Origin of the sequence: Kluyvera intermedia, from assembly GCF_021440345.1 — a bacterium.
Taxonomy (GTDB): Bacteria; Pseudomonadota; Gammaproteobacteria; order Enterobacterales; family Enterobacteriaceae; genus Kluyvera; species Kluyvera intermedia_A.
The window spans coordinates 1-49530 of sequence record NZ_JAKCNS010000008.1 but is presented as its reverse complement, the minus strand read 5'-3'; the positions used below and the strand labels follow the sequence as shown (position 1 = coordinate 49530).

Sequence of the window (49530 nt, the reverse complement as noted above, 5' to 3'; positions counted from 1 at the left end):
AGGAATTTCTTTATATTGACAAATTAACCAATTAGATATTTTTATTTTAATAATAAATATATATCACACTTCCAACATGGTTATTATTCAACAAATTCCCATAATTTTTATCCGGAGAATTCACCCGCAGACATTGCATTTTCCCGCGCATTTATCCATGATCAATTTGTCTTGTAACATAAGGTTTTAACCAACGTATGGAATGGATTGCCGATCCGTCTATTTGGGCGGGACTCGTGACGCTGGTCGTCATCGAGCTGGTTCTCGGAATTGATAATTTGGTGTTTATCGCCATCCTGGCTGAAAAGCTGCCGCCAGCCCAACGCGACCGAGCGCGCGTCACCGGGTTGATACTGGCGATGCTAATGCGTCTGCTGCTGCTGGCCTCTATCTCGTGGCTGGTCACGCTGACGAAGCCGCTGTTTAGCATCCGCGATTTTACCTTCAGCGCCCGCGACCTGATAATGCTGGTCGGTGGCTTCTTCTTGCTGTTTAAGGCCACGGTGGAGCTCAACGAGCGGCTGGAGGGCAAAGACAGCGATAATCCAACGCAACGGCGCGGAGCCCGCTTCTGGCCGGTGGTGACGCAAATTGTGGTGCTGGATGCGGTCTTCTCATTAGACTCGGTGATTACCGCCGTCGGGATGGTAGATCATCTGGCGGTGATGATGGCAGCGGTTATTATCGCTATTAGCCTGATGCTGCTGGCCAGCAAAGCGCTTACCCGCTTTGTGAACAGCCACCCGACCATCGTTATTTTGTGCCTTAGCTTCCTGCTGATGATTGGTTTTAGCCTGGTGGCCGAAGGCTTTGGCGTGATTATTCCGAAAGGTTATCTGTACGCCGCCATTGGTTTCTCGGTGATGATCGAGTCCCTTAATCAACTGGCCATCTTCAATCGCCGCCGTTTCCTGACCGCTAACCAGTCGCTGCGAAGCCGCACTACCGACGCGGTGATGCGTCTGCTAAGCGGTAATAAGGAAGATGCCGAGCTGGACGCTGGAACGGCTTCGCTACTGGTTGATCACGACAATCAGCAAATTTTCGACCCGCAGGAGCGGCGAATGATTGAGCGCGTGCTCAATCTCAATCAGCGTACGGTCAGTAGTATTATGACCTCGCGCCACGATATTGAGCATATCGATCTGAGCGCGCCGGAAAGCGAAGTGCGGGCGCTGCTGGAGAAAAACCAGCACACGCGCCTTGTCGTCACCGGCGGCGATGATGAAGAAGATCTGCTTGGCGTGGTGCACGTTATCGACCTGCTGCAACAATCCCTGCGCGGAGAGCCGCTGAACCTACGCGTGTTAATCCGCCAGCCGCTGGTCTTCCCGGAAGCGCTGCCGCTGCTGTCGGCGCTGGAACAGTTCCGCAACGCGCGTACCCACTTTGCCTTCGTGGTGGATGAATTTGGTTCTGTTGAAGGGGTAGTGACGTTAAGTGACGTGACGGAAACCATCGCCGGTAACCTGCCAAACGAGGCTGAGGAAATTGACGCTCGCCATGATATTGCGCGCAATGCGGATGGCAGCTGGACCGCGAACGGTCATATGCCGCTGGAAGACTTAGTGCAATATATCCCGCTGCCGCTGGACGAGAAGCGCGAGTACCACACCATCGCCGGGCTGTTGATGGAACATCTGCAGCGCGTGCCAAAAGCTGGCGAAGAGGTGCAGATAGGTCCGTGGACGTTGAAAACCTTGCAGGTTGAAAGTCACCGGGTGCAGAAAGTGCAGATTATCCCGCCACCGCAGGATGAGCTGGATTACGAAGTGTAGTCAAAATGAGAGTCCCGGCGGGTTTAACCTGACCGGGAGACAAGAGTAAAAAAACCGGCAAGCCTGAGCGTTGCCGGTTCTTTTTTACTGATTATTTACTGTTTATCGAGCAATTGCTTCACATCTTTGCCCGACTGCGTGTTCTTATTACGCTCGGCCCAATCGTTCAATCGACGCTTCGCCTCACCTTGCAGATGACGACGTAGCACCTGGTCAACCTGCAGACTGTAGTTCAGCTCGTTCCATTTGCCGTAAACCCGCAGCGGAATCGCAGTGGTTTTCAGGATATCCACCAGCTTGCTTTGGCCCTGCCAGCCGCCGGTCACCTGGATGGCAAACTGCAGATCGCCCTCTTCTTTGACCAGGTCCAGCGAACCTTTGCCGGTCAGCGCCATCAACGAAGAGAGCCCGGCCATATTGCTGAAGGTCATGATGCCGCTATCAAGATCAATATCCGCCGCAAACTGATCCAACCGCGTGGCGCTGTCGTAGTTATCCTGACCGCGAATATCGGTACTACGTTCAACCGCCTGCTGCACCAGTTGCTGGAAGTTCAACCCTTCGGTACGGGTGTCCTTCATCTCAATATGCGCCTGCCCCTGCCAGTCGCGACGGAAATGCTCGGCATCAATCATCGAGCCAGAGAAATCTCCTGCCAGTGAAATAAGCCCCGTCATGTCGATGGGATAGTTAAAGGCTTTTAACAGGCTGCCAATCTGGATATTGTCGAGCTTAGGCTGAAACTCTGCAACCGGAGCGCCGCTGCGGGCATCCAGCGTGCCGGGTAACGAAAGCTGACCACCATCCAGCGTTCCACCCAGCTGCGAGATACGAAGCAAACCCCGCTGATTCTCGGCCTGTACGCTGACGTTGGCAAACGACATACCGCGCCAGATAACCGTTTTAGCCATCATCGCCAGCGTACCGTTGAAACCGGCTAGCCCGCTATAGGGGACCACATTGATACTGCTGGCAATCACTGGACGCGGGCGCGATTGCGCGGCCTGGGCTTTTTGCGCCTCGCCGTCGCTATTCGCAATCGGCGAATGCAGCAACAGGTTATCGAGATTTAGCTTGTCGGACTGAAGATTCAGTGCCCATACCGGAACATCGCCCAGCACCACACTGCCGTCACCGGTGAGTACGCTATCGTTGGCGGTTAGATTGAGTACGCTAAAGCTAAGCTTTTTAGCCTCTTCTTGCCAGCCAGCGTTCAGGCTACCGCTACCGGAGATGCCCTGCGCGGGAAGATCCGCGCCCTGTAGCTGCCAGCTAAGCTGCGACAGCTGTGCATCCAGACGACGAGGATAGTCCCCGGCCTGCACCTGGGCGGAAAAACTGAGCGTTAAATCGCGTTGGTCGCGGTTAACGCGCCCGGAGAAATCGACGGATGCCTGATGATTGGCATCCTGATCCATCTGCAGATGAATATCACGAATGGTGAGCTGCTCATCGCCTTCGTGCTGGAACACCAGCACGCTATCGACAACCTGCAGCCCGGCGATATCAAACGACCATCCGCGATCGCCTGGCTCCTGCGGCAACGAAGTGCCTTTCGGCGCAACCGGCGCATTCTCGGAGCGAGAGGCTTCGGTTTGCGGCGTTAGCTGCACTACCGCGCCTTTCAGCATCACCTGCTTCACCTGCAGCTGATGCGAGAGCAACGGCAGCAGCGCAACGTCGAGACGCATGTTGTCAGCCCGGACCAACGGCGCGCTGGCACCCGGCGCGGTTAACGTCATCCGCCCGGACAGAATGCTCAACCGTGGCCAGACATGCCAGCGAAGAGAGCCATCAAGCTGAAGCTGATATCCAGTACGGCTTTCGACCTGCTTCACCATATAACTGCGGAAATCGTTCGGATTCACCAGCAGCACCAACGATGAAAGACCGGCAATCAGCACTACCAGCAGAATCATCAGCGTCGTCAATATTCGTCTCATGGCACCCTCATCAGGTTTGCGACGGAAGGTCAGTCTTTATCAATACGACTGGCAACCGCACCCTGCTGATCGCGATATTTCGCATCTTCACGACGGTTATAGGGACGCGCGGCCGGGCCTGAAAGCGGCTCAAAACTTAGTGCGCCAATCAGCATGCCCGGACGCAGCGCCAGCGGCAGCTTGCCGGAGTTGTAGAACTCAAGCACGATGCAACCCGACCAGCCTGGGTCGATACGGTGCGCCGTCACGTGAACCATCAGCCCCAGACGCGCCAATGAAGAACGCCCATCGAGCCAGCCCACTAAATCTGCCGGTAGCGTAACGGATTCCAGCGTCACCGCCAGCGCCAGTTCCCCCGGATGCAGGTAGAACGCGTCGCCTTCCGGCAGCACGATTTCATCGCTCATTACCCGATCCAGCGCCGCGCTAACTTCAGCTTTCGGCCCGCTTAAATCGATATAGGCCGCCGTATGACCGCTAAAGGTGCGAAATTTATTGCCTAAACGCACGTCAACCGTTGCGCCATTGATACGCTCAACGGGCGGGCGCGGATTGATCGACAGTCGCCCTTCGTCCAGCCAGGCTTCTATATCTCGGTCACACAGACGCATATCATTCTCCTGTTTTACTACCTGCCCTCTTCCGGCATGGTTAAGGGCTTTTAAGGCACGTTACACAATTCACGTGACTTATTCAAAAAACTGACTAATTTTCGCTTTCAGAATATCGATGGCGATGCGGTTTTTACCGCCGCGCGGCACGATGATATCGGCGTACTGCTTGGAAGGTTCAATAAACTGCAGGAACATTGGGCGTACCGTTTTCTGATACTGCGCCATCACCGAGTCCATCGAGCGACCGCGTTCGTTGACATCCCGCTTGATACGACGCATCAGGCAGATATCGAGCGGCGTATCGACAAAGATAGAGAAATTCATCTCATCGCGCAGGCGCGCGTCGGTCAGCAGCAGGATACCTTCAAGAATAATCACTTTTTTCGGTTCGATATGAATCGTTTCCTGCTTACGGGTATGCTCGACATAGCTGTAAACCGGTAACTCAATAGGATTGCCGCGCTTGAGGGTCTGCAGATGCTGGAACAACAGGCTGTGATCCATCGCGTTTGGATGGTCATAGTTGGTTTTAACCCGATCTTCCATAGACAGGTGACTTTGGTCTTTATAATAGCTATCTTCAGGAATAACACCGATATGCTCATCGCCCACCTGTTCGCGCAACTCGCGATACAGCGTACTAGCAATAAGACTTTTACCTGAAGCCGATGCGCCGGCGATACCTACAATGACGCACTGATGAGACTTATCAGTCATAAATTTTGCGACCCGATTAACCTGGATGAAAGGAAGGACGGCGCGAATAGAGATGACTATTCAACAAAGGGGTGCTGCGAATAATCCCGCGTATTAGCGCCAAACGCGGCAATTATAGGGATTTCAAGGCAACGATACCAGTCGTATACACCGATCTGCGGCGACAAAAGGTAGCCAGCACCGAGGATTGTTTCTGGCTTAAGCCATTCTTCATCAATGGAATATTACAAATCGCACTATTCGACGATTATTGTCAATTAGTGTCGTAGATCCGATAAACAGCGCCAAAGATGATGCATAATCGGGGTTAATCTCGGTATGGCCGGAGAGAATATCTCCGGAAAATGTGGTAATGAAGAAAGAAAACCAGCGTATTTCCCTTATCCCAACATCATCACTTCACTCGACGCAGATACTCTTCGGTCTGGGAATCGCGACCTTCCTGTTTACGCTTTTCTCATTCACGCTGCTACACAAACCCAGCGATCTTTCTCCGGTCTGGTTTCCGACGGCAATCATGACGGCGGCCTTTTATCGCTTCAACGTGAAGCTGTGGCCTGGCATCGCCCTTGCCGGCATTCTGGGGCTTATAGCCGCCACCTGGTTGTACTCATTTTCAACGGTGACCCTGTGGTATCCGCTTATCGATGTGCTGGAAGCGCTGGTTGGCGCGCTGTTGCTGCGCCGCTGGCTGGTATTTGATAATCCGCTGAGAAACCTACGTGACTGGACACGCATGGCAATTGCCTGCGCGCTGGTGCCACCGCTACTGGGCGGCATATTGATTGGCGGTTTGATCCCGGGTGAGAATACGCTGCAAACGCTGCTCACCTGGATAGTTGCCGAAGCGACAGGCGCACTGGCCCTCGTACCGCTAGGACTGCTCCTTAATGCACAGTTCTTCCAAAGCTACCGCAACACCCGACAGCTTATTTCAACCCTGGCGACCACGCTGATTACCCTGACGCTGAGCCTGCTGTCGATTCTCTATTTGCCGTGGCCATTTACCTTCATTATGGTGCTGCTCATGTGGGCCGCCGTGCGCCTGCCACGCATAGAAGCCTTCCTTATTTTTCTGATAACCCTGATGGCGGTACTCACCTTAACTGCCCATCATCCGGTTGTTCAGCACATGATTGAGACCACGCTCAGTAGCTACCAACTCAACAACATGCCGGGGCTGCCGTTCCTGATGGTGCTCCTTCCTACCGGCGTCATGAGTATTGCCATGCACGCGGTGAACAGCGATCGGCGACACATTGCCGAGAGCGAAATGCGTTTTCGCAACGCCATGGAATATTCCGCTATCGGCATGGCGGTGGTCGATACCTACGGGCAGTGGCTCCAGGTGAATAAGGCCCTGTGCCATTTCCTCGGTTATAGCCAGGAAGAGCTGCATCGCATGACCTTCCAGCAGGTGACCTGGCACGAGGATTTAGCCGAAGATCTGGCCCAGCTTGACCGGCTGGTGCGCGGTGAAATCAACAGTTACTCACTGGAAAAACGCTACTGCACGCGCGGGGGTGAGGTTGTGTGGGCGCTGCTGGCCGTCTCTCTGGTTCGTCACGATGACGGCACGCCGCTCTATTTCATTAAGCAAATTGAAGACATTAACTCTCTGAAAAAAAGCCGTGAAGCCAATAAACAATTGATGACGCGAATCACTCAAGCCAACGAAGCGCTATTCCAGGAAAAAGAACGGCTGCATATTACGCTGGACTCGATTCGTGAAGCGGTGATCAGTACCGATAATCAGCAAAAGATTATCTTTATGAATCCAGTGGCCGAAAAAATGAGCGGCTGGAAGCAAAACGAAGCCCAGGGCAAACCCCTTCTTGAGGTCTTGCGTATCACCTACGGCAGTGACGGCTTCACGCTCAATCAACTTAACGCCGAAGAGAAATCAAACGGCGAAGCCGAGCACGATAAAATCCTGCAAAACCGTTACGGCGGAAACTTCGATATTCATTACACCATGACGCCGTTGAACACGCAGGAAGGCGAACGTATCGGCTTTGTGCTGGTTATTCAGGATGTCACCGAGTCACGTAAGTTGCTACGTCAGTTAAGCTACAGCGCAACGCACGATGCGCTAACCGGTTTGCCAAACCGCTCCAGCTTCGAAAGTCAGTTAAAGGGGCTGCTGAAACTGCTGCCGGGCGGTCATCAGTCGCATGCGCTGGTGATGCTCGATCTCGATTTCTTTAAAGCGGTCAACGACAGCGCCGGTCACGCGGCGGGAGATGCGCTGCTGCACGAAATGGCGACCCTAATGCGCTCCATACTGCGGCCCAGCGATATTCTGGCGCGCCTGGGCGGCGATGAGTTCGGCTTTATCATTCGTCACTGCTCAACCGAACAGGCGCTGAGCGCCTGCGAGCGGGTGGTCGACGCCATCAACCATTACGAGTTTACCTGGGGCGGGCGCCTGCATCGAATTGGTGCCAGCGCCGGCTTGACGTTGATTCACGAACACAACGCCAGCCTCGCTGAAGCGCTGGTACAGGCCGACACGGCCTGCTATACCTCGAAAAATAATGGTCGCGGTATTGTGACGGTTTACACGCCAGCATCGCACTCCGGCGACCAGGTCTCTGAATACCAGATATGCAATAACGCGTAAGAACGCCAGGGCTGCCAGCGCTCAGCGTAGCGGCGTATCTGTGCGGGCGTCATGCCCGGGAAACGCTGTTTAATCAGGTAATCATCGGGCAGAAAAATATCCTTCGCCTGCCAGCCGCGCAGCGCGAAATAATTGGCCGTCCAGCGGCCGATTCCCGGATATTGCTGCAGCGCTTTGAGCGCCTGCTCAACGTCGTCCGGCTGCGTGGCGGCCAGTTCACCGTTCAACATCGCATGAGCAAAATGGATCAGCGACTCCGCGCGTTTTAGCGGCATTCCCAGCGTTTTCAATTCCGCCGGGTCCGCTGCCGCTAAGCGTTCCGCCGTTGGGAATAGCATGAACCCTTCGCCTTCCACCAGCGGTTCACCGTATCGGGCCACTACTTTTCCCGTTAGCCGCGCAGCCATCGCCACGCTCACCAGCTGTCCGAGAATAGCCCGCACGCCCTGCTCAAAAACATTGAGTGAGCCGGGCAGCCGCAGTCCTGGACGGGAAGCCGCCAGCGTGCCCAGTGCCTGCTGAATTGGCTGCGGACAGCAGGCTAAATCCAACAGCTTTATCACGCCTTCACGCGCCTGATTTTCCACCGGTAATAAACCTGGAGTCAGCTGGACGCGCAGCACCTGCCGCGTCTCATCTGGCGTCATGGTAATCAACCCGCAATGTGCCCCACTGCGCCAGCTGCGGATATAGCTACCGTCTTGAAAACGTTCGATACCGTTTACGGCACGCGCCTGTAAAAAATTGAACATCCAGTGCCAGTCGTACGGCGGGAGCCACGGCAGTTCAAACATCGTCAGTCCTTATACATGGAAATCGCGAGAAGGTTACAGCATAGCGGTTAATCGCCGGGATGACCTTGCTTTCATATTCCAGTTGCCGCCTCCCCAACATTCCGCTAAAGTCGCCCCCCTTTCTTCACTGGCATGGGGATGATTGACGTGTTTATTGGTTTTGACTACGGGACAGCGAACTGTTCTATCGCCGTGATGCAGGATGGCGCACCGCGCATGCTGATGATGGAAAACGGCAGCACGCTGCTGCCTTCGATGCTGTCTGCGCCGACGCGCGAATCGGTGAGCGAGTGGCTGTACCGCCACCACCAGGTTCCGGCTTCGGGTGATGAAACCCAGGCGTTGCTGCGTCGGGCCATCAACTACAACCGCGATGAAGATATCGATGTACTGAGCAACAGCGTGCAGTTTGGCCTGGCGTCGCTCAAGCAATACATCACTGACCCGGAAGAGGTCTACTTCGTGAAGTCGCCGAAATCCTTCCTCGGCGCGAATGGGCTTAAACCGCAGCAGGTGGCGGTATTCGAAGATTTAGTCTGCTCCATGATGCTGCATATCCGTCAGCAGGCGCAGTCGCAGCTGCAGGACAGACTGGATCAAGCGGTGATTGGCCGCCCGATAAACTTCCAGGGGCTTGGCGGAGATGAGGCCAACGCGCAGGCGGTTGGAATCCTTGAACGCGCAGCGAAACGCGCCGGTTTCCGCGAAGTTGTATTCCAGTACGAACCGGTTGCCGCCGGTCTTGATTTTGAAGCCACCCTCCGCGACGAAAAACGCGTGCTGGTGGTGGATATCGGCGGCGGGACCACCGACTGCTCCGTTTTACTGATGGGGCCACAGTGGCGCACTCGTCACGACCGCGAACAGAGCCTGCTCGGCCACAGCGGCTGTCGCGTCGGCGGGAACGATCTCGACATCGCGCTGGCCTTTAAGAGCCTGATGCCGCTGCTGGGCATGGGCGGCGAGACCGAAAAAGGCATCGCCCTGCCGATTCTGCCGTGGTGGAATGCGGTGGCGATTAACGATGTCCCGGCGCAAACCGATTTTTACAGCGCTGCCAACGGTCGCCTGCTGCGCGATCTGGCACGTGACGCCCGTGATGCCGAGAAAGTCTCGCTGCTGTATAAAGTGTGGCAACAACGTTTAAGCTATCGCCTGGTGCGCAGTGCGGAAGAGAGCAAAATCGCTTTGTCCGAGAATGCACAAATCAATACTGCGCTGCCGTTTATCAGCGACGCATTAGCCACCGCCATCAGCCAGGACGGGCTTGAGGCCGCGCTGAATCAGCCGCTGACGCGTATTCTTGAGCAGGTACAGCTGGCGCTGGAAAACAGCAGCGAAAAACCCGACGTTATCTACTTAACCGGCGGTAGCGCCCGCTCCCCGCTGATTAAGAAAGCGCTAGCCGAGCAGCTGCCGGGCATTCCTATCGCCGGCGGCGATGATTTTGGCTCGGTGACTGCCGGTCTTGCTCGCTGGGCGCAGGTGGTTTTCGCCTGATCGGACCGTTGACTTCGCTGCTTTTTCAACCTATCGTAAAGGAGTTAGGGTAAGGGAGGATTACTCCTCCCCCTGGTGTCTTAGTAAGCCGGTAAGCTAATGACTAAGAGTATCACCAGTATGATGACCATGTTCATCATAACCCTTTCCTTATATTAGGCCCCTTCGTCAGGAGGGGCTTTCCTGTTTTAGCACCTCGCTAAACGCCGCTGACGGTACCACCAACAGTCGTTTTGCGCCGTTTCATCCCCTCGCTTTGCGAGCCTACTCGTAAAGCCGCTCGTGTTTCGGACGATTCTCGCCGTCTTTCATATTTCCTCCATTTTTTCTGAGCGTTCCGTAACTAAACTAGTATCATTTCGTGGAATGATTCAGGAAGAGACACGTATAACAATGAAAGGCAGTCATAACACTCGCTGGCGAATTGCGCTGGCCTTGCTGGTGATTATCGCGGGGGCGGTAGGCATCTGGCATTTCAGCAGTAATTCAAATAATTCGGACTCTGGCGCCGCCAAACCCGCTGGTGCACCTGCGGGTGGAGGGCGCCATGGTGGTCGTTTCGGCGCCACGCTGGCACCGGTTCAGGCAGCCACTGCCACCAGTGAGGCCGTACCGCGTTACTTAAGCGGGTTAGGCACCATTACCGCCGCCAACACGGTCACCGTCAGAAGCCGCGTGGACGGCCAGTTGATGGCCATTCATTTCCAGGAAGGACAGCAGGTTAAAGCCGGCGATTTGCTAGCAGAAATCGATCCGAGTCAATTCAAAGTCGCGCTGGCGCAAGCCCAGGGACAGCTGGCGAAAGATAAAGCCACTCTTGCCAACGCCCGCCGCGATCTCGCGCGCTACCAGCAACTGGTGAAAACCAATCTTGTTTCTCGTCAGGAACTCGACACCCAGCAGTCGCTGGTGAGCGAAACCGAAGGCACCATTAAAGCCGATGAAGCGTCGGTCGCCAGCGCACAGCTCCAGCTCACCTGGAGCCGTATTACCGCGCCTATCGATGGCCGCGTCGGTTTAAAACAGGTCGATATTGGCAACCAGATTTCCAGCGGCGACACCACCGGGATTGTGGTGCTGACGCAAACGCACCCGATAGATCTGATTTTTACGCTGCCAGAAAATGACATCGCCACCGTCGTCGCCGCACAAAAAGCGGGCAAAGCGCTGGCGGTTGAAGCCTGGGATCGCACCAACAAAACCAAGCTCAGCGACGGTACGCTGTTAAGCCTCGATAACCAAATTGATGCCACCACCGGCACCATTAAGCTCAAAGCCCGTTTTAATAACCAGGACGACGCGCTGTTCCCTAACCAATTCGTCAACGCCCGCATGCTGGTGGATACCCAACAAAACGCCGTGGTGATCCCAACCGCCGCATTGCAGATGGGTAACGATGGCCACTTCGTGTGGGTGCTCAATAGTGAGAATAAAGTCAGCAAACACACCGTGGTACCGGGAATCCAGGATAGCCTGAAAGTGGTTATCGACGCCGGGCTCTCCGCAGGCGACCGGGTCGTCACCGATGGTATCGATCGCTTGACCGAAGGCGCGAAGGTCGAAGTCGTCACCGCACACGATGCGACCGCTGCCAGCGCTGAAAAACCGGCGGCGGCAGAAGGCCATTCCGCCGGTCATAAAGGAGCGCGCGGCTGATGCAAGTTTTACCGCCGAGCAGTACAGGCGGCCCATCCCGCCTGTTTATTATGCGTCCTGTCGCCACCACTTTGTTGATGGTGGCGATTTTGCTGGCCGGGATCATCGGCTATCGTTTTCTGCTCGTTTCCGCGCTTCCCGAAGTGGATTACCCCACGATTCAGGTGGTGACGCTCTATCCGGGTGCGAGTCCGGATGTGATGACCTCCGCCGTCACCGCGCCGCTGGAGCGCCAGTTTGGCCAGATGTCCGGCTTAAAACAGATGTCGTCGCAAAGCTCCGGCGGGGCCTCGGTGGTGACGCTTCAGTTCCAGCTCACTCTACCGCTGGACGTTGCCGAGCAGGAAGTACAGGCGGCCATTAACGCCGCCACCAATCTGCTGCCAGGCGATCTGCCCAACCCGCCGGTCTACAGCAAAGTGAACCCGGCGGATCCGCCGATCATGACCCTTGCCGTCACCTCCACCGCCACGCCGATGACCGAAGTGGAAGACATGGTGGAAACGCGCGTGGCGCAGAAAATATCCCAGGTCTCCGGCGTCGGCCTGGTGACGCTCGCCGGTGGTCAGCGTCCCGCCGTGCGCGTGAAGCTCAACGCCCAGGCGATTGCCGCACTGGGGCTGACCAGTGAAAATATTCGCACCGCCATCACCAGCGCCAACGTCAACTCGGCTAAAGGTAGCCTCGACGGCCCAACGCGCGCGGTTACGCTTTCCGCCAACGACCAGATGCAGTCGGCGCAGGAATATCGCCAGCTGATTATTGCCTACAAAAACGGTGCGCCCATTCGCTTAGGCGATGTGGCGACCATTGAGCAAGGAGCCGAGAACACCTGGCTTGGCGCATGGGCCAATAAAAAACAGGCTATCGTGATGAACGTGCAGCGCCAGCCGGGCGCCAACATCATTTCAACCGCCGACAGTATTCGTCAAATGCTGCCGCAGCTGACCGAGAGCCTGCCAAAATCCGTCAAAGTGGAAGTACTTTCTGACCGTACCACCAACATTCGCGCCTCGGTCTCCGACACCCAGTTTGAGCTGATGCTGGCGATTGCGCTGGTGGTGATGATCATCTATCTGTTCCTGCGCAACGTGCCGGCGACCATCATTCCCGGCGTGGCCGTACCGCTGTCGCTGGTCGGCACCTTCGCGGTGATGGTATTCCTCGACTTCTCCATCAACAACCTGACGCTGATGGCGCTGACCATTGCCACCGGGTTTGTGGTCGATGACGCTATCGTGGTGATTGAAAACATTTCGCGCTATATCGAAAAAGGCGAGAAACCGATGGCCGCGGCGCTAAAAGGCGCGGGTGAAATTGGCTTTACCATCATCTCTCTGACCCTGTCGCTGATTGCGGTGCTGATCCCGCTGCTGTTTATGGGCGATATTATCGGCCGCCTGTTCCGCGAGTTTGCTATCACCCTTGCGGTGGCTATTCTTATCTCGGCCATTGTTTCGCTTACCCTGACGCCAATGATGTGCGCACGCATGCTGAGCCATGAATCGCTGCGCAAACAAAACCGCTTCTCACGCGCCAGCGAGCGTTTCTTCGAGCGGGTGATTGCCGTTTACGGCCATTGGCTGGCCCGCGTATTAAACCATCCATGGCTGACGTTGAGCGTGGCGCTGGGGACACTGGCTCTGTCGGTTATTCTGTGGGTCACCATTCCGAAAGGCTTCTTCCCGATTCAGGATAACGGCATTATCCAGGGCACGCTTCAGGCGCCGCAGTCGGTGTCGTTCACCAGCATGGCGCAGCGCCAGCAGACGGTGGCCGATGCGATTTTGAAAGATCCGGCGGTGGAGAGCCTAACCTCGTTTGTTGGCGTGGACGGTACCAACCCGGCGCTCAACAGCGCACGTCTGCAAATTAACCTGAAACCGCTAAGCGACCGTGATGACCGGGTACAAACCGTCATTAACCGTCTGCAACAGTCGGTGGCGCGTATTCCCGGCGTCGAACTGTATCTGCAGCCGACGCAGGATCTTACCATCGACACCACCGTTAGCCGCACGCAGTATCAGTTTACGCTGCAGGCCAACTCGCTGGATGCGCTGAGCCAATGGGTGCCGCAGCTGATGACCCAGCTACAGGCGCAGCCGCAGCTCTCCGACGTCAGCAGCGACTGGCAGGATCAGGGGCTGGTGGCCTTTGTAAACGTCGATCGCGACAGCGCCAGCCGTCTGGGCATTTCCATGGCCGACGTCGATAATGCACTGTATAACGCCTTCGGCCAGCGTTTGATTTCCACCATCTACACCCAGGCGAACCAGTATCGCGTGGTGCTGGAGCATGATACCCGCGCGACACCAGGGCTGGCGGCGCTGGATAACATCCGCCTGACCAGTAGCGATGGCGGAATCGTCCCGCTCACCGCGATTGCCAAAATCGAGCAGCGCTTTGCGCCGCTGTCGATTAACCATCTCGATCAGTTCCCGGTGACCACCATCTCGTTCAACGTACCGAATGGCTATTCGCTGGGCGATGCGGTGCAGTCGATCCAGGATGCGGAAAAATCGCTGAACTTCCCGACGGATATTCGCACCGAACTCCAGGGCAGCACCCTCGCCTTCCAGTCGGCGCTGAGCAGCACTATCTGGCTGGTGGTAGCCGCCGTCGTGGCGATGTACATCGTGCTCGGGGTGCTGTATGAAAGCTTTATCCACCCGATAACCATCCTGTCGACGCTGCCAACCGCGGGCGTCGGCGCGCTGCTGGCGTTGATGATTTCGGGCAGCGAGCTGGACGTGATTGCCATCATCGGCATCATCTTGCTTATTGGTATCGTGAAGAAGAACGCGATCATGATGATCGACTTTGCACTGGCGGCCGAGCGCGAACAAGGCATGGAACCGCGCGAGGCCATTTACCAGGCCTGTCTGCTGCGTTTTCGCCCGATTCTGATGACCACGCTGGCGGCGCTCCTTGGCGCGCTGCCGCTGATGTTAAGTACCGGGGTTGGCGCAGAGTTACGGCGTCCGCTGGGGATCGGCATGGTGGGCGGTCTGCTGGTCAGCCAGGTACTGACGTTATTCACCACGCCGGTTATCTATCTGCTGTTCGACCGCCTGTCGCTGTACCTGAAAAGCCGGTTCCCACGCCGTGAAGAGGAAGCGTAAGTGAAATTCTTTGCGCTCTTCATCTACCGTCCGGTGGCGACGATCCTGATTTCGCTCGCCATTACCCTGTGCGGCATTCTGGGCTTTCGGCTGCTGCCGGTCGCCCCGCTGCCGCAGGTAGACTTCCCGGTTATCATGGTCAGCGCCTCGCTGCCCGGGGCTTCGCCGGAGACCATGGCATCGTCGGTTGCCACGCCGCTTGAACGTTCGCTTGGGCGCATTGCCGGGGTCAACGAAATGACCTCCAGCAGCTCGCTGGGCAGTACGCGTATCATTCTCGAGTTTAACTTCGACCGCGATATCAACGGCGCGGCGCGCGATGTGCAGGCGGCGATCAATGCCGCGCAGAACCTGCTGCCAAGCGGCATGCCGAGCCGTCCGACCTATCGCAAGGCGAATCCATCCGATGCGCCCATCATGATCCTCACGCTCACCTCGGATACCTACTCCCAGGGCGAGCTGTACGATTTTGCCTCCACCCAGCTTGCGCAGAACATCGCGCAGATTGACGGCGTTGGCGACGTGGACGTGGGCGGCAGCTCCCTACCGGCCGTGCGCGTCGATCTCAATCCGCAGGCGCTGTTTAACCAGGGCGTGTCGCTGGATGCGGTACGTACCGCCATCAGCAACGCCAACGTGCGTAAGCCGCAGGGGGCAATTGAAGATAACGCGCACCGCTGGCAGGTGCAGACCAACGATGAGCTGAAAAAAGCGGCGGAGTATAAACCGCTGATTATTCACTACAACAACGGCGCGGCGGTACGCCTGAGCGACGTGGCAAACATCACCGACTCGGTGCAGGATGTGCGTAACGCCGGGATGACCAACGCCAAACCGGCGATTTTGCTGATGATCCGCAAGCTGCCGGAAGCCAACATCATCCAGACCGTTGATAGCATTCGCGCCGAACTACCGGCGCTACAGCAAACTATTCCCGCCGCTATCGACCTGCAAATTGCCCAGGATCGCTCGCCGACCATTCGCGCATCGCTGGAAGAAGTGGAGCAGACGCTGGTCATTTCGGTGGCGCTGGTTATCCTCGTCGTATTCCTGTTCCTGCGTTCGGGGCGCGCAACGCTGATCCCGGCGGTGGCGGTTCCGGTGTCGTTAATCGGCACCTTTGCCGCCATGTACCTGTGCGGATTTAGCCTCAACAACCTGTCGCTAATGGCGTTGACCATCGCCACCGGCTTTGTGGTCGATGACGCCATCGTGGTGCTGGAAAATATCTCTCGCCATCTGGAAGCCGGCATGAAGCCGCTGCAGGCGGCGCTACAGGGTAGCCGTGAAGTGGGCTTTACCGTTCTGTCGATGAGCGTGTCGCTGGTGGCGGTATTCCTGCCGCTGCTGCTGATGGGCGGCTTGCCCGGCAGGCTGCTGCGGGAATTCGCCGTCACGCTGTCGGTGGCTATCGGCATTTCGCTGGCGGTGTCGCTGACGCTAACGCCGATGATGTGCGGCTGGATGCTGAAATCCAGCCGTCCGCATACGCCTACCCGCAACAAAGGTCTGGGGCGTTTGCTGGTCGCCATGCAGCAGGGTTACGGCAAATCGTTGCGCTGGGTTCTCAACCACGCAAGACTGGTCGGCGTGGTGTTCCTCGGTACGATTGCACTCAACGTCTGGCTCTATATTTCGATTCCGAAAACTTTCTTCCCGGAGCAGGACACCGGGGTGCTGATGGGCGGAATCCAGGCCGATCAGAGCATCTCCTTCCAGGCGATGCGCGGCAAATTGCAGGACTTTATGAAGATCATTCGTGAAGATCCGGCGGTCAATAACGTCACCGGCTTTACCGGCGGCTCGCGCGTCAACAGTGGGATGATGTTCATTACCTTGAAATCTCGCGACCAGCGTCACGAGACGGCGCAGCAGATCATCGACCGGTTGCGTAAGAAGCTCGCTAAAGAACCCGGTGCCAACCTGTTCTTAATGGCGGTTCAGGATATTCGCGTCGGCGGCCGTCAGTCCAACGCCAGCTATCAGTACACCCTGCTTTCTGATGATTTAAGCGCCCTTCGCGAGTGGGAGCCGAAAATCCGCAAAGCGCTGGCTGCGCTGCCAGAACTTGCCGACGTCAACTCGGATCAGCAGGACAACGGCGCCGAGATGGATCTGGTCTATGACCGGGAAACTATGTCGCGGCTGGGAATTAGCGTCGAAGAGGCCAACAGCCTGCTCAACAACGCCTTCGGTCAGCGACAGATTTCCACCATCTATCAACCGCTTAATCAGTACAAAGTGGTGATGCAGGTTGATCCTGTTTACACCCAGGACGTCAGCGCGCTGGATAAAATGTTCGTGATTAATAACGACGGCAAAGCCATTCCGCTGTCTTATTTCGCCAAATGGCAGCCGGCCAACGCGCCGCTGTCGGTGAACCATCAGGGGCTATCGGCTGCGTCCACGGTCTCCTTTAACCTGCCGACCGGCAAATCGCTCTCGGAAGCCAGCGACGCCATCACCCGTACGATGACCCAGCTTGGCGTGCCACCAACGGTGCGCGGTTCCTTCGCCGGCACGGCGCAGGTGTTCCAGGATACAATGAACTCGCAGGTTATCCTGATCATTGCCGCTATCGCCACGGTCTATATCGTGCTGGGTATTTTGTACGAGAGCTACGTCCACCCGCTGACTATTCTCTCTACCCTGCCGTCCGCAGGCGTTGGCGCGCTGCTGGCGCTGGAGCTCTTCGGTGCCCCGTTTAGCCTAATCGCCCTCATTGGGATCATGCTATTAATTGGCATTGTGAAGAAAAATGCCATCATGATGATCGACTTCGCCCTTGAGGCGCAGCGTAACGGCAACCTGCCGCCGGAAGAGGCGATTTTCCAGGCCTGTCTGCTGCGTTTTCGCCCGATAATGATGACCACGCTGGCGGCGCTGTTTGGTGCACTGCCGCTGGTTATCTCCAGTGGCGATGGGTCGGAACTGCGTCAACCGCTGGGGATTACCATTGTAGGGGGGCTGGCGATGAGCCAGTTACTGACCCTTTACACCACCCCGGTGGTTTATCTGTTCTTCGAGAGCCTACGTCTGCGTTTTTCGCGTCAACCACGACAATCGGTAACGGAATAACCATGACTGAACTTCCCGCCAACGTTCGCTGGCAACTGTGGATCGTGGCGTTCGGCTTTTTCATGCAATCGCTGGACACCACCATCGTCAACACCGCCCTCCCCTCCATGGCGCTAAGCCTGGGGGAGAGCCCGCTGCACATGCATATGGTGGTGGTCTCCTATGTGCTGACCGTCGCCGTGATGCTGCCCGCCAGCGGCTGGCTGGCCGACCGGGTCGGCGTGCGCAATATCTTTTTCACCGCCATTATCCTGTTTACCCTCGGTTCGCTGTTCTGCTCACTTTCCAGCACGCTAAACGAGCTGGTGATGGCCCGCGTATTACAGGGGATCGGCGGCGCGATGATGGTGCCCGTCGGCAGGCTGACGGTGATGAAAATTGTGCCTCGCGAACAATACATGGCGGCAATGACCTTCGTCACCCTGCCCGGCCAGATTGGCCCGCTGCTAGGCCCAGCGCTGGGCGGGATTCTGGTTGAATACGCCTCGTGGCACTGGATCTTCCTGATTAACATTCCCGTCGGCATCATCGGCTGTATCGCCACGCTGGTGCTGATGCCCAACTACACGGTACAAACCCGGCGCTTTGATATTTCAGGGTTTATCGTTCTCGCGCTGGGTATGGCGACGCTGACGCTGGCGCTCGATGGGCAAAAAGGCTTAGGCATTTCACCGTTAATGATGAGCGCGCTGGTGGCTATCGGCGTCGTTTCCATCCTGATGTATCTGTGGCACGCCTACGGTAACGAGGGCGCGCTGTTTAGCCTCAAGCTATTCAATACGCCAACCTTCTCACTGGGGCTAGCCGGGAGCTTCGCCGGGCGTATCGGTAGCGGCATGCTGCCGTTTATCACGCCGGTGTTTATGCAGATTGGTCTCGGCTTCACGCCGTTTCACGCGGGGTTAATGATGATCCCGATGGTGCTCGGCAGCATGGGCATGAAGCGCATCGTAGTACAGGTGGTTAACCGCTTTGGCTATCGTCACGTGCTGGTGTTCAGCACCTTCGGCCTTGCCCTCATCAGCCTTGTCTTTATGTTCACCGCGCTGGCCGGCTGGTACTACGCGCTGCCGGTGGTGCTGTTTATCCAGGGCATGGTCAACTCCAGCCGTTTCTCCTCGATGAATACCCTGACGCTAAAAGATCTGCCAGACGAGCATGCCAGCAGCGGCAATAGCCTGCTGTCGATGATTATGCAACTGTCGATGAGTATCGGCGTCACTATCGCCGGGATCCTGCTGGGGATGTTTGGCCAGCAGCATATCGCAATTGGCAGCGCCGCCACGCACCACGTATTTATGTACACCTATTTATGTATGGCCGTGATTATTGCGCTTCCAGCCCTCGTGTTCGCGCGAGTGCCGGACGACACCAGCAAGAACGTGGTTATCGCCCGACGCAAATTGAAGGAGTAAATCGTGAAATTATGGCGCCCGGGGATCTCCGGCAAACTGTTTATCGCCATTCTAGCCACCTGTATTGTGCTGCTGATCAGCATGCATTGGGCGGTGCGCATCAGCTTTGAGCGCGGCTTTATTGACTATATCAAGCGCGGGAACGAACAGCGGCTACAGCTACTAAGCGACGCGCTGGCGGAACAGTATGAGCAACATGGGAACTGGCGTTTTTTGCGCAATAACGACCGCTTTATCTTCCAGATCCTGCGTTCGTTTGAGCATGACAATAATGAAGATAAGCAGCCGCCCGGCCCACCGGGGCCTCCTGGCCCAGGCATGCCGCCGCACGGCTGGCGCACCCAGTTTTGGGTAGTCGATCAAAACGCCCGCGTGCTGGTCGGCCCGCGAGAAGCGGTGCCGCACGATGGCTCCCGACGCGGCATTATCGTTAACGGTATGGAGGTTGGTGCGGTCATTGCTTCGCCGGTCGAACGGTTAACCCGCAATACCGATATTAATTTCGATAAACAGCAGCGCCGCACCAGTTGGCTTATCGTCGCGCTGGCAACGCTGCTCGCTGCCCTTGCCACCTTCCCGCTGGCACGCGGGCTTATCGCCCCGGTGCGACGGTTGGTCGAAGGCACCCATAAACTGGCGGCGGGCGATTTCTCGACCCGCGTGCCGGTCACCAGCGGTGATGAGCTGGGCAAGCTGGCGCAGGATTTCAACCAGCTCGCCAGTACGCTGGAGAAAAACCAGCAGATGCGCCGCGATTTAATGGCTGATATCTCCCATGAGCTCCGCACCCCGCTGGCGGTACTGCGCGGTGAGCTGGAAGCCATTCAGGACGGCGTCCGCAAATTCACCCCGGAATCGGTGACCTCGTTGCAGGCGGAAGTTGCTACGCTCACCAAGCTGGTCAACGATTTACATCAGCTGTCCATGTCCGATGAAGGAGCGCTGGCCTACCAGAAATCACCGGTGGATATTATTTCGCTGCTGGAAATCGCCGCCGATGCCTTCCGCGAACGCCTAGCCAGCCGCGGGCTGACGCTGAACCTGGCGCTGGCGGAAAATGCCACGGTCTTCGGCGATCCCGACCGTCTGATGCAGCTTTTCAACAACCTGCTGGAAAACAGCCTGCGCTACACCGATAGCGGCGGCCAGGTGCTGATTCGCACGGTGCTCGATTCTCAGCACATCGTGATGGAATTTGCCGACAGCGGCCCGGGCGTTACCGATGAACAGTTGAGCAAACTGTGCGAACGCTTCTATCGCACCGAAGGTTCTCGCAACCGCGCCAGCGGCGGGTCCGGCCTGGGATTGGCAATTTGCGCCAATATCGTTGACGCCCACGGCGGCCGTCTTGAAGTCGGGCATTCGCCTTTTGGCGGGGTTAGCATTAAAGTAGAGTTACCGCTGGAACGCGCAATACCGAGAGAGATATGACCGAGTTACCGATTGATGAGAACGCCCCACGCATTTTAATTGTGGAAGATGAACCCAAACTGGGACAACTGCTCATCGACTATCTGCTGGCCGCGCACTATGCACCGACGTTAATTAACCACGGCGATAAAGTGCTGCCGTATGTCCATCAGTCACCGCCGAATCTGATCCTGCTGGATTTAATGCTGCCGGGTACCGACGGCCTGACGCTGTGCCGGGAAATTCGCCGCTTCTCCGACGTTCCTATCGTGATGGTGACGGCTAAAATTGAAGAGATTGACCGTCTGCTGGGGCTGGAAATTGGCGCCGACGACTATATCTGTAAGCCGTACAGCCCGCGCGAAGTGGTGGCGCGCGTGAAAACCATTTTGCGTCGCTGCAAGCCGCGCCAGGAGCTGCAGGCGCTGGACGAACAAAGCCCGCTTATCGTCGACGAAAACCGCTTCCAGGCCTCGTGGCGTGACCGCCTTCTGGATCTGACTCCAGCTGAGTTTCGTCTGCTGAAAACCCTGTCGCAGGAGCCGGGAAAAGTGTTCTCCCGCGAGCAGTTGCTCAATCACCTGTACGACGACTATCGCGTAGTGACCGACCGCACCATCGATAGCCACATTAAAAACCTGCGCCGCAAGCTCGAGTCGCTTGACGCCGAGCAGTCGTTTATCCGCGCCGTATACGGCGTAGGCTACCGCTGGGAGGCCGACGCCTGCCGGATGGCGTAACCCCTGTTTAGAGCGGCCTCACGGTCGCTCTCTTTCTCTCGCCTCATTATTAGCATCTGCGCAAATATCCCCCATACTCATACAGTCAGCCAATACTTCTAACCACTTCAATTTCATCAAGGAGTCATCATGGCGGGTTGGTTTGAGTTAAGTAAAAGCAGTAACGACCAGTTTCGTTTCGTCCTGAAAGCAGGCAACGGCGAAATCATCCTTACCAGCGAGCTGTACACCACCAGAGCGTCGGCGGAAAACGGCATCGCCTCGGTGCGCACCAACAGTCCGCTGGACGAGCGCTACGAGAAGAAAACGGCGACCAACGGTAAATTCCATTTCAATCTCAAAGCCGGTAATCACCAGGTGATTGGCACCAGCCAGCTGTACGCCAGCGAAGCCTCGCGCGATAAAGGCATCGCTTCGGTGAAAACTAACGGTGCCAGCGAGACCGTAAAAGATAACACCTGATAGGTAGATACCCCACCGGGTGGCCGCTGACAGCCACCCGGCACTTTACCTCACCTCTGCACAGCGCTACAATGCCCGCCCTTAAAGTGGGGACACTCCCCAACTCGCCGCATCAGGTGTGGCGAATCTGACCTGTCATCAGAACGAGAAAATCATGTTTAAACCGGAACTCCTCTCCCCGGCGGGAACGCTGAAAAATATGCGTTACGCTTTCGCTTACGGTGCCGATGCTGTTTATGCCGGCCAACCGCGCTACTCGCTGCGCGTGCGTAACAACGAATTCAATCACGAAAATCTGCAGCTCGGCATCAACGAAGCCCACGAATTGGGTAAAAAATTCTATGTGGTGGTCAACATTGCGCCGCATAACGCCAAGCTGAAAACCTTTATTCGTGATTTGAAGCCGGTGGTGGATATGGGGCCGGATGCGCTGATTATGTCCGATCCAGGGCTGATTATGCTGGTACGCGAAAACTTCCCTGACATGGATATTCACCTGTCCGTGCAGGCGAACGCCGTCAACTGGGCTACGGTAAAATTCTGGAAACAGATGGGCCTGACTCGCGTGATCCTCTCCCGCGAACTGTCGCTGGAAGAAATTGAAGAGATCCGCAGCCAGGTGCCGGGCATGGAGATTGAAATCTTCGTCCACGGCGCGCTGTGTATGGCCTACTCCGGCCGCTGCCTGCTGTCTGGCTACATCAACAAACGTGACCCGAACCAGGGCACCTGCACCAACGCCTGCCGCTGGGAATACAACGTTCAGGAAGGCAAAGAAGACGATATCGGCAATATCGTCCACAAATACGAACCGATTCCGGTGCAGAACGTTGAGCCAACTCTCGGCGTTGGCGCCCCGACCGATCAGGTGTTTATGCTGGAAGAGGCCAAACGTCCGGGCGAGTACATGACCGCCTTTGAAGACGAACACGGCACCTACATCATGAACTCAAAAGATCTGCGCGCCGTGGCTCACGTAGAGCGTTTGACCCAAATGGGCGTGCACTCGCTGAAAATCGAAGGCCGCACCAAATCGCACTACTACTGCGCCCGCACCGCGCAGGTCTATCGTAAAGCGATTGATGATGCCGCTGCCGGTAAACCATTTGATACCAACCTGCTGGAAACGCTGGAAAATCTCGCCCACCGTGGTTACACCGAAGGTTTCCTGCGTCGCCACACGCATGACGATTATCAGAACTACGAATACGGTTTCTCGGTTTCCGAGCGCCAGCAGTTTGTCGGTGAATTTACCGGCCAGCGCAAAGGCGTGATGGCCGAAGTGGCGGTGAAAAACAAATTTGCCCTTGGCGATAATCTGGAACTGATGACCCCGCAGGGCAACGTCAACTTCAGCCTCGAGCAGATGGAAGATGCCAAAGGCGTCGCGAAACCGGTCGCACCGGGCGACGGTCACACCGTATGGATTCCCGTGCCGGAAGATATCGAACTGGAGTATGGTCTGCTGATGCGCAATTTCACGGGAGAATCCACTCGAAATCCGCATAACAGCTAGTACATATATATTGTTTTTCAATAGCAAAGATTCTTAGAAATGGATCACAGACGGAATTATCGATTATCGATATTATTCCCTCCGCTGAAAAACATAATCCATAAATGCTAGCTGTACCCAAGAACCACCTCCTTAGCCTGTGTAATCTCCCTTACACGGGCTTATTTTTTGCCTGTAATAAACTGAAATAAAAGAATTTATTTCTCTCAATGTCCACGCATTTACCACATCCAACAAAAAGCCCCGCATTTGCGAGGCTTTTTGTCTACATCCACGGTATTGATTACTGACCGTTTTGTGTCGAATGGGTATTACAGGCGCAGAAAACCGGCCACAACCAGATTTTTTTATCGGCCAGTAAGACACAGACCTATGTGTTCCGAAAATACATCATCGCCTTTGCCCGACAGGCCAAATCCATTCGCCGCGGTTGCCTCGAGTACGACGTCAGCGTGGCCGACCTCACACAGTCGTCGTTTATGTCTATCCGTAAAACCATGACCAGCAGCGGCCGCAGCTCAACCTATGAGGCCAGCATCACCGAGGAAGCCAGTCACGCTGACCTCGCGTGGGCGACCATGCACGTATTAATCAATGAGCAGCTGACCGCCGCCACCGGCGAACAGTCTTCCAGCATTATGGAGTGGAACTAATGAGCAAGAAACGCAACAACAAGCGCCAGCAGCCGGCGCACACCGAAAACCTCACCGCCGTACCGGCACAGAGCATGGAAGCATTCACCTTTGGCGAGCCGACGCCGGTACTCGATCGCCGCAATATTCTCGATTATGTGGAGTGTATCGATAACGGCCAGTGGTACGAGCCGCCGGTAAGCTTCTCCGGGCTGGCGAAGAGCATGCGCGCGGCGTTCATCACAGCTCACCAATTTAAGTGAAGCGTAATATTCTGGTATCGACCTACATTCCGCACCCATTACTGTCACAGCAGGATTTCAGCCGGTTTGTGTTCGACTTCTTGATCTTCGAGAATGCGTTTATCGAGAAGCGTGTCAGCCTGTCGTGTAAGCCGCTAAAACTGGAGACGTCACCGGCCAAATACACCCGGCGCGGGGTGGAGGATGGCACTTACTGGTATATACAATCCGATTTGCAGCCGCACCAGTTTGCGCCCGGCTCCGTTTTTCTTCTGCTTGAGCCCGACATCAACCAAGAAGTTTACGGCCTACCGGAGTACTTGAGCGCACTTAATTCCGCCTAGCTGAATGAGTCCGCTACGCTGTTCCGTCGGAAGTATTATCAGAACGGGGCGCACGCCGAGTACACCATGTATGTGACCGACGCGGCACAAAGCAGCACCGACGTCGAGGCGCTCCGCAAGGCAATGCGTGACTCGAAGAGGCTCGGAAACTTTAAGAACCTGTTTTTCTAAGCACCGAATGGAAAAGCCGACGGCATTAAAATTATTCCGCTGAGTGAGGTCGCTACGAAGGATGATTTTTTTAATCTTAAGAAAGTGAGTGCTGAAGATTTGATGAGTGCACACCGCGTGCCTCCTCAGATGATGGGGATAATGCCTAACAATGCCGGCGGCGTTGGTGATGTGGTCAAGGCTGCTGAGGTATTTGTGAGAAATGAGTTGATACCAATGCAAGAGAGAATCAAGGAATGCAATGAATGGCTAGGCGATAATGTTATAAAATTCAATGAGTATTGCTTTAGTAAATAGCGCCCTTACGGGCGCCATCTCAGTTTATTGAAGGTAAGAATTCGGATAGCTCTTGATGAACATCGATCAAAGAACGGCGAATCATTTCTCTGAGCTTATCCAAATATGTTGCGTCGCTTCCTTTTATATCGAAAAGAAAGCTTATACTGCCTAGCAATTCTTTTTTATTGTATACTTTTAATATTCCAATGTAGTCTTCATTCTCAATGAGAAGTTCAGCCTCTTTTTTTGCTTGGGTATAAATATCTTTAGGGCTTAAATTTTTGATGTACTCTTGATAATAAAACTGCAATGCATCAGGGTCTTTAGTGTCAGAACTGAATCTACCAAAGTGAATTTTTATCATATGCTTGGCAATATTCATTGCGTGTTCTTCTATATCGTTTCTAAAACGATTGATAATATATCTCCGAACCTTCTTTAAGGTTTCATCTTTATTTAAAAGCAGCCTTTCCGCGACAGCTTTTATTAGCTGCGGAGTGATAAATAAATTTTCAACCTCTGCGACTTTAAGAGCGTAAATTCCATTTTTTTCGTATGCGGTTATTTGCCCTTCAATTAGATAGTCGCGATCAATGATTCCATTACATTCTAATTGATGCAATGGATGAAGCCTCCTGAATGCTTTAGTTGCCAATATGACATTGGAACAGCCACCAACAGGTTTTACAAAAAATTGAGGATATGTAAGTTTGAATATTTCTGAATCTTTGGAGCCTTCATCCCCTTCAATAAACAAAACTGGCTTTCTACTCCCGATTAATTCCAAAAGCATTGCTTCAGGAATATCTTCGTTATCAGGAATTATTTCCCAATCAAAGGCTTTGCCATCGAACCCTTTCATGAATATTTGTTTAGCACCCTCTCTGGATGCTGCAAAATCAAGATCATGAGTAAGATAAACGAATGTGCAATCATTTCTGTTAACTTCAAGTAGTTGCCAAAGTTTACCCTGAATTCCTTTGTGAAGATGTATTTCAGGCTCATCGACTATTATTATAGATTTTTGTGCTGCACATAAAACTTGCCCGATCAAGTAAAATATTACGCGCTCTCCATCGCTCATGTTTGTAGCATTATATGAATCATTAGGAGAATCGCTAGAATGTAACTTTACTTCGCTAGCATTAAAATACATTTTTCTGTGTGGTAATAACTCCTCCCAAATTTCTTTCAAAATTCTAATTTTTGTTTTCCCAATTATGACTGGGTTATTATTGGAATAATATTCCTCTTCACTTTTTTGAAGGTTTGCAAAGCTTTCGGAGAGAAGCAATGTTAAAAGATCTCGATAGTCATTAACTGGTGAGGTTATAGAGTCAATTATAGTGCCACCATATTTCCTTTGCAGTTTTAAAGCATCTTTGTTTTTTTCGAACGTGGTAATGTCCCAATTTGACGGCACTTGCGCCCATAGAAATGCTTGAGTTGCAGCATCAAGCCCGATTGGGCTTGAGTCTTTCGGAAAAACTAAAGATCTTTGTGCTGCAACTCTATGAACTATGTTTTTTTGTGGACCTTGCATCTCAAGCCATGCACCAAGTCTACTCTTCCCTGAACCATTCGCACCGACTATCACGAAACTATTAAAAGAAAACAATTCCTCCACTTGATTTAATTCCCCCTTAGGAATGATTAATTTCTTCGGTTCAAGTGTTATTTCGTTTGTCATAGATAGTTTGCCCAATAATTAAATTACACAAATGCCCAGTGGAAAGCGTCATGCCAGAAGAAGTATGACACTTGGAGCATGTTCGCAACTCTTTCGCCTTTTGACAAGACTTTGACCCTTGCGCGCAATGCTTTCACCGCCACGCCAGCCCGCTTTATGGGTCGGCTTTAATGCAGGTGCACAAATACGCCGGAGGCGCGCCGGCACTGGCGGCGCTCAGACGCGACAGGGTAGGAAAACGCATGCAATTGAATGCATTTCCAATGCACACCTAAAAATGAAAAAATGTTATGACAATTAATCATTTTAAACACACTGATTGAGGGTAGAATTCTCCCAGTAAAATCATAGGAAAACCGCTATCAAACCAGGCTTTTTCCTTGCTTCATTTTTTTAGATGAGTCTAAAAATTTGAAATTACCATTAGATGAAAATATTCTTTCTGCGGTATGCCGAATGACTGAAGTATTGAAGACCGCAGCCTGCTCCTCATTACAACTGAATACACCCTCATGACCATCAAACTCGCCCGCCAAAAGAAGGTTTTTTGATACTGGGAACAAAACTAAAGTGTCTTTTACACCAAACCCGGGGGAATAAGGGCCTCGTGCTAATTCAGGATTAGTCCACATTAAGCAAACTGGGTTATCTGAAGTTATAAATGCCCCTTGCCCATCAGATATGGTCATAAGTGACCAGTCGCGTTGATGCAACAACTTGGTGATAACAGGTACACACTTCATTTCCATACCTATCATGAACTCTCTGATTACATTGATTTCGAAATTATCCCCATCCACAAAATTTTTAATTTTGTCGTAAGCGAGATCATATGGCAAAGACTCACCCATTTCTTTCTCATAAGCTAATTTGCAATCGTCCCAACGCTCAGCCGAACTAACTGAGGATTTCATGATAAACTTTGCTATTTGTTTCAATGGAGATGATAAATGTTCTCGCTGAGCAGGCGTACGTATTGCCAATAAGGAAATAAACTCCAGAATAACATCTTTGGTTTCGCCTGAAAACTCGCCCCCCTCCTCAAGTTTTCTTAAATGAGTAGCGACACTGCCTTCAAACTCTGCAAGAGAACTCTCGAGATAGTTTGGGTCAACTCCATCCAATTCTAATCGGTTGAAATCTCTAACTCCCCCGACATTGCGAGTATTACTTTCAAAGATTTTGCGCTCCTTTAAATCTATTACAGTTAATTTTGATTTTTTCCCCCCATTACTTGTAAACCCTTTCAAATAACATTGGGATAAAAAATGATGATGCCTTGCAACACTCATACTTAGCTCCGTTATGGCTATTAACGTATAAATAATAAGCACTTATATTGCAATCATCTAGTTAAATACACAATATTTATGACTCCGAAATTTCATCAAACCACTATTGATAGGTTTTACCAATTAGTGCCAGCTCGAAATGGATGCGTGGAATCTGCGACCGTTCAGCCTTTGTCATCCGCCCTGATGGCGCGATCTGGTACGGTTTTAATTGTTCGCTGTTTCTTTGTTGCCAATTCGGTTTCGGTGCACCATGTTTTAATGCACTCCTGAGCGCCGTCACAACTTCCGGATCATCCCATCCGATAACACCACTATCAACCAGATTTAACACCGCTGCGGCATGCTCAGACGGTGTAGGGTGCATAACCTGAACGTCACCGCAGGTGAACTTCCCTGCAGTTATTGACAGGACTCCAGGAGGGGTTTTCTGTTCCCGGATGCCAATTACCCGGCATTCAGACGGCTAATGAAAGAGCTAGCCAGCCGGGCAGACAACCCACGCTTTACGCCATAGTTTCGCGACACATTTCATGATTAACGGGGGAAGCATCATAACCTTGCGAAGAATACTGGGGCATTCACGAATTGAGCAAACTATGGTCTACGCTCACTTTGCACCAGAATACTCACAGGATGCAATTACGCTAACCCCTTTACGGGACGGCCTCAATGCTGAGAGTGTCCACACTATAGTGGTCTTGTGTGCCGCGAAAACCCGCATTGCACCGCTGAAAGCCCGTGCAGTTAGCAGGAGGAATCTTCCTTACACGGGCTTATTTTTTGCCTGCTCCCCAGACAAGCACATCTGACCGTCCTTTGTTACACTCTTTGCATACCCCATAAAGAGGTACCACGATGTCAGATTTTCCAGCCAGTTTATTGATCCTTAACGGCAAAGGTGCCAACCACCCGCAGCTGCGTGAAGCGGTTGAGCTGCTGCGCGATGAAGGCGTAGAGATTTATGTCCGCGTGACCTGGGAGAAAGGCGACGCGGTTCGCTATGTTGAAGAGGCGATCGCCCTCAAGGTCGCAACGGTGATTGCCGGCGGCGGCGACGGCACCATCAACGAAATTGCGACCGCGCTTATCCAGTGCGAGGGGAGCCCGGTTCCGGCACTCGGCATTCTGCCGCTCGGCACCGCCAACGACTTCGCGACCAGCGTCAATATCCCGGCCGATATGGCCAATGCTCTGAAGCTGGCGATTGCCGGGCGCGACGTACCGGTCGATATCGCGCAGGTGAACGGCAAAACCTGTTTTATCAATATGGCTACCGGCGGTTTCGGTACGCGCATCACCACCGAAACGCCGGAGAAATTGAAAGCCGCGCTGGGCGGCGTGTCGTATCTGATCCACGGACTGATGCGTATGGATACCCTGAAACCCGACCGCTGTAAGATTCAGGGCGAGAACTTTAGCTGGCAAGGCCACGCGCTGGTGATTGGTATCGGCAACGGCCGTCAGGCCGGCGGCGGGCAACAGCTTTGCCCGGATGCGCTGATTGACGACGGCCTGCTGCATCTGCGCATTTTTACCGGTGAAGAGCTGCTGCCAGCGCTGTTTAATACGCTGGCCAGCAGCGATGGCACGGAGAACCTGGTGGACAGCGTGTCGCCGTGGTTTGAAGTGACGGCGCCGCACGAGATGACCTTTAACCTCGACGGCGAACCGCTCAGTGGGAAAACCTTCCGCATGGAGATTTTGCCGGCGGCGCTGCGCTGTCGCCTGCCGCCGGACTGTCCGTTACTGCGTTAACGCATCGCGCGCTTTAAGATCCGTTCTGATTGGCGTTTGAAATCCGTTGCCGTTTCGGCGACGGTTTTCTTACCGTAGTCAATCGACTGCAGCGCGCTATCAAACTCCTGCACCAGCTGCGGGTCTTCAAGATATGGCGATACCGACAGCGTCGTCGGCAGCGCCAGCGCCTGTTTAATCCCGGCAACCGAAGGATCTTTGTCGTTAATTACCCCCGCCGCCGTCAGCGTCGCAACCGCACTTTTGCTCAGAGGTACGCCGCGCTCCAGCCCCAGTAACGTAACCCCCTCTTTGCTGTTGAGCAGGAAGTTAATCAGCTTCGCCGCTGCCTGCGGATTTTTACTGGTTTTGCCAATCGACAGCATCATTGATGGCTTCATAAACAGCCCGGCATCGGTCGCCCCCGGCAGCATCGGATACTCACCGAGCACCAGTTTAGCCGGCGGTTTGAGGTTGTCGGAGTATTTGGTAACCGCGGTGTTCCACATGTACACCCCACCCCACTCGCCCTCGATCCACGGCTTCATTTCATACATATTGCCCTTGCCGAAAGAGGCGTAGTACTTCATATCCGGGATCACGTGATTGCTCACCAGATCTTTATACAGCTGGAAAAACTCCACCCACTGCGCGTCGCTGTAGGAAAACTTCTTCGCCTTCTCGTCGATGGCCGGAAGATTGTATTTCTGCACCATGTAGGAATTGAGCAGCGCCAGCACGCCCAGGCTTTCCGGCGCAACCGGGTAATACTGTTTACCCAGTTTACTCTCGAAAGTTTTGCCGGCAGTCATCAGCTCATCCCAGTTTTTCGGGAAGCTTAGCCCGGCTTTTTCCCAGGTCTGGTCGTTAAAATAAAAAATACGCGCGGTCATCGCCACCGGAATACCGTTGAGCTTGCCCTTCACCGTCACCGGCTGCAGATCTTTGGCGGTGAAATTATCGAGCCCAATCTCCGTTTTCACCTGATTCAGGTCGTAAAAACCGCTGCCGTCTTTGGAGAACAGCGTCAGCCAGTTCCAGTTGGTCTGCATCACGTCAGGCTCGGTGCCGCCCGCCAGTTGGGTGGTCAGACGCGAAGTGTGGCCGTCCCATCCGGTATATTCGGCTTTGACGTTAATGTCCGGATACTGCTGATGGAAGGCTTCCAGCGCCTTGAGCGTCACCTGATGGCGGCCATTACCGCCCCACCAGGACATGCGTAAGTCGACGGTTTCCGCCGCCAGGGTAGAGGCAGTGCAGACGCTTAGCACCAGCGGTAGCGCTATTCGGAAAGATTTATTATGCATTTTTTATTGTTTCCCAGAGGTCGTTGGCCGGATAGCACGCGCTATCCGACGTTCTGTGTCGAGCGGCCCGCTGGCACTGCGCCTGGCGGGCCGACAGCGACGGCATCGATCAATACGCGGCAACCTCCCGCGCCATTTCTCGCGTGTACTGACGGCTGGCGTTGACCAGCATCTGCGTATACGCCGTTTGCGCCTCGCCGCTCACCAGCGCATCCACGGTCAGCGTTTCCAGAATCTTGCCGTACTGCATCACCGCCACTTTCTGGCAGAGATGGGCAATCACCCCCAGATCGTGGGTTACCATCAGGTAGGTGAGATTCGACTCCGCCTGCAGTTCCGCCAGCAGATTGAGGATTTCCGCCTGTACCGACACATCCAGCGCCGAGGTCGGCTCATCAAGCAGCAGCACCTGCGGTTCGAGGATCAGCGCACGGGCAATCGCCACGCGCTGCCGCTGGCCGCCGGAGAGCTGGTGCGGATAGCGATTACGAAACGCGCGGTTTAACCCCACGCGGTCCAGCAGCGTGTTGATCCGCCGGTCACGGTCGTTAATGCCGTGGATTTGCAGCGGCTCTTCAAGAATGTCGCCAATGGTGTGGCGCGGGTGCAGCGAACCGTAAGGATCCTGAAACACCATCTGCACTTTGCGGCAGCGCTCGCGACTGAGGGTGTTCCCCAGCCGCTGGCCGCCAATCGCCAACTCGCCCTGCCAATGGTTAAACAGCCCGGCCAGGCATTTCAGCACCGTGGTTTTCCCGGAGCCGGACTCCCCTACCAGGCCATAAATCTCGCCCGGTTGAACGTGGAAATTCACGTCGTACAACACCTGGTTGCGCTTGTCGCCTTCGCCAAATACCAGGTTCAGGTTTTTCACTTCAATCATCGGGCGCTCCTTATTCCGTCAGCCAGCTGGCCTGACGCTGCAGCACCGGCAGAACCGGGCGGCGATGTTGCATATCCGGCAGAGCGCTAATCAGCCCCTGCGTATACGGGTGCTGCGCATGGTCAAGGTCGCAGGCGGCGATGGACTCCACCACTCGCCCGGCATACATCACCAGCACGCGGTCACAGAAGCTGCGCACGAGGTTGATGTCGTGGCTGATAAAAATCAGCCCCAGACCGCGGGATTTGACCAAATCATCGAGCAGCCCCAGCACCTGCAAACGTACCGAAACGTCCAACGCTGACGTCGGCTCATCGGCAATCACCAGCTCCGGGTCGGTAATCAGCATCATGGCAATCATGATGCGCTGTCCCTGACCGCCGGAAATTTCATGTGGATAGAGCTGATAAACCCGCTCCGGGTCGCGAATACGCACCACGTCCAGCATCTCCAGCGCTTTGGCTTTCGCCTCCGATTTATGCCCCGGATGATGCGTCAGCCAAGCTTCCGCAATCTGGTCACCCACGCGTACCACCGGGTTCAGTGAGTATTTCGGATCCTGCATAATCATTGAAATCCGCTTGCCGCGAATGGCGCGCATCTGCGCCTCGCTGGCATTCAGCAGGTCGATGTCGCCAAACTGCATCAGGCTGGCGCCAATGCGCGCTTTTTTCGGGTGCAGGTGCAGCAGCGCTCGTCCGACGGTGGATTTCCCGGAGCCGGATTCGCCGACAATCGCCAGCTTTTCACGCCCTAACTGGAAGGAGACGCCGCGGACCGCGTGGGTCACCGCGTCGCCGTTAACGAAATCAACGCTCAGGTCGCGCACGTCGAGCAGCGGTGCCGCGTTATTCACTGCGAGGATCGAGGATGTCACGTAGGCCATCTCCTAAGAAGTTGAACGCTAAGCTGTTGATAAGAATCGCCAGCCCCGGAATTGTCACCACCCACCAGCACTCCATCATGTAGGTACGGCCGCTGGAAATCATTGCGCCCCACTCCGGCTCTGGCGGCTGCGCCCCAAGGCCGAGGAAGCCCAGACCGGCGGCGGTCAGAATGATCCCCGCCATGTTCATGGTGATACGGATGATCACCGAAGGCAGGCACAGCGGAACAATATGCCGCCACAGCACGCGCGCCGGTAATGCCCCTTGCAGACGGACGGCTGAGATAAAGTCCGCCTGTCGCAGGGAGAGCGTTTCGGCACGCGCCAGACGGGCAATCGGCGGCCAGGCGGTCAAGGTAATGGCGATAACCACATGTTCGAGCCCTGGGCCTAAGGCGGCGACAAACGCCAGCGCCAGCACCAGGCTTGGGAAGGAGATAAAGATATCGGTGACGCGCATCAGCACCATATCGACCTTGCCGCCAAAGTAGCCCGCGCAGACGCCGAGCAGCAGCCCCAGCGGGCCGACGGTGACCGACACCAGCAGCACGATGTAAAGCGTAATGCGCGAGCCGTAAACCAGCCGGCTGAAGATATCGCGACCAAACTCATCGGTGCCGAACCAGTGCTGGGCATTCGGCGCGGTCAGCGCGTTATTCAGGTCCTGCACCAGCGGTTTGTAAGGGGCAATCCACGGCGCGAAAATCGCCACAATCACCAGCAGGAAGATAATCCCGCCGCCGATAGCGGTCAGCGGATTCCGCGCCATCTTGCCGATAAAACCACCGGCGCGGGTGAAAGCGCGCAGCAGGCGCTGGCGGCCTTCACCGCCCCCGCTGGCAAGCGATGTATCCAGAGAAACCGTCATGATTTTGTCCTCGGATCGAAGAATTGATACAGCATGTCGGAGAGCAGATTGAGCATCACAAAGATAACGCCCACCAGCAGCACGCAGCCCATCACCGCATTCATATCCCCCAGCAGCAGGCTACCGGTGAGATAAGAGCCAAAGCCAGGCCACGAGAAGACGGTTTCAATCAGTACTGCCCCTTCCAGCAGCGAGCCGTAGGCCAGCGCCACCACCGTCAGCAGCTGCACCAGAATGTTACGGAAAGCGTGATTCCAGATAACCTGGCGCTCGGTGAGCCCTTTCACTCGCGCCGTAATGATGAACTCCTGCGACAGCTGCGCCAGCATAAAGCTGCGGGTCATGCGGCTGATGTAGGCCAGCGAGTGGAAGCCCAGCAGCGCGGCGGGCAGAATCAGGTGGTTGATAGCGTTCCAGAACACCTCGCTGTTACCGGCCAGCAGCGCATCGACCGTCATCAGCCCGGTGCGGCGCGGCACAATGCCGTCCAGCCCCAGATCCACCCGCCCAGCGCCGCCCACCCAGCCAAGCCAGGCGTAGAACACCAATAGCCCCATCATTCCGACCCAGAAAATCGGCGTCGAATAACCGGCAAGGCTGATAATGCGTACCACGTAATCGGAGAGACTGTTGCGACGCGCCGCTGCCAGCACGCCCAGAGGAATACCGAGACCCGCGCCGACGATAATCGCCATCGTCGCCAGCTCCATGGTGGCCGGGAAGACGCGAATAATATCGTCCGTCACCGGTTTACCGGTCAGCAGCGCGTTGCCTAAATCCCCGTGCAGCAAATTGACAAAGTAGATGCCAAATTGCTGCATCAGCGACTGGTCAAAGCCCAACTGGTGGTAAACCTGCTGATAGGTACTCTGGTCAGCGTCCGGGCCAACGATCGCCAGCACCGGGTCAATGGGCATCACGCGGCCAATAAAGAAGGTCAGCAGCAGCAGGCCAAACAGCGTTATCGCCACCTGGATCAATCGTTTTGAGAAGCGCCGGGTCCGAGAGCCGGGCGCGAGAATTGCCGTACTCATCCTTTATCTCCTTCGCTAACTTTGTAGACTTCACGCAGGAACGTCGACGCCGACGGGTGCGGTTTGTAATCTTTCACTTCATTCCGCACCACCACCGAGTCCACCATCTGAGAAAGCGGGATCATCGCCGGGATCAACTGGTCAAATCGCGTTTGCACCGCCTGGTATTCCGCGACCTGTTTTTGCGGGTCGCGCTGCAGCAGCGCATGGTCGATCATCTCGTTGAGCTGTTTATCGTAAAAACCGGTGCGCCAGCCCTGGAAGTTGGTCAAGCGCGCTTCATCACTGTTGTCCGGGTTATAGACCAGAGCACGCAGGCTGGAATGTGGATGGGGTTCCATACCGCTACCGCCGCGCCCAACCAGCATGTCGAACTTACGCTCGCGCATTGCGCCGTAGATCTGGTTACCGGTGCCGGTGATGATTTTGGCGTTGATCCCCGCCTGCATCAGCGTGGACTGCACGGCAATGGCAATATTAAGGAACGGCTGATCGGACAGCACCCGTAGGGTGGTATCAAAGCCGTCAGGGTACCCGGCCTCTGCCAGCAGTTTTTTCGCCCGCGCCAGATCGAAGGTGTAGCCCGGATCCGCCAGCGTTGACGGCATCCCCGCTTTGATTGGCCGCTGGTGCAGCACGCCGTAGCCCGGCATCAATGCTTTATTGATCCCCTGATAATCAATCAGATAGCGCACCGCTTCGCGGACTTTTGGATTGGCGAAGTGCGCCTCTTTCATGCTCATTGAGACGTAGTACATGGTGCCGCGCTGCACGGCATCGACGGTCAGCGCCGGGTCTTTACGCAGGGCGTTGATATCGGAAACCGCCATGTTGTTCGCAATATCCAGGTCACCTTTCTCAATCATCAGACGCGGAGTCTGCGACTCCTGGAAGTGACGCAGCACCACGCGGCTCATCTTCGGCTCGCCGCGCCAGTACTCCGGGTTGCGTTTCATGCGCAGCACGTCTTTGGCCTGCCAGGTTTCCAGCATAAACGGCCCGGAACCGGCTTCGTGAGTGGTCAGCCAGCGATTGCCCCAGTCGTTGTCTTGTTCGTGGCTCTGCACCGTTTTGCTGTCGAGCACCCCGAGATTGCCCAGCGCGCCCAGCGAATAAATGACCAGCTGCGGGTCATTATCTTTTGGCAGGACAATTTGCACGGTGTAGTCGTCAAGCGCAGTCACCTGCTTATCGACGTTCTTTTTACTAAAGCCGTAAGATTTCCACACCGACGCCTGCGCCAGGTTGAGATGCAAAATGCGCCGCATCGACCACACCACATCGGCGGCGGTCAGCGGATTGCCGGAGTGAAACTTCACGTTGTCCTGCAGATGGAAGGTCAGCGTTTTGCCGTCCGGGCTGATATCCCAGGATTTGGCCAGCGCCGGTTTGACGTGGGTGAGCTGCTCAGGATCGAGCTCCACCAGCGAGTCGTAGAGGTTAACCACAATCCCGACCACTTCGTTCCCGGTCATCGCGGCCGGGTCGAGGGTCAGGAGATTGTTCATGTTCATGCCGATAATGAGCTGATCGGGCGGCGTTTTGGCCATCGCCGCCCCGCTCCCCATCGTCATGGCGAGCGCGAGCAAACACGCTCCCAGTAAGGAGGATTTTTTCATCTATCTGTCGCCTGTAGGGTACGACAGGCGACGAATCCATTCGTGCCTATCTTTTATTTGTTATGTGTCAGTCGTGGCTGACGGTGTTGGCTTCGATATAGTCAAAATTGATGTCTTCGCCCAATCCCGGACGTTGTGACAAATGCACAAACCCGTCGGCATCCATCGGGTCGATGATGCTGTTCAGGTAGGCAGCTGGCTGGTCGTAGTCGAGGAACGGGTGCAGCAGACCACGCTCGTACCAGCGACAGTTGCGAATAGCCCCTACTGCCGCCAGGCTTGCCGCGCCGTTGCCGTGGACTTCGCAATCCATGCCGAAAGATTCCGCCAGCGCGGCCACTTTCATGGTTGGCCCAATGCCGCCCACGCCGTTGGCGCCCGCACGCAGAATGTCGCATGCGCCCGCTTTTACCCAGTCCGCACGGCTGTGGTGTTTGCCGCCAAAGCTTTCCGGGCCAATAATCGGAATCGACAGGTTCTCAGCCAGCCAAGCATACGACGACATGCTGTCTTCTTCCATCGGCTCTTCAAACCAGGCAAAGTTGAGTTTTTCCAGCTCTTTACCAATCCACAGCGCTTCGGTACGGCTGTACCAGTGGTAGCCGTCAATCATCAGGTCGATATCCGGGCCGACCGCTTCGCGCACCGCGGCGCAGGCTTTGATATCCATTTTCGGGTTTGGCGCGAAAGAGACCGGCGGCATCCAGGTGTGCAGCTTGATGGCTTTGTAACCGCGCGCTACCAGCGTTTCGCTGAATGCGGCGTACTCTTCCGGCGTGGACAGGCCGCCGGGTAAGTCATCGCCGCACATAGTGCTGCCGTAGGCCGGAACTTTGTCGCGGTAGCCGCCCAGCAGCTTGTAGACCGGCATATTGAGCTTACGACCGGCGAGATCCCACAGCGCTTGCTCAACGAAAGAGAGCGCACGTTCGGTGAGCTGATGCGCGCTACCGCGCTGCCAATGCACCAGATCCTGCCAGATACGCTCGCGGTTAAACGGGTCCTGGCCCACCAGCACTTTGCGGAAGAAGGTATTGACCACAAACGGACGCACGATTTCCGGCGGCGCAAAGGAGTAACCTTTGCTGCCATCGTCTGCGGTAATGGTCAGCATCGCCATTTTCGCCATGCTTTCAGGCCCTGGATGCGAGTGCCCGGCGCTGTCGGAGACCCGGCGCGTAGGATGCTGGAAGACGGTGACGTTTACAGATTCAATTTTCATTATGTGTCCTTAGTACAACATTCGAAATGGCGCTTCTCGCACCACAATCCTGTGTCCAACACCGATTTGATAAACCGGTTTCAGGTAATTGAAAAGGCGTTTCATCACTAATCTAAGCACAAAATAGCAGCGCTTCCACGGACAATTTCCGCTAACGCGGGACTGTTTCTTGTGCAAACGCACAGGGGGGCGTGATGTTTTTCACAAAAGAGGCAGGGAATGTGAGAAGGATCAACTGAGATAAATTATCGAGTGCGCAAGCGTGAACAAGGTAATACCCGGTAAGCATTGCGCCACCGGGTATTTACCGGGAAATCAGGCGATGGAAACCTTGGTATCGAGATAAACATCCTGCACGGCGTTGATGAGTTGAACGCCGTCAGCCATCGATTTTTTGAACGCTTTGCGGCCAAGGATAAGCCCCATCCCACCCGCGCGTTTATTGATAACCGCAGTGCGTACTGCGTCCGCCAGATCGGTTTCACCCCCGGCCGCGCCGCCGGAGTTAATCAGCCCGGCACGGCCCATATAGCAGTTCGCCAACTGGTAGCGCACCAGGTCAATCGGGTTATCGGTGGTCAGTTTGCTGTAGACGCGATCGTCGGTATAGCCGAAGTTCACCGCTTTATAGCCGCCGTTATTTTCCGCCATTTTCTGCTTCACGATATCGGCACCAATGGTGGCGGCCAGATGGTTAGCCTGACCGGTCAGGTCAGCGGATACGTGATAATCGACGCCGTCTTTCTTAAACGCCGGGTTACGCAGATAGGCCCACAGCACGGTCACCAGCCCCAGTTCGTGCGCACGCTCAAAGGCGGCAGAAATCTCTTCAATCTGGCGGCGAGACTCTTCCGAACCAAAGTAGATGGTCGCCCCAACCGCCACCGCGCCCATATTGAACGCCTGCTCGACGCTGGCGTACAGCGTCTGGTCAAAGGTGTTGGGGTAGCTCAGGGTTTCGTTGTGGTTAAGCTTCACAAGGAACGGGATGCGGTGCGCGTAGCGGCGTGATACCGAGGCCAGCACGCCGTAGGTGGAGGCGACGCAGTTACAGCCGGCTTCAATCGCCAGCTCAACAATATTCTTCGGATCAAAATAGAGCGGATTGGCGGCAAACGAGGCCCCGGCCGAGTGCTCAACGCCCTGATCCACCGGCAGAATAGACAAATAGCCGGTACCGGCTAAACGCCCATGATTGTAGAGCGTTTGCATGTTTCGCAATACGGCAGGCGGACGGTTGTTATCGACCATCACCCGGTCGACGTAATCGTGTCCGGGTAAATAAAGTTGGTCGGCTGGAATGGTCATACAACGATGCTGTAAAAGGCTGTCGGCGTCTTTGCCAAGCAACTGCGCAATATCAGTCATAGCGATGCTCCCGTAAGCGCCGACGTTGCGTCGGCTTGAATGTCCCGCCCGAATTTTAGGGCAGCATTAAGTCTGGTCGCGTATGGCTGTTTTTTCCATCCTAGCGCTATTTTTAAGTGCAATCTGCTGGCACGATTCATGGACAGTAAAGTGTTATGGAGTTCAAACTTTCGCCCCAAAGGTATTTAAAAGGTATTACATGATGGTATTGTTCATGCGTACCTTACCTGTCATGAAGGATTTAGAGATGAAAACTACAGTGAAGCTGTCGTTCATGATGTTTATTGAATGGTTTATCTGGGGCGCCTGGTTTGTGCCATTGTGGCTTTGGCTGAGTAAAAGCGGGTTTACCGCCGGTGAAATTGGCTGGTCATACGCCTGCACCGCGATTGCGGCGATTCTGTCGCCAATTCTGGTGGGCTCGCTAACCGATCGCTTTTTCTCGGCACAAAAAGTGCTGGCGGTACTGATGTTTGCTGGCGCTGTTTTAATCTATTTTGCCGCCCAGCAAACCACCTTCAGCGGTTTCTTCCCACTGCTCCTGGCCTACTCACTCACCTATATGCCCACCATTGCCTTAACCAACAGCATCGCCTTTGCCAACGTTGGTGACGTGGAGCGGGATTTCCCCCGTATTCGCGTGATGGGCACTATTGGCTGGATTGCGTCTGGCCTGGTCTGCGGTTTCCTACCCCAGATGATGGGATACAGCGATATCTCTCCAACTAACATACCGCTGCTGATCACCGCAGGTAGCTCCCTGCTGCTGGGTATCTTTGCCTTCCTGCTGCCGGATACGCCGCCGAAAAGTACCGGCAAGATGGACCTCAAAGTCATGCTGGGGCTGGATGCTCTGGTGCTGCTGCGAGACAAAAACTTCCTCGTCTTCTTCGTGTGCTCATTCCTCTTCGCGATGCCGCTGGCGTTCTATTACATCTTTGCCAACGGCTACCTGAGCGAAGTGGGTATGCATAATGCGACCGGTTGGATGACGCTTGGCCAGTTCTCTGAAATCTTCTTTATGCTGGCCCTGCCGTTCTTCACCAAACGTTTTGGTATTAAAAAGGTATTGTTACTTGGTCTTATCACCGCCGCGATTCGCTATGGATTTTTTGTTTACGGCGGCGCAGAGCAATACTTCACCTACGCGCTGCTGTTCCTGGGGATTTTGCTTCACGGCGTGAGCTACGATTTTTACTACGTGACCGCCTACATCTACGTGGATAAAAAAGCCCCGGTGCATATGCGTACCGCCGCACAGGGGCTCATCACCCTCTGCTGTCAGGGCTTTGGCAGCCTGCTTGGCTATCGCCTTGGCGGGGTGATGATGGAAAAAATGTTTGCCTATAAAGAGCCGGTGAATGGGTTGACCTTCAATTGGGCGGGGATGTGGGGCTTCGGTGCCATTATGATCGCCGTCATCGCCGTGCTGTTTATGATTTTCTTTCGCGAGTCGGATAAAGCAATCGCCGCCATTAAGGTGCATAGCGACTCTCGCGATACTGCATTGACACAAGAGGACATGAAATGAAAGCAGAACGTATTCTCGGCGCGCTTTACGGCCAGGCATTAGGGGATGCGATGGGCATGCCATCAGAACTGTGGCCACGTAGCCGCGTTAAAGCACATTTTGGCTGGATTGACCACTTTCTGCCGGGCCCCGCAGAAAATAACGCCGCCTGCTATTTTAACCGCGCGGAATTTACCGACGATACCTCAATGGCGCTGTGCCTGGCCGACGCCATCCTCGAATGCCACGGGCAGATAAACCCGGATGTCATCGGCCGCAATATTCTGCGCTGGGCGCAAGAGTTTGATGCCTTCAATAAAAACGTATTGGGGCCAACGTCAAAAATCGCCCTGAACGCCATTCGTGATGGCAAACCAGTGGCAGAGCTTGAGAATAACGGCGTCACTAACGGCGCCGCCATGCGCGTCTCGCCTTTAGGCTGTTTGTTACCAGCAGGCGATCTCGATAGCTTTATTGATGACGTCGCCCTTGCCTCCAGCCCGACCCACAAATCAGACCTGGCGGTCGCGGGCGCGGTGGTCGTTGCCTGGGCGATTTCACGCGCCATCGACGGCCAAAGCTGGGCCAGCATTGTCGATTCTCTACCCGCCATAGCGCGTCATGCGCAGGAAAAACAGGTCACCACCTTCAGCGCCTCGCTTGCCGCACGTCTCGAACTGGCGCTCGATGTGGTGCGCAGCGCTCAGGGAATTGAATCGGCCAGCGAACGCCTGTATCAGTTGGTTGGCGCCGGGACCAGCACCATCGAATCCGTACCCTGCGCCATTGCAATGGTTGAACTGGCTCAGGGCGACCCGAACCGCTGCGCGGTGCTGTGTGCCAACCTGGGCGGCGATACCGATACTATTGGAGCGATGGCGACGGCCATCTGCGGCGCATTGGGCGGTATTTCCGCAATCGACCCGTCATTAAAACAGCAGCTTGATGAGGTCAATCAGCTTGATTTTAACCGCTACGCCACCGCGCTTGCCCAGTACAGAGAGCAACGGGAGGTGGCATGAGTCAGCTTTTACAGCTATCCACGCTGGGCAACCAGCGCCCGATCACCGTCGTCGGCGCGGCGGTCATTGATGTTATTGCCGACGCCTACGCCCTGCCGTGGCGCGGTTGCGACATTGAACTGCAACAGCAGAGCGTCAATATTGGCGGTTGCGCGCTGAATATCGCCGTGGCACTTAAACGCTTAGGGCTGCAGGCGCAAAACGCGCTGCCTATCGGCCAGGGCGTGTGGGCGGATATCATTCGCAACAATCTCGCTAAAGAGGGCCTGGCCAGTGAAATAGACGGCGTGGCGGGAGATAACGGCTGGTGTCTGGCGCTGGTGGAGCCGGATGGCGAGCGCACATTTATGTCCTTTAGCGGCGTGGAAAATCAGTGGAACGCCGACTGGCTGGCGCAGCTTAGCGTCGCCCCCGGCAGCCTGGTGTCACTTTCCGGCTATCAATTATCGTCACCCTGCGGCGAACTGCTGGTGAACTGGCTGGAAGGGCTGCGCGACGTGACGCCATTTATCGACTTTGGCCCACGCATTGCCGATATTCCCGCGCTACTGATGGACCGGATCATGGCCTGCAAACCGATCATTTCGCTTAATCGCCAGGAGGCGGAGATCGCCGCTGAGAGATTCAATCTCAGCGCAAAAACACAGGCGTTCGGCCACGCCTGGATAGAGAAATTCAACGCGCCACTGATTGTACGTCACGATAAAGATGGCGCGTGGTATTTCAGCCAGCAGGAACAGGGACTCGCCGCACCGTTCACCACCAATGTTGTCGATACTATCGGGGCCGGAGACAGCCACGCCGGTGGCACATTGGCAGGATTGGCCTCAGGCTGGACGCTTGGAGAATCGGTGCGACTGGGTAATGCAGTCGCATCGTGGGTCGTCAGTCATCGTGGTGGCGACTGTAGCCCGACACGTGAAGAGTTACTCCTCACACACAAAGACATATAAATCACTGCGGCAGTGGCTGATGCTGTACTCAATCGGCCGCTGCTGTTGGTCAAGCGCCACCTGTTTAATCACCAACACCGGGATTTTCTCATCCATCTTAATGTGCGACTGAAATTCGGTATCCGGCATCCGCGCGCTGACGCGGGAGCGCGTTCTCTGGGGGAAAATATGCCGACTGCGGAAATAGTCATAAAGGGACACGCCAATTGCATCCGCATCATCAATTAAGTGTGCCGGCACCCAGGACTCTTCAATGGAGACCGCTTCATCATCCACATAGCGAATGCGCTTAAGCAAAAAGACGTCACTGCGCGGCTCAACGACTAACTGCGTCGCGACGTCATCCGGACAGGCGACAATCCGTTTGTTCACCCATAAGGTATTCGGCTTTTTGCCGCGCAGCACCACCTGTTGGGAAAAACCGCGCGCCTCTTTCAATGAATATTCAAAAATATTATTGATTTGCGTGCCATAGCCGCGAGCGCGCGTGACCACACCCTCGTCTTCCAGCGTCTGCATCGCTTTACGCACAGTAATGCGCGACACTCCCGTCAGTTGGCTCAAATCACGCTCGCCGGGCAGAATATTGCCATGCTCCAGCACACCGCTGCGCACCGCATTCTTCACCGTTTCGGCAAATTTAAGATACAGCGGCGTGTTATCCGCCGCTGCGATACGCTCATTCAGTTGCGTGATTAGCCGGGTATGCGCTTGTTCCATTTATCATTTCCTGGCAATAAGTCCTGAGCCAGTATAGGTGGCGAACGGCGCGAAAACTACCACCACTCGTGGAAATGGTGTACCGGACCAATTCCTTCGCCTACCTCCAGCGAGTCGGCCTGCGCCAGCGCTTGCGACAGCCAGGCTTTAGCCACCGGCACCGTCTCTTGCCAGCTATTATGCCGTGGCTTTAACGCCGCCAGCGCCGCCGACAGCGTGCAGCCAGTACCGTGGGTATTTTTCGTCGCCACGCGCGGCGCGGTAAAGCGCATCTCGCCTTCGGCGGTAAACAGCCAGTCCGGGCTTTGCGCGTCGTCGAGATGACCGCCTTTCATCAGCACCGCTTCGCAGCCCATCGCCCGCAGCGCGCGCCCTTGTTCGAGCATTTCGCGCTCTGTGCGCGCATGCGTCGCATCCAGCAGTGCAGCCGCTTCCGGCAGGTTTGGCGTAATCAGTGACACCTGTGGCAGCAGGCGCTGGCGCAGGGTTTCCACCGCCGAGGAAGACAGCAGCGGGTCGCCGCTTTTTGCCAGCATGACCGTATCCAGCACCACGTTTTGAATGCGATAGCGCGCCAGCCGCTCGGCTACCGCCTCAACGATATCAGTCTCTGCTAGCATGCCGATTTTGGTGGTATCGATGCGCACATCGCTGAATACCGAGTCGAGCTGGGCGGCGACAAAATCGGGCTCAATACGGTAGACCGACTGTACGCCGCGCGTATTCTGCGCCACCAGCGCGGTGACTACCGAACAGCCGTATGCGCCCAGCGCGGAGAAGGTTTTCAGATCCGCCTGAATGCCCGCGCCGCCGCTAGGGTCGGTTCCGGCAATGGTCAATGCATTAATCCGTTTCATGCTTTTTCCTCCCTGTTCATCACATACAGCGCATCAAGGAACGCGGGGACAAAGCTCCCCGGCCCGCGACCGTTCGCCGCCTGTTGTCCGGCGTATTTCATCAGCGCGCAGGCACCAGCAACGTTTTCCAGCCGGTCGCCCGGCAAGACGCAGCATGCTGCAACCACCGCCGACAGCGCGCAGCCGGTACCGACAACTCGCGTCATTAGCGGATCGCCGCCCTGGACTGCCAGCGTGCGTTGGCCATCGGTGATGTAATCAATTTCCCCCGTCACCGCCACAATCGCCCCGCTTTCTCGCGCCAGAGACTGCGCGGCGGGAAGCGCGGCGGCGGCGGTATCGGTGGTATCAACGCCGCGTCCGCCGGCACTCTGCCCTGCCAGGGCCATGATTTCCGAAGCGTTGCCGCGAATGGCCGCCGGATGCAAAAGCAACAGCTCACGGCAAAAATCGCTGCGCAGACTCAACGCCCCGACCGCTACCGGGTCGAGCGCCCACGGCGTAGCGCTACGATTGGCGCTTTCAACGGCTGCTCGCATCGCCTGCGCGCGCGGCTGGGTTAAGGTTCCCACGTTGACCAACAGCGAGCTGGCAATGGTGGAAAACTGCTCTGCTTCACCGGCGTCAATCACCATAGCGGGCGATACGCCCAGCGCTAACAGCACGTTGGCAGTAAAGGTCTGCACGACGTCATTGGTCATACAGTGGACAAGGGGGGCGTGTTGATGAAGAAGGTGTGCAACGCGGGTGCGTTGCGCGGGACTTAGCAGGTCGGCTTGCATGGTTTGCTCCTGCCATAACGCGAAGAAGCAATGACCAGATGGTCTCTGACTTCCCTACGCTGGCATTATCCAGATCAGGTGGTACGGGTATTTCTCAGCCCATCATTGATGGGGCACCCCGAGTCATTCAAATCAAAATCAATTGATTACGATTAACCTTCCGTTAATCGTAATGAGGATAATGCCAGCAGGAAGCCTGACAGACAAGCGCTAAAGGCTACCGGTGACGCCGATAAACCATCGATTACCGCTTGCCATTTTTGGCTAAATACATCGCTTTATCGGCATATTCAACAAGCTGGCGCTCGTCGCTACCGTGTTGCGGATAAAGTGCGATCCCGATGCTTGGCGTGATGGTCAAACGGTGGCCATCAAGGATAAATGGCGCATTGAAGGCATCGGCAATCTTTTCCGCCACCAGGGCCGCAAATTGGGGTAGTAACGTCCCCTGAATCAAAATCACAAACTCATCGCCACCGACGCGGGCGACGGTATCTGATTCACGCACACAAGATTTGAGGCGCGAGGCGGTCTCTTGCAGCAGCAGATCCCCAATACCATGTCCCAGCGTATCGTTAACCTGCTTAAATTTGTCGAGATCAATGTACAGCAAGGATAATTGACCGTGCTCGCGGCGAGCGGTCGACAGCGCGGATTTCAGGCGGTCGTGCAATAAGCTACGGTTTGGCAGATCGGTGAGTTGATCGTACTGCGCCATATGCTGCAACCGAGCCTGCATCTGCTGACGCTCAATGACCGTCGCGATTTGTGTCGACACAAATTGCAGTAGCTCCTGATCCCGCTCGTTGTAGCACACCCCGCCCGGGTAGCTTTTGACCATCAGGACACCAATCGTGCCTTTATGCGACTTAAGCGGAACGCCCAGCCAGCATAGCGGGTTCATGCCAAAGGAGATGTGCAGTTCTTCGAGGCGAGCTACCGTGGTCTCTGGCGTGAGCAGCAGCGGTTGGCCGGTATGAATCACCTCGGCATACAACGTTCCGGGGATCAAGGTGAAAGGATCGGGTGTCTCCAGAAACTCATCCACGTGATAAGGGAAGCTCAGTTGAGCCGTTTCATCGTCGTAGAGCGTGACCGAGAAGTTATCGGCGGGTAGCAACGTGCCGACAATCTCATGAATACGCTGGAATAGCTTGAGTAAATCCTCAGCGGTATGCGCAGCTTCGGAGATGGAATACAGTGCGGACTGCAACGATTCGGATCGTTTACGCTCGGTCACATCGCGAGCCACGCCAATGCGCAATTGATCGGCCTCTGACCAACGTGCAGACCACATAATATTGACGATGTGCCCCTGCTTGTGGACGTAGCGGTTTTCAAAATGGAACTGTAGATTACCCGACATGACGGCCACCACCGAGTTTCGGGTTATTTCCCGATCTTCCGGTAGCATCATGTCAAACATGTTTTTGCCGATCATTTCTTTCGGCGTATAGCCAAAAATACGTTCACATGACGCACTCGCAAAAACGATATTGGCATGAGCATCAACGGCAAAAACAGCATCCAGCATGAGATCGATAAAACTGCTCAACGGCGCGTGAGAATTCGATTCCATAGAGAAATTAATGGCCTGAATATAAGAATAAGTACAACTATGTTTACGATAGTTATCTGTCGCCCATTAGCGCTACTACGCCCTGCACTCATGGTTAAAGATAGTACAGGTTCAGGCCACTATACAATGAAAAGAGTCATTTAGAGGAGGCGATAAACGCAGAAATATCGAAGGCCACTATCCGTGAAGAGCCCGATTACAGCCATCTCCGACAAACAGCGCGCCATCGCTAATCAACCGAAAATTATTTCAAGAGCAAGTCTATTGTTCATTCCTGACCGTAAGAATACGGCTGGCAATGTCAATTCCCCTATTTTAGTACCGCATACTTTTAAGACCGAAATAGAAAACACAAGCAATCATCAGGTCTCCAAATGAAGACCTGATGATTATCATGGATAATGGTTTTCTTTATTGAGCCGGGTAAACTTGTTTACCTTCAAACATGGTCCATACAACTTTGGCATCCCGCAGTTTTTCAATGCTGACGTTTTCCAGATTACGATCAAATACCACAAAGTCTGCGCTTTTTCCGGTTTCAATCGAACCAATCTCTTTGTCCCGCCCAATGACTTTGGCCGCATTCAGGGTGTACGCCTGCAGCATGGCTTCGCGATGCATTTTCTCGCTGGCCGGCGGCAACTCCCCCATTTCACCCATTCGCGTTACCGCCGTGTAAATTGCCAGCAAGGGGTTTGGGCTGGAGACTGGCCAGTCGCTGGCCCCGGCAATTAGCGCATGATGGCGGTATAAATCGCCCGCCGGATACAGGTGTTTGAGCAATGGGGCCGGTACCTTGCCGTCAATCAACGTGGTAGACGCCACGTCTTTCCCAGCCCACAACAGTTGCATGGATGCCGCAACATTCAGTTGCTGGAAGCGGGGTAGACTTTGCGGGCTCACCACTTCCAGATGAGTGATGCTGTGCATAACGCCGCTCTCGCCATTTTGCTTGCGAGCACAGGCTATGCCATCGAGCGCTTCCGATACGGCGCGATCGCCAATAGCATGGAAGTGCGCAATCAGGTGTTCCGCATCCGCTTTAGCAATCAGTTGGCAATATTGTCTTTTATCCAGCGTGTTATCACCGCTGTAACCCGGTCGATTAAGATAAGCTTCACTCAGTTTCGCCGTCTGCGCCGGATACTCAATCACCCCATCCTGGAAAATCTTGATCCCACCGAGTCGCACATCCGGCGTGTGGGAAAATTTATCCCGCAGAGCAACCACATCGTCAATCGCCGCCGGCGTAGAGTGGATATTCACCAGTGCCAGTGCGGTCACATGGGCATTAAGTTTGCCCTTTTCGGCGAGAGTCGTGTAAGCCGGCAACAATCCTTCATCGTGACGCCCAGGACGCGCATTAAATACCGGTGCCAACGGACGGACATTGCTGATGGGATCCATCCACGCAGTAATACCAAAGCGGTTCATCTCCTGGGTCCCTGCGAGGATGCCCTGAGCTATTTTATTATCATCCACAGGGGGAATCGCGTTGAGCACATAATCCCACGCGCCTTCGGCGACAAAACCGTTAATTTTACCACTCGCCGTTAATCCGACTCCTGCTTTAATACCCGGATCGGCGGTACCCAGCATATCATCCGTTAAATTTGCTTTTCGGAGCATAGCCTGATTGGCCCAACCGGTATGTGCATCGGAGCCCGCTAATACAACCGGGATATCTTTATATTCGTTGGTATTAAATACTGCAGACAGTAATGGAATATTATTCCAGTAATCCAGGTTGAGATTACTGTAAAACTGCACGCCATTGAGATCTCTTTGGTTATTATTTTTATTGTCAGCAACAAATTTCTCAATCGCGGTGATATCTTTCATGCCATCCGGGAAAGCCAGCGTCACCGTCTGGAATCCGGCATAGGCCACGTGAGCATGGCTATCAATGAGGCCAGGTAATAGATACTTCCCCTTCAGATCCAGGCGCGTCGCATCCTGTCCTACCTGTGCCAGTACATCATGATAATTACCGACGGCGATGATTTTACTCCCCTTAATGGCAATAGATTGCGGGTGGGGATTACCGGGATCGGCACTGTAAATTTCTCCGCCATAAATAAGCGTGGTAGTTTCCTGCTGCGCTATAGCAGATAAAGAGGTAGCGGCCAGTGCGCACACCAGAAAAAGCCTTGAGAATTTCATTATTAACTCCGTTGCGTTGCGAATAAACTCATTTATTATTTTGTTTAAGCATTATTCTTCCGGTGTTGTCTGCAAAGGAATACAGATATCAAAGACATAATAATTTTGTGAGACGTCAGTTTCATTATAATAATATTCATAACAAGGCTTATCACTTTTAATAAACCCACGGGCGGCTATCCATGAAAATGCCCAATCCCATGCTTGCTCCAGCTGTTCTTCAAATACCGCAAATTTACACACACCGTAGGTTCCTCCCAGCAATGTCTGTACCGCGATACCCCTTCCGGTCTTTTCCGTGCGGCCAATTTCAACGGCAACATCCGTCCGGCAACGTGATGCGGAGGTGATTTCCGGGGCGTCCCAGTAAACACAAAGTGTCCCTGCGGGCTGTGACGGCGTTCGCGCTGGCAACGAGGTCAACAGATCCCCATGCGTTTGCTGGCAGGTCTCTTTGCCATAAGGGCCAAATCTTCGCATATAAGCAACCCGACGGGCAGGAAGCTGGGTTATATGTGCGGCCAGCAGGCCGATTCCGGGGTCAGCGAAATGAGAATAGGGGCTTTTTACCGCGGCGACGTTTCCTGGCTTGCTATTTGTTGCCAGAATGTGACGGCGGCGAAATTCTCCCGGTGATTCGGCAAAGTGTGCACGAAACGCTTTGGCGAAGTTCTGCGAACTGGAAAAACCAATCCGCAGTGCCAGTCCGGTGATATCTTCCTGTGGGAACGCCAGCAACCACGCTGCAGCCCTTTCCATCCGCAGCCGCCGGGTAAACGCCGCAACCGTTTCACCAACCTGCGTCCGAAAAAGCCGATGAAAGTGAAAGCTTGAAAGCGCGACGGAATCCGCAACGTCTTTCAACGTTGGATTCAGATGGAGATTCTGGCTGATGTAGTCCATCGCCTTAAAGATAGGCTTGCAGTGAACCTGTAGCATGCTGGAAGTTCTCGGTCATCATTATCTGTCTTAAATTAAGATATCAGAATTTAATCATCTTCA

Annotated in this window: 36 protein-coding genes, 4 pseudogenes and 1 riboswitch; of the genes and pseudogenes, 18 read left to right on the top strand and 22 right to left on the bottom strand. The window is 54.8% G+C overall.

All coding sequences use genetic code 11. The features are described from left to right. Positions 1-197 precede the first annotated feature (197 nt). Positions 198-1778, top strand: coding sequence for a TerC family protein (locus tag LZ634_RS02175; protein ID WP_234502093.1), 1581 nt, complete (start codon positions 198-200; stop codon positions 1776-1778). Between the two features lie 95 nt (positions 1779-1873). On the opposite strand, the gene asmA is transcribed toward LZ634_RS02175, so the two are convergent. The 3 genes from asmA to udk all read right to left on the bottom strand — a co-directional run bounded on the left by asmA (position 1874) and on the right by udk (position 5052). Then, the gene (asmA, locus tag LZ634_RS02170) at positions 1874-3721 is read right to left on the bottom strand and encodes an outer membrane assembly protein AsmA (RefSeq protein WP_234502092.1); all 1848 of its coding nucleotides are present in this window, start codon (positions 3719-3721) and stop codon (positions 1874-1876) included. Positions 3722-3750: 29 nt separating this feature from the next. Further along, positions 3751-4332: a dCTP deaminase gene (gene dcd / locus LZ634_RS02165; RefSeq protein WP_234502091.1), complete on the bottom strand. Its 582-nt coding sequence runs from the start codon at positions 4330-4332 to the stop codon at positions 3751-3753. Between the two features lie 78 nt (positions 4333-4410). Next, a complete protein-coding gene (gene udk, locus LZ634_RS02160; RefSeq protein ID WP_052285230.1) occupies positions 4411-5052 on the bottom strand; it encodes a uridine kinase in 642 nt (213 codons plus the stop codon). A 352-nt stretch (positions 5053-5404) separates the two neighbouring features. On the opposite strand from udk, the gene LZ634_RS02155 reads away from it, so the two are divergent. Then, the gene (locus LZ634_RS02155) at positions 5405-7675 is read left to right on the top strand and encodes a PAS domain S-box protein (RefSeq protein WP_234502090.1); all 2271 of its coding nucleotides are present in this window, start codon (positions 5405-5407) and stop codon (positions 7673-7675) included. Here LZ634_RS02155 and alkA read toward each other — a convergent pair. Next, positions 7612-8469, bottom strand: coding sequence for a DNA-3-methyladenine glycosylase 2 (gene alkA, locus LZ634_RS02150; protein WP_234502089.1), 858 nt, complete (start codon positions 8467-8469; stop codon positions 7612-7614). The genes LZ634_RS02155 and alkA overlap by 64 nt on opposite strands. Before the next feature lie 147 nt (positions 8470-8616). On the opposite strand from alkA, the gene yegD reads away from it, so the two are divergent. Beyond that, positions 8617-9969: a molecular chaperone gene (yegD, locus tag LZ634_RS02145; RefSeq protein WP_234502094.1), complete on the top strand. Its 1353-nt coding sequence runs from the start codon at positions 8617-8619 to the stop codon at positions 9967-9969. An 80-nt stretch (positions 9970-10049) separates the two neighbouring features. Here the strand turns inward: yegD and LZ634_RS22710 are convergent, their stop codons facing one another. Continuing rightward, a complete protein-coding gene (locus LZ634_RS22710; protein ID WP_156315699.1) occupies positions 10050-10109 on the bottom strand; it encodes a type I toxin-antitoxin system Ibs family toxin in 60 nt (19 codons plus the stop codon). A gap of 253 nt (positions 10110-10362) precedes the next feature. Here LZ634_RS22710 and LZ634_RS02140 point away from each other — a divergent pair, with 253 nt between their 5' ends. The 10 genes and pseudogenes from LZ634_RS02140 (at position 10363) to LZ634_RS02095 (ending at position 25054) form a co-directional block, all read left to right on the top strand. Further along, on the top strand, positions 10363-11625 hold the full coding sequence (locus LZ634_RS02140) for an MdtA/MuxA family multidrug efflux RND transporter periplasmic adaptor subunit (protein ID WP_234502088.1): 1263 nt from the start codon (positions 10363-10365) through the stop codon (positions 11623-11625). Further along, a complete protein-coding gene (locus tag LZ634_RS02135) occupies positions 11625-14747 on the top strand; it encodes an MdtB/MuxB family multidrug efflux RND transporter permease subunit (RefSeq protein ID WP_234502087.1) in 3123 nt (1040 codons plus the stop codon). Before LZ634_RS02140 ends, LZ634_RS02135 begins: the two co-directional genes overlap by 1 nt. Next, positions 14748-17825: a multidrug efflux RND transporter permease subunit MdtC gene (mdtC, locus tag LZ634_RS02130; RefSeq protein WP_234502086.1), complete on the top strand. Its 3078-nt coding sequence runs from the start codon at positions 14748-14750 to the stop codon at positions 17823-17825. A 2-nt stretch (positions 17826-17827) separates the two neighbouring features. Continuing rightward, positions 17828-19240, top strand: coding sequence for an MFS transporter (locus LZ634_RS02125; RefSeq protein WP_234502085.1), 1413 nt, complete (start codon positions 17828-17830; stop codon positions 19238-19240). A 3-nt stretch (positions 19241-19243) separates the two neighbouring features. Next, positions 19244-20671 (top strand): two-component system sensor histidine kinase BaeS, encoded by a 1428-nt coding sequence (baeS, locus tag LZ634_RS02120; RefSeq protein ID WP_234502084.1) that lies wholly within the window; start codon positions 19244-19246, stop codon positions 20669-20671. Continuing rightward, positions 20668-21390 (top strand): two-component system response regulator BaeR, encoded by a 723-nt coding sequence (baeR, locus tag LZ634_RS02115; RefSeq protein ID WP_234502083.1) that lies wholly within the window; start codon positions 20668-20670, stop codon positions 21388-21390. Before baeS ends, baeR begins: the two co-directional genes overlap by 4 nt. A 129-nt stretch (positions 21391-21519) precedes the next feature. Continuing rightward, positions 21520-21852, top strand: coding sequence for a YegP family protein (locus LZ634_RS02110; protein WP_112202690.1), 333 nt, complete (start codon positions 21520-21522; stop codon positions 21850-21852). Positions 21853-22006: 154 nt separating this feature from the next. Continuing rightward, positions 22007-23368 carry a tRNA 5-hydroxyuridine modification protein YegQ gene (gene yegQ / locus LZ634_RS02105; protein WP_234502082.1) on the top strand — a complete coding sequence of 454 codons (1362 nt, stop codon included), beginning with the start codon at positions 22007-22009 and terminating at the stop codon, positions 23366-23368. Between the two features lie 419 nt (positions 23369-23787). Next, a pseudogene (locus LZ634_RS02100) lies at positions 23788-24021 on the top strand (oxidoreductase); the annotation flags it as partial. Next, a pseudogene (locus LZ634_RS02095) lies at positions 24021-25054 on the top strand (phage portal protein). The pseudogenes LZ634_RS02100 and LZ634_RS02095, both read left to right, overlap by 1 nt. Positions 25055-25073: 19 nt before the next feature. Here the strand turns inward: LZ634_RS02095 and LZ634_RS02090 are convergent. The 3 genes and pseudogenes from LZ634_RS02090 to LZ634_RS02075 form a co-directional block, all read right to left on the bottom strand. Further along, the gene (locus tag LZ634_RS02090) at positions 25074-26726 is read right to left on the bottom strand and encodes a DUF4435 domain-containing protein (protein ID WP_234502081.1); all 1653 of its coding nucleotides are present in this window, start codon (positions 26724-26726) and stop codon (positions 25074-25076) included. A gap of 362 nt (positions 26727-27088) precedes the next feature. Then, positions 27089-28018: a DUF4238 domain-containing protein gene (locus LZ634_RS02080; RefSeq protein ID WP_234502080.1), complete on the bottom strand. Its 930-nt coding sequence runs from the start codon at positions 28016-28018 to the stop codon at positions 27089-27091. A 103-nt stretch (positions 28019-28121) separates the two neighbouring features. Beyond that, a pseudogene (locus tag LZ634_RS02075) lies at positions 28122-28434 on the bottom strand (replication endonuclease); the annotation flags it as partial. Here LZ634_RS02075 and LZ634_RS02070 point away from each other — a divergent pair. Together LZ634_RS02070 and yegS are read left to right on the top strand one after the other, a co-directional pair. After that, positions 28431-28713: pseudogene (locus LZ634_RS02070) on the top strand (tyrosine-type recombinase/integrase); the annotation flags it as partial. The pseudogenes LZ634_RS02075 and LZ634_RS02070 sit on opposite strands and share 4 nt — an antisense overlap. A 163-nt stretch (positions 28714-28876) precedes the next feature. Further along, on the top strand, positions 28877-29776 hold the full coding sequence (gene yegS / locus LZ634_RS02065) for a lipid kinase YegS (RefSeq protein ID WP_234502079.1): 900 nt from the start codon (positions 28877-28879) through the stop codon (positions 29774-29776). On the opposite strand, the gene LZ634_RS02060 is transcribed toward yegS, so the two are convergent. The 8 genes from LZ634_RS02060 to fbaB form a co-directional block, all read right to left on the bottom strand. Continuing rightward, positions 29773-31062: an ABC transporter substrate-binding protein gene (locus LZ634_RS02060; protein ID WP_234502078.1), complete on the bottom strand. Its 1290-nt coding sequence runs from the start codon at positions 31060-31062 to the stop codon at positions 29773-29775. The genes yegS and LZ634_RS02060 overlap by 4 nt on opposite strands. Positions 31063-31171: 109 nt before the next feature. Then, complete coding sequence (locus tag LZ634_RS02055) at positions 31172-31945, bottom strand: ABC transporter ATP-binding protein (RefSeq protein ID WP_234502077.1); 774 nt, start codon at positions 31943-31945, stop codon at positions 31172-31174. Between the two features lie 10 nt (positions 31946-31955). Beyond that, positions 31956-32822, bottom strand: coding sequence for an ABC transporter ATP-binding protein (locus LZ634_RS02050; protein ID WP_234502076.1), 867 nt, complete (start codon positions 32820-32822; stop codon positions 31956-31958). Beyond that, on the bottom strand, positions 32794-33699 hold the full coding sequence (locus tag LZ634_RS02045; protein WP_234502075.1) for an ABC transporter permease: 906 nt from the start codon (positions 33697-33699) through the stop codon (positions 32794-32796). Before LZ634_RS02045 ends, LZ634_RS02050 begins: the two co-directional genes overlap by 29 nt. Then, the gene (locus LZ634_RS02040) at positions 33696-34733 is read right to left on the bottom strand and encodes an ABC transporter permease (protein ID WP_234502074.1); all 1038 of its coding nucleotides are present in this window, start codon (positions 34731-34733) and stop codon (positions 33696-33698) included. The genes LZ634_RS02045 and LZ634_RS02040 overlap by 4 nt, the downstream gene beginning before the upstream one ends. Then, positions 34730-36352 (bottom strand): ABC transporter substrate-binding protein, encoded by a 1623-nt coding sequence (locus tag LZ634_RS02035; RefSeq protein ID WP_234502073.1) that lies wholly within the window; start codon positions 36350-36352, stop codon positions 34730-34732. The genes LZ634_RS02040 and LZ634_RS02035 overlap by 4 nt, the downstream gene beginning before the upstream one ends. 67 nt (positions 36353-36419) lie before the next feature. Next, positions 36420-37574, bottom strand: coding sequence for a mandelate racemase family protein (locus tag LZ634_RS02030; RefSeq protein ID WP_052285211.1), 1155 nt, complete (start codon positions 37572-37574; stop codon positions 36420-36422). A 315-nt stretch (positions 37575-37889) separates the two neighbouring features. Further along, positions 37890-38942, bottom strand: coding sequence for a class I fructose-bisphosphate aldolase (gene fbaB / locus LZ634_RS02025; protein ID WP_234502072.1), 1053 nt, complete (start codon positions 38940-38942; stop codon positions 37890-37892). Between the two features lie 247 nt (positions 38943-39189). Here fbaB and LZ634_RS02020 point away from each other — a divergent pair, with 247 nt between their 5' ends. The 3 genes from LZ634_RS02020 to LZ634_RS02010 are packed head-to-tail and all read left to right on the top strand — an operon-like array spanning position 39190 to position 42427. Then, on the top strand, positions 39190-40473 hold the full coding sequence (locus tag LZ634_RS02020) for a nucleoside permease (protein WP_234502071.1): 1284 nt from the start codon (positions 39190-39192) through the stop codon (positions 40471-40473). Continuing rightward, positions 40470-41474: an ADP-ribosylglycohydrolase family protein gene (locus LZ634_RS02015; protein WP_234502070.1), complete on the top strand. Its 1005-nt coding sequence runs from the start codon at positions 40470-40472 to the stop codon at positions 41472-41474. The genes LZ634_RS02020 and LZ634_RS02015 overlap by 4 nt, the downstream gene beginning before the upstream one ends. After that, the gene (locus LZ634_RS02010) at positions 41471-42427 is read left to right on the top strand and encodes a PfkB family carbohydrate kinase (protein ID WP_234502069.1); all 957 of its coding nucleotides are present in this window, start codon (positions 41471-41473) and stop codon (positions 42425-42427) included. Before LZ634_RS02015 ends, LZ634_RS02010 begins: the two co-directional genes overlap by 4 nt. On the opposite strand, the gene LZ634_RS02005 is transcribed toward LZ634_RS02010, so the two are convergent. The 6 genes from LZ634_RS02005 to LZ634_RS01980 form a co-directional block, all read right to left on the bottom strand. After that, on the bottom strand, positions 42401-43147 hold the full coding sequence (locus LZ634_RS02005; RefSeq protein WP_234502068.1) for a GntR family transcriptional regulator: 747 nt from the start codon (positions 43145-43147) through the stop codon (positions 42401-42403). The two genes, LZ634_RS02010 and LZ634_RS02005, sit on opposite strands and share 27 nt — an antisense overlap. 56 nt (positions 43148-43203) lie before the next feature. Further along, entirely contained in the window at positions 43204-44004 is an 801-nt protein-coding gene (gene thiD / locus LZ634_RS02000; protein WP_234502067.1) for a bifunctional hydroxymethylpyrimidine kinase/phosphomethylpyrimidine kinase, read from the bottom strand. Next, entirely contained in the window at positions 44001-44786 is a 786-nt protein-coding gene (gene thiM, locus LZ634_RS01995) for a hydroxyethylthiazole kinase (RefSeq protein ID WP_234502066.1), read from the bottom strand. The genes thiD and thiM overlap by 4 nt, the downstream gene beginning before the upstream one ends. A 34-nt stretch (positions 44787-44820) precedes the next feature. Beyond that, positions 44821-44917, bottom strand: a riboswitch (TPP riboswitch). Positions 44918-45030: 113 nt separating this feature from the next. Further along, complete coding sequence (locus LZ634_RS01990; protein WP_234502065.1) at positions 45031-46365, bottom strand: bifunctional diguanylate cyclase/phosphodiesterase; 1335 nt, start codon at positions 46363-46365, stop codon at positions 45031-45033. A 411-nt stretch (positions 46366-46776) separates the two neighbouring features. Then, the gene (locus LZ634_RS01985; protein ID WP_234502064.1) at positions 46777-48528 is read right to left on the bottom strand and encodes an amidohydrolase; all 1752 of its coding nucleotides are present in this window, start codon (positions 48526-48528) and stop codon (positions 46777-46779) included. Positions 48529-48579: 51 nt separating this feature from the next. Then, a complete protein-coding gene (locus LZ634_RS01980) occupies positions 48580-49467 on the bottom strand; it encodes an AraC family transcriptional regulator (protein WP_234502063.1) in 888 nt (295 codons plus the stop codon). Positions 49468-49530: the final 63 nt, after the last annotated feature.

Excerpts from the sequence above, each read along its gene's own strand:
- LZ634_RS02175 (WP_234502093.1), top strand. The coding sequence starts at position 198 with ATGGAATGGATTGCCGATCCGTCTATTTGGGCGGGACTCGTGACGCTG.
- asmA (WP_234502092.1), bottom strand. The coding sequence starts at position 3,721 with ATGAGACGAATATTGACGACGCTGATGATTCTGCTGGTAGTGCTGATT.
- dcd (WP_234502091.1), bottom strand. The coding sequence starts at position 4,332 with ATGCGTCTGTGTGACCGAGATATAGAAGCCTGGCTGGACGAAGGGCGA.
- udk (WP_052285230.1), bottom strand. The coding sequence starts at position 5,052 with ATGACTGATAAGTCTCATCAGTGCGTCATTGTAGGTATCGCCGGCGCA.
- LZ634_RS02155 (WP_234502090.1), top strand. The coding sequence starts at position 5,405 with ATGAAGAAAGAAAACCAGCGTATTTCCCTTATCCCAACATCATCACTT.
- alkA (WP_234502089.1), bottom strand. The coding sequence starts at position 8,469 with ATGTTTGAACTGCCGTGGCTCCCGCCGTACGACTGGCACTGGATGTTC.
- LZ634_RS02140 (WP_234502088.1), top strand. The coding sequence starts at position 10,363 with ATGAAAGGCAGTCATAACACTCGCTGGCGAATTGCGCTGGCCTTGCTG.
- LZ634_RS02135 (WP_234502087.1), top strand. The coding sequence starts at position 11,625 with ATGCAAGTTTTACCGCCGAGCAGTACAGGCGGCCCATCCCGCCTGTTT.
- LZ634_RS02125 (WP_234502085.1), top strand. The coding sequence starts at position 17,828 with ATGACTGAACTTCCCGCCAACGTTCGCTGGCAACTGTGGATCGTGGCG.
- baeR (WP_234502083.1), top strand. The coding sequence starts at position 20,668 with ATGACCGAGTTACCGATTGATGAGAACGCCCCACGCATTTTAATTGTG.
- LZ634_RS02110 (WP_112202690.1), top strand. The coding sequence starts at position 21,520 with ATGGCGGGTTGGTTTGAGTTAAGTAAAAGCAGTAACGACCAGTTTCGT.
- yegQ (WP_234502082.1), top strand. The coding sequence starts at position 22,007 with ATGTTTAAACCGGAACTCCTCTCCCCGGCGGGAACGCTGAAAAATATG.
- LZ634_RS02090 (WP_234502081.1), bottom strand. The coding sequence starts at position 26,726 with ATGACAAACGAAATAACACTTGAACCGAAGAAATTAATCATTCCTAAG.
- LZ634_RS02080 (WP_234502080.1), bottom strand. The coding sequence starts at position 28,018 with ATGAGTGTTGCAAGGCATCATCATTTTTTATCCCAATGTTATTTGAAA.
- yegS (WP_234502079.1), top strand. The coding sequence starts at position 28,877 with ATGTCAGATTTTCCAGCCAGTTTATTGATCCTTAACGGCAAAGGTGCC.
- LZ634_RS02060 (WP_234502078.1), bottom strand. The coding sequence starts at position 31,062 with ATGCATAATAAATCTTTCCGAATAGCGCTACCGCTGGTGCTAAGCGTC.
- LZ634_RS02055 (WP_234502077.1), bottom strand. The coding sequence starts at position 31,945 with ATGATTGAAGTGAAAAACCTGAACCTGGTATTTGGCGAAGGCGACAAG.
- LZ634_RS02045 (WP_234502075.1), bottom strand. The coding sequence starts at position 33,699 with ATGACGGTTTCTCTGGATACATCGCTTGCCAGCGGGGGCGGTGAAGGC.
- LZ634_RS02040 (WP_234502074.1), bottom strand. The coding sequence starts at position 34,733 with ATGAGTACGGCAATTCTCGCGCCCGGCTCTCGGACCCGGCGCTTCTCA.
- LZ634_RS02035 (WP_234502073.1), bottom strand. The coding sequence starts at position 36,352 with ATGAAAAAATCCTCCTTACTGGGAGCGTGTTTGCTCGCGCTCGCCATG.
- LZ634_RS02030 (WP_052285211.1), bottom strand. The coding sequence starts at position 37,574 with ATGAAAATTGAATCTGTAAACGTCACCGTCTTCCAGCATCCTACGCGC.
- fbaB (WP_234502072.1), bottom strand. The coding sequence starts at position 38,942 with ATGACTGATATTGCGCAGTTGCTTGGCAAAGACGCCGACAGCCTTTTA.
- LZ634_RS02020 (WP_234502071.1), top strand. The coding sequence starts at position 39,190 with ATGAAAACTACAGTGAAGCTGTCGTTCATGATGTTTATTGAATGGTTT.
- LZ634_RS02015 (WP_234502070.1), top strand. The coding sequence starts at position 40,470 with ATGAAAGCAGAACGTATTCTCGGCGCGCTTTACGGCCAGGCATTAGGG.
- LZ634_RS02010 (WP_234502069.1), top strand. The coding sequence starts at position 41,471 with ATGAGTCAGCTTTTACAGCTATCCACGCTGGGCAACCAGCGCCCGATC.
- LZ634_RS02005 (WP_234502068.1), bottom strand. The coding sequence starts at position 43,147 with ATGGAACAAGCGCATACCCGGCTAATCACGCAACTGAATGAGCGTATC.
- thiD (WP_234502067.1), bottom strand. The coding sequence starts at position 44,004 with ATGAAACGGATTAATGCATTGACCATTGCCGGAACCGACCCTAGCGGC.
- thiM (WP_234502066.1), bottom strand. The coding sequence starts at position 44,786 with ATGCAAGCCGACCTGCTAAGTCCCGCGCAACGCACCCGCGTTGCACAC.
- LZ634_RS01990 (WP_234502065.1), bottom strand. The coding sequence starts at position 46,365 with ATGGAATCGAATTCTCACGCGCCGTTGAGCAGTTTTATCGATCTCATG.
- LZ634_RS01985 (WP_234502064.1), bottom strand. The coding sequence starts at position 48,528 with ATGAAATTCTCAAGGCTTTTTCTGGTGTGCGCACTGGCCGCTACCTCT.
- LZ634_RS01980 (WP_234502063.1), bottom strand. The coding sequence starts at position 49,467 with ATGCTACAGGTTCACTGCAAGCCTATCTTTAAGGCGATGGACTACATC.